Source organism: Stenotrophomonas sp. B1-1 (genome assembly GCF_010894375.1).
GTDB lineage: Bacteria > Pseudomonadota > Gammaproteobacteria > Xanthomonadales > Xanthomonadaceae > Stenotrophomonas.
Window position 1 is genome coordinate 1 of the sequence record NZ_JAAIUZ010000027.1, and the last position, 56,211, is coordinate 56,211.

The window sequence follows — 56,211 nt, forward strand, 5'->3', positions numbered from 1 at the left end:
GCCGAGGACGGAATCGAACCGCCGACACGGGGATTTTCAATCCCCTGCTCTACCAACTGAGCTACTCGGCCCTGTATCTGGAAAAAAAAGACCTGCATTTCTGCAGGCCTTCGAAAGTGGTGGCCGAGGACGGAATCGAACCGCCGACACGGGGATTTTCAATCCCCTGCTCTACCAACTGAGCTACTCGGCCACTTGTTTCGTTGCAGCGAGGTCGCTGCCGAGGACGCGCATGTTACGGAGGTAGACCGCGTTCGGCAAGCGTTTTGGCAAAAAACCTTCACATTGCCGTCTGCGCGCGCGCAAGTGCTTGATCCTGCGTGCGCGGCGGAATGCAGGCCGCCGGTGGGCGGGGGATGCGGGCTTCCGCCTGCTGCAGGGGCGCAGCTTCGGCAAGCGGGTGGTGAAGCTTGATTGAGCCTGCCAAGGCGATTCGGCCGGGCAGGGCGGTGCACTAGCGGTAGGACAACCCACTGCTGGCCATGAAGCCCTTCGGGTCGAACACCGCCCAGGCCTCGCCCCAGTCGAAACGTGCGCGACCGGCGTTGAGCGGGCGTCCCAGTGCTTTGGCCAAGGCGCGGCGCATGAACGCGACTTCGGCATCGATGGCGGCCTGGGTGGGCCAGCCGTCTTCCATCGGCGCGCCGGGCAGCTGCACGCCGATGGACAGCATCGACAGCGCCTGCCCGTGGAAGCACAGGGCGATTGCCGCCGGCACGCCCTGCAGCTGAAGGGCGTGCAGGTGCAGCCACTGGTAGCCGTTGCCGAGGTCGCGGCTATGCTGCAGCAGCGCGGCAAAACCCGCGCATGCCTGTGCCAGCGTGAGCGTCGGCCCGATCCTCAGCGGCAGCTCACCCAGGCCGATGCTGCCGTCGGCGGCGTCGAAATCAAGCGCCCGAAGTGCGCTGCCATGCGTACTCACGGTGCGAAACGCACCTGTCGTGGATCGCTGACGCTGATCTGCGTCTGGTAGTAGTACTTGCCGCTGGGCTGGCCGTTGGCATTGATGAAGTCGATGCGGACCCGGCGCGCGGTGCCGCCCACCAGCAGGCGGCGGTTCTGCAGGTAGTCCAGCTTCAGGCCCAGCGCTTCTTCCAGTGCGGGGCGCAGCGCGGCATCCATGCTGAGGGTGATGTTCAGCGGGTGCCGGTAGTCGCGTTCGCTGTTGAGGTAGATGCGGCCATCGTCGCTGCCGACGGCCTGCACGCTCATCGCGAAGGTGCCAGAAATGCCGCGCGCTGGATCGTCCTGCGCGGCACGCACAGCTTCGTAGTTGCCGATGTAGCCGGGCACCGGCGGCGGCGCGGCAGCCAGGCGATGGGCGCAGCCGGTCGCCAGCACCAGTGGGACCAGCAGTGAGGCCAACAGGGCGGGGCGATTCATGGCGCTTCCTTGTGCGTCGGTGGGTGTGCCGATTGTGGCCGCGGGTGGGTTGCAGCCACAAGCGCGCTGTCCAATCGGCCCGATGATGGGGCATGCTGGGCCGCGTACCACATTGGCTAGGGAAGGACATGCCGAGGACCGCCGACGTTCATGCCATCGATTGGGGCGCGCTGCAGTGTGCCTATGGCGACGCCTCTGAAGCGGGTGTACTGCTGGCCGCGCTGATGGACCCGCAGCACCAGCAGGACTGGAACGACATCTGGTCGCATCTATGCCACCAGGGCACGGTCTACCCTGCCAGCCACGCCGCGCTGCCGGTGCTGTTGTCAATCGCGCGGCAGACCGGGCGCAGCGACGGCGATGATGCGCTGCTGCTGGCCGGTGCGATCGTCGCCGGCTCGGAGGTGGGCGACCCGGGCCTGGCGCCGCACGGCGATGTCATCCAGGCGCTGCGCAGCAAGGTGCTCAAGCGCCTGCAGGGCAGTGGCCGGGAGGCAGTGCCGCTGTCCGAGGATGGGCATGGCCCGCGTGGCTGGCTGCGCCAGGCGTGGCTGGGGCTGAGTGGTGAAAAAGCCTGGTCGCAGCACCTGGACCGGCTTGCCGAGGGCGAGATCGTGGGAGAGTGCGTGGCTTGCTCGGCCGACCTGTACTGCACGCTGGATGTTGAAGCCCCGTATGTCTGCCATGAGGATCCGGTGTTCGGTGCCCCGTCGGCGACGTCTGCGCTGCTGCCCGGTGAACCGGTCGGCGTGGCCGAGGAGTGGCTGATGCAGCAGGTGCGCGGCGATGGCGATATCCCCGCCGGGCAGCTGCTGGAACTGGCCTTCGGTCATTCCGAATGCAGTGCGTGCGGGCATCCGTTCGCGGTGCGCGAGTGCGTGCAGGCCTGAGCCGTAGGCGCCTGCACGCGGCGGTTGGGCAGTTGTTGCAGAATTACATCGCGCGCTGCAGCGCCAGCAGCAGGGTGTCGTAGTCCCAGCTGTCATCGTGTCGCACGCCGTTGATGAAGAAACAGGGCGTGCCATTCACACCGCTGCGCACGCCGCCCATGAAGTCGGCCTCGATGCGTGCATCGTCCGCGCCGGCCAATGCGGCGCGCACGCGTTCCGGCGGCAACTGCAGCAGTTCGCCATAGCGCTGCAGGTCATGCGGTGCCAGCGCACCCTGGCGTTCGTACAGCAGGTCATGGGCGCTCCAGAAGTGTCCGGCGTCGGCCGCGGCTTCGGCCAGGCGCGCGGCATTCAGGGCATCCGGGTGCATTTCGCTGAGCGGGAAGTTGCGGAACACCAGGCGCAGCGAATCGCCCAATGCCTGCTGCAGGGCCTTCACGATGGGGTAGGCCTGGCCGCAGTACGGGCACTGGTAGTCGCCATATTCGACCAGGGTGACCGCCGCATCGGCCGGGCCACTGGCATGGTCGCTGGCGCTGACGGGAACGTGCAGGCGGCTCATGGGGTCACCTCCGCTGCCGACGTGCGCGGCAGGCGTGACAAGGCATCCAGAATGCCATCGGCACCGGGATTGATGCCCAGTGGCGACAGGTAGCTCCAGCGCACGATGCCCTGCGCATCGATCACGAACAGCGCGCGTTCGCAGACCCCATCGTGTTCCCGATAGGCACCGAACTGCCGGGCGACGGCGCCCTTGGGTTCGAAATCAGCCAGCAGCGGAAAATGCAGGTGGCGCTGTTCGGCGAACGCGGCGTGGCACCAGACGCCATCGACGGAGATGCCGATCAACTGCGCGCCCTGTCGCTGGAACTCGGGCAGCAACTGGTTGTACAGGGCCATCTGGTCGCCGCAGACCGGGCTCCAGTCAGCGGGATAGAAGGCAAGGATGACCGGGCGGCCACGCAGCTCTGCCAGGGTGACGGTCTGGTCGGGCGTGGCGGGCAGGCGGAAGTCGGGGGCGGGCGTTCCCGGCGGCAGCGGGGCGTGCGCAGATTCGGGGCGGGGCAGGGAGGACATGGCGGGCTCCTGGCGGGATGGGATGGCGCGCGGTGGGTTCTGCATCGGCAGCGCCATCGTCGGCCGGTAGCGCCGGGCTGCCCATTGCGCCTTGGTTTCCGCCGCTCATACCAGGGTATGCACGCGCCGCTCGCGGCAGCGCGACCACGGACTCACGGCCGCGCCGCTAGCGTGGTCGTGCAAGCCCGGCACGGTGCCGGTGCGGAGCCCGCCATGACTACTCCCCGCACGCCTTCGCCCGCCGAAAAGGATGCCGGTACCCAGGAAAGCCGCCAGGACCAGCACCAGGACGACGTGGCCAAGCGCCGCCCTGGCCAGAACGATCAGAAGGTGCATGACGAGAACACGCGGCGACCGCAACGCAAGGATGGGAGCCAGGAGCCGGGTTGAGCCGGTGATGGACAGGTCGAGTCTCAGTCGGCCAAGGTCATGCAGACGGCGGCGTCTGCGCCGCGCGGCCCACGTCGGCGAACCAGTCCGCGAGTTCGTGCATGTCGATCTGCTGGATCAGCGCAGGATTGATGGGATCGGCGGGTGCGGTCGGCAGGATGGCGGCCGCCACCTCGATCGCGCAGTACCCCGTACCGTCCCAGAGGCCTGCCAGACAGGAGGAGAGGGGAGCGCCCTCCCACAGCGGTGCTGCTGATGGCCATGATTGCCGATCTTGCATCGGGCGCCAGCGACCGTAAGGGCGCACCTCGCTCCGGCGCTGTGCAAGCCATCGGATTGCAGCCTCCTTGGCCACGCGCGCTGCGTCTTCCAGCTCCCGATGCCCGGACACGATCCTGATCTTCTCCCGGATGCCGTCGTAAGACAGTTCGCGTAGGCGCAGGACGACGAGCAACTGACTTCCCTGCAACCGCGCCTGTTCAAGACCAAGCCCATGGGCGACGTCAGCGACGTAGCTGGGAATGTACCGACCCTTCCAGCCGGGAATGAGGGTTGAAAGCGGGATCAGATGTGGATCCGTTATCGAGGCATGGTCCATGGGACCCCTTCCTGGATGTGGCGCTCCGCGCCGCGGGTACCCTCATCCTATCGGTCCGGGCGGTCCGTGCCCAAAGAAAAAGCCCGCAGATCACTGGGATCTACGGGCTTCTCTGAAAATGGTGGAGCCAAGGAGGATCGAACTCCTGACCTCGTCATTGCGAACGACGCGCTCTCCCAGCTGAGCTATGGCCCCACGGCGAAGCCAGTGTAGCGCCGCCGCCCGGGGCTTGCCAAGCCGCATGGGCGGCAGTCGTGGCAGGCTGGGCGCCTTGAGTGCCGGAAGACGCTCCATGACCGACTACCGTCCCATCGCGTGCGACCTGCACGACGTACTGGAAATCGCCTGCCTGCACCGCGCCCTGCTGCAGGTGGAACTGATCGATGGCCGCACCTTCGTGGCCCGCGCGCGGACCACGCTGAGCACGCCTGGCAAAGAGGAATTCCTGCTGCTGGACGCCGATGACGGCGAGCAGCGCATCCGCCTGGACCATCTGCTGGCGGTGACCACGCTGGGCGCAGACGGTCTGCCCGGACCGCGTACCGTGCTGGCCGTGCCTGGCCCTGGTGAAACTGAACAAGGTTTATGAATCAATGGCTTGGCGCTGTCAATAACCTGAAGCGGCTAGGCCGGGTGGCGTAAAGAGGACCAGAACGGTGCCGTTAAGAGGGGGCGCCTCGCGCGCTCCCTTCCACGGACATTCCCCCTGATGATGAGCCCGGCTGCCTCCCGATTTTCCGCCTCGCCGCCGAAGCGGACCCTGACCATCGCAACCCGCCTGGCGCTGCTGATGGTGGCGATCACCACCGTGGCCTTCGCCGCACTGGCGATCCTGATCTACCGCGATACCGCCGACAGCTACCAGCAGCGCGTGGTTGCCGGCCTGGATACCGCCACGGTGCTGATGCGCGATTCGGTGCAGCTGTATGACCGCAGCCTGGGCGAAAGCACCCAGCGCATCGCCGGCACCTTCCGCGCGATGCTGCCGCAGGGTGAGGCGCTGGCCGATGCCACCGCGCCCATCGACGTGGCCGGCCGCAGTGCGCCGACCCTGCGCCTGGGCACGCAGGTGATCGGCCCGGCATCGACCGAGGTTGATCGCTTCGCCGAGGCGACCGGCGGCGTTGCCACCGTGTTCGTGCGTGACGGCGAAGACTTCGTCCGCGTGGCGACTTCGTTGCGCAACGCGCAGGGCGAACGCGCGCTGGGCACCGTGCTGGACCACGCCAACCCGGCCTATGCGCGGGTGCGCGCGGGGCAGGGCTACACGGGGCCGGCCCACCTGTTCGGCACCGATTACATGACCCACTACATGCCGATCCCAGCGGCCGATGGCAGCGTGGCTGGCATCGCGTTCGTGGGGCAGGACTACTCGCAGGGCCTGGCCGCGCTGAAGACGCGCCTGCGCGAGGCGACGCTGGGCCGCGAGGGCCGCTTCATCGTGGTCGACACGCGCCAGGGCAAGGACCACGGCCGGGTGCTGGCCGCCGCCGATGGCGAAGGTGGCCTGCTGCAGGAACGCGTGGCCGCGGCCGATCTGCCGGCATTGCAGGCGCTGCTGGATGGCCGCAGCACCCAGGCGCGTCTGCATCTGCGCCCGGCCGATGGTGGCGCCGAGCAGGCCTGGTTCGCGGCGGCACAGCGCTACGGCGCCTGGCAATGGCTGGTGATCGGCCTGGAACCGGAATCGGTGCTGGCAGAGGTGCTGAACGGCCTGATGCTGCGCATCGCGCTGATTTCCGTGCTGGCGCTGACCACCGTGGTCGTGCTGATCGTGCTGGTGGTGCGGCGCTTGCTGGGTCGTCCGCTGGCCGCAGCGGCGCAGGTCGCCCGCGATGTGGCCAGCGGGCGCCTGGACCGCGAAATCGATACGGGCCGCGATGACGAGGTCGGCCGTCTGCTGGGGTCGTTGCAGCAGATGCGCGCCAGGCTGCGCGAGATCCTGCAGGCGCAGGCCAGCATGAGCGAACGCCATGCGGCGGGCGCGGTCAGCCACCGGATCGACGAGCTGGCCTTCGAGGGGGAGTTCCGCGCCATGGTGGCCGGCACCAACGCGCTGGTGGCGGCGCACCTGCAGACCCAGCAGCGCATGGTGGCCCTGGTCCAACGCTACGCTGAAGGCGATCTGCAGCAGACCATGGACGTGCTGCCTGGCGAACAGGTGGCGATCACGCAGGCGCTGAACGGCGTGCGCGGCAAGCTGCAGGGCATCAACGGCGAGATCAAGCGCCTGGTTGCGGCGGCGGCGGCCGGTGATTTCACCGTGCGCGGCGATGCGCAGGCCTTCGCCAATGACTTCCAGCAGATGGTGCAGGGCCTGAACAGCGTGATGGCTACTGCCGATGACAACCTGCTGGCGCTGTCGTGCCTGCTGCGCAACCTGGCCGAAGGTGACCTGCGGCACCGCATGGACGGGCAGTCGCAGGGGGTGTTCGCGCGCATGCGCAAGGACGCCAATGCGACGGTGGGGTCGCTGGCCGGCATCGTCGGCCGCATCCAGCAGGCCGCCGCAGCGGTCAGCACGGCCGCTGCGGAAATCGCTGCCGGCAACGATGATCTGTCCCGCCGTACCGAACAGCAGGCTGCCAACCTGGAAGAGTCTGCTGCCTCGATCGAGGAAATGACCTCGGCCGTGCGGCAGAACGCCGACCACGCACGCCGCGCAGACCGCCTGGCGAGCGAGGCGGCGCAGGTGGCCGGGCGCGGGGGCGCGGCCATGGCCGCGATGGAAGCGACGATGGGCCAGATCGATGCCGCCTCGCGGCGCATCGCCGAGATCATCACGGTGATTGATGGCATCGCCTTCCAGACCAACATCCTGGCCCTGAATGCCGCCGTCGAAGCGGCACGCGCCGGTGAGGACGGCCGCGGCTTCGCGGTGGTCGCCAGCGAGGTGCGCGCACTGGCACAGCGCTCGACGCTGGCGGCGGCGGAGATCAAGGGGCTGATCGAAGAATCGGTGGCCCGCGTGGCCGAAGGCAACGTACTGGCCGGCGATGCCGGGCGCACCATCCAGGACGTGGTTGCCTCGGTGACCGAACTGGGCGGGCTGGTGGGCGAGATCGCCCATGCCTGCCAGGAACAGGCGGCGGGCATCGAACTGGTCAACCAGAGCATCGTGCAGATGGATGGCGTGACCCAGCAGAACGCCGCGCTGGTGGAAGAGGCGTCCGCTTCGGCCCGTTCCATGAGCGAACAGGCGCACGCGTTGCAGGACGCTGCCGGCCGCTTCGTGCTGCAGCGGCGCCCGGCATTGGCCCCGGCGTAAGGGCAGCCGGGGTTAGGAGGCGGTGGTGCCGGCTACCGCCTTCCACCGGCGGACTTTGCCGCAGCGGGCGGGACGCGGACTGCGACGGGATGCGCAACGAAATCGTAACAATTCGGGCGATAATGGGCGCTTGCGCAGTGGTTCCCCCTCTACCGCCCGGCTTGCGCAGGCCGCCCGGACGTCTCCCAAGAGCTTTCGATGCCTTCCCATATCGCTTCCCGTCGTTCGACGGGCATGTCGTCTTCCTCGCTTTCCTTCCGCCGCCATCCGCTGGCCCTGGCCTGTGCCGGCCTGGCTCTGGCCGCCAGCTTCGGCGCCGCCGCGCAGGACAGCGCACCGACCCCGACCGGCCTGGACACGATCACCGTGACCGCCGAACACCGTGAGCAGAACCTGCAGGAAGTGCCGGTGTCGGTGGGCGTGGTGCAGGGCGAGCGCATGCGCGATTTCACCGCTGGCGGCGATGACACCCTGCTGGCGCTGTCCGGCCGCGTGCCCAGCCTGTATGCGGAAACCACCACCGGTCGCATCTTCCCGCGCTTCTACATCCGCGGCCTGGGCAACATCGATTTCTACCTGGGTGCCTCGCAGCCGGTGTCGATCATCCAGGACGACGTGGTGCTGGAACACGTGGTGCTGAAGTCCAACCCGGTCTACGACGTGGACCAGGTGGAAGTGCTGCGCGGCCCGCAGGGCTCGCTGTTCGGCCGCAACACCACCGCCGGCATCGTCAAGTTCGACACCCTGAAGCCGACCGATGAGTACACCGGCCGGGTCAGCGCCAGCTACGCCACCTACAACAGCGTGTCGGTCGATGGCGGCTTCGGTGGCCCGATCAACGACATCGCCTCGTTCCGCGTGTCGGCGCTGTACCAGCACCGCGATGACTACGTGGACAACACCTACCGTGGCCCCAGCGCCGACGGCACGGTCAGCCCGAAGAAGAACGCCATGGGCGGCTTCGATGACCGCAACGTGCGTGCGCAACTGCTGCTCAAGCCCAGCGACCAGTTCTCGATCCTGGCTTCGGCCCACGCCCGCGATTACGACGGCACCTCGACCCTGTTCCTGCGCGGTGCGCTGACCAAGGGCTCGAACCAGACCGACGTGCCGCGCGACAAGGTGGCCTACGACGAAGCCGACAACAACCCGCAGGCCTACAAGACCTACGGCGGTTCGGTGAAGGCGATCTACGATTTCGGCGCGGTCGATTTCACCTCCATCACCGCCTACGAAACCACCTCCGGCTACAGCCGTGGCGACACCGACGGCGGCGCGGCGGCAGACTTCCCGTTCAATGGCGTGGCCAACGGCTACGGTCAGTCGATGGGGCAGATCCGTGACCTGGACCAGTGGACCCAGGAATTCCGCCTGGCCAGCCACGATGACAGCGCCCTGCAGTGGCAGGCCGGTGCGTTCTACTTCAACGGCAGCGATACCACCGATTTCTACCAGCGCGGCTGGTTCCTGCAGGGCGCGGCGCGCAACCCGAACAACTGGGTGCGCCTGCGCAACAAGAACACCTCGTGGGCCGGTTTTGGCCAGCTCAGCTACGCCTTCACCGACAAGTTCAGCGTGACCGCTGGTCTGCGCCAGACCCGCGACGAGAAGCACACGCGCCTGCTGAAGACCGCCGACACCGCCGCCGGCGTGGTGACCTACAAGGGCCGTACGGACGTGAAGATGTCCGATACCACCCCGAGCTGGGACGTCAGCGCGATGTACCAGTTCAACCCGAACGTGAGCGTCTACGCCAAGGTTGCACGTGGCTTCCGCGGCCCGACCATCCAGGGCCGCTCGGCCGTGTTCAACGCTGATTTCACCACCGCCGACTCGGAGACCATCCTGTCCTGGGAAGCCGGCGTGAAGAGCAGCCTGTGGGACAACCGCCTGCGCCTGAATGCCACCGCGTTCACCTACACGGTCAACGACATCCAGCTCAACGGCAACGATTCGGACGGCAACGGCGTGCTGTTCAACGCCGACAAGGCCAAGGCCTACGGCTTCGAAGCAGACATGGAACTGCGCCCGGTTCCGAACCTGACCCTGAGCGCCGGTGTCAGCCTGCTGCACAGCGAGATCCAGGACAAGCGCGTGTATGCGCAGGTCTGCGGCCTGAACGGCCAGGTGGTGTGCACGGTGAACGACCCGACCATCAAGGTCGGCGCCAACACCTTTGCCCAGATCGATGGCAACCCGCTGCCCAACGCGCCGAAGTACAACATCAACTTCGCCGCGCGTTACGACATGCCGGTCAGCGACGCGGGCACGATGTTCGTGTCCACCGACTGGAACAAGCAGGGCTACACCAGCTTCGTGCTGTATGACAGCCAGGAGTTCAATTCCAAGGGTGATTTCGAAGGTGGCCTGAAGCTGGGTTACTCCGGCAACTACGGTGCCTACGAAGTGGCGCTGTTCGCGCGCAACATCACAAACGAAAAGAACCTGAAGGGTGTGATCGAAAACTACATGGCCGCGGTCTACAACGAACCGCGCACCGTGGGTGTTTCGTTGAACATGAACTGGTAAGGCCTGCTTGATCGGGTAACGAAAACGGCGCTCTTCGGAGCGCCGTTTTTGTTGCGTACCCTGGGGGGAGTTCAGGGCGTGGCGCTGACGCCCAGTCCCAGGGCCGGATCGGCAGGCGCGCTGGGCCCGAGCACCTGCAGTTGCATCGCTTCCATCCGTTCCAACACTTTGCGTTGCTTCGCGTTGAGCCCCTGCGAGGTGATCGCGATGTGCTTGCGTGCGGCGTCCAGCGGGGCTGGCTGGTAGTGCACGGTAAAACGTCGCAGGGCGCAGCCGGTTACGTTCTGGACGGGCGCGCAGTCGCTCCCGTTGAAATCGACATCACCATCGCCGGCAACGATGAACGGGCTCAGCAGGATCTGCCCTTCGCGCGCGGTGAAGGCCAGCGGCGCATGGGCCTTGGCGATGACCGCCTGGATGCGCACGGCCGGGATGGTATCGGGAACGATCCGGTCTTCCCAGAACCCTTCCCTGGCTTCCGAGGTCTGGTAGTTCTGCGTGCCCCAGGACATGCAGTTGCCCGACGCGACGTGCACGGAGGTACACACCTGCCGGGAGTGCTGGTCGGTTGCCGTGTAGGGCGGCACCCAGACCTTCTTCCACGAATAGAAGCGATAGTCCACGTCGGCCAGGCGGGTAGCGCCGATGTCCTTGGAGACCTCGTCCTTGTCGCCCAATGGCTTCAGCTTGGCCACCCGGGTGTTCAGTCGATAGTTTTCCGCGCCATTGAGCAGGTAGGTGCCCGGCGGGATCAGATGGACTTCGAACACGTCCATCAGCACCGTGCGCTGCGGGCCGGTTTCCAGTTCGTTGGTATTGAACAGCTGCACATAGCCCTGCGAGGGAACGTCCTTGTGCTGCCAGGACACGCGCGCGGAGAAGCCGGGCAGGTCGGTCGAGCGGCGGCCCAGATGGAAGCCGGTGATGGGAGAGCCGACACCGGGTCCGCCGGTGTGCACGACATACGGGGCCGGCACCAGGACGGCAACCAGACCGTCGCGGGTGGCGCCATCAATGATGTCCACCAGCTTGGCCCTGTTTTCCTTTTCCTGCCCGTAGGTTGGCCGCGTCGCGCTGCTGGCCATGGCGGGCGCTGCCAGCAGCAGGGCACACGCTGCTGCGATCTTCAGGGGATTCATTGACGTCTCCTTGTCTGCACGGCGCAACCCTAGCACGGCGCCTGCGGCACGGCGGTGCAGGGCGGCCTTGCATGCTAGGCTGCCGCGCTGTGTTGAACGGACTTCGACCATGATCCAGACGCTGTACCAGCAGTATGCCGATGCTCGCGCCGCCGAGACCCTGATTGAACAATGCCGGGCGCAGGTGGTGCGCTGGCGTTGGGCCAGCGGCGACATGGCGCATGACGCGCCGTTCATGGCCGAAAAGTATGGCGTGCGCCGCAGTCGCTGGCTGGACGATGCCAAGGCGGACCCGGATGCGCATGTGCACCATGGTTTCGACGCGCAGGAGCGCATCGTGCTTGCCGTGGCTGACAACGGGGCCAGGACCACGGTGTGGCTGCACGGCACCGAGCAGCGGCACAGCCTGAGCTTCTACCGCGGTGGACGCATTGCCTCGGCCCGCGCCTGGCACGAACCCCGCGGGCGGCTGCAGAGCAGTGAGCTGACCGTTGGCCATCGCGGTCACGACAGCACGTATCACTGGGACGGCGAAGTGCTGCTGCGCGTGGTGGTGCGCAACTGGGGGGACGAGCGCCCGAGCTGGTGGTGCCAGGATGTCTACAGCTACGATGAGGCCGGCGCCCTGGACCGTATCGAACTGCAGTATCTGCATGAAGACGGCACACCCACCGGCAGCCAGCGCCTGCAGTACCAGCGCCCGCGCCGCGGCGAAACCCTGGCCGCCGCCGCTGCCGATGTGGAGCGCCGGCTGATGCAGGCCATCGCCACGCAGCTGCCGCTGATTCCACGCGACGAGCCGCTGTATTGCCTGCTGCTGTGCTTCACCGATGGCGATTTCAGTTCGGCCTGGCCACCGTTCATCACCTGGGGGCGCCAGTCCTACCGGCAGGCGGTGCTTGAACGCGGTGAGGACGTTGCCTACTACCTGTGGGCACCGGACGAGATGCGTGCCGGCCAGCGCGACGACGATGAGTGCTGGTTCGACGATCCGGCCCTGCTGGACGCGTGCAAGCGCCATGGCCGGTTGATGGAGATGCGCGGCAGTACCACCTCGGCGATGCGCCTGCTCACGCGGGTGGCGGCGTGGCTGGATGCGCCGGAACAGCGCGCCCACCTGCACACCACCGAGGACTTCGTGGTGGCGGTGGCCGACAACACCGGCGCGGTGGACCCGCTGCCGGCGATGCGCAAGGCGATCGGTGCGCAGCGCTGGGCGCGCCTGAAGGCGGCCGGCTACGTGTGATAGGGGAGTGCCGCGCCGGTCAGGCGCGGCGGCCTGTCATGCTGGCAGCAAGGCCTGCAGGCGTGCTTCCAGTTCCTGCTGGCGCCAGCCGGCCAGCGCGGCCGGCCACTGGCGGCGTTCCAGATAGCTTTCCAGGTGCTTGCGCGAGGCCAGCACGCCGTCGGCCAGGCCCAGCTCGCGGCTGCGCTCGGCCACCGCATCCTGCAGCTTCTTGATGGTCTTCTTGTCGGCGTCGGTGGCCTGCACGGCCAGCGGTGCTTCGGCCTCATCGGGCAGCGGCGTTTCCAGCGCCTGCCACACGGCGGCGGTGAGCTTGCGCGGGGCTTTCGGGAACTGCTCGAACAGCTTGCCCAGCGCGGCCAGGTCGGCCGGCGGGGTGCGTGCCAGGGTGGCGGCCAGTTCGTTGTCCAGGATCCAGCTGCGCGGGCGGTCGCTGCTGCGGGCCTGGCCGTCGCGCCAGCGCAGCAGGCGCAGCAGGCGGCGCTGGGCGGCCGCGTCGAGGAACTGTGCCGCGCGCATGCCCAGGTGCGGCCAACGGTCTTCATCGTTGGCAACGTTGGCCAGCAGACGTTCGGCATCGTCCTGCAGCCACTGGCGGCGGCCCAGCGCCTGCAGCTTGGCTTCGATCGCATCGTGCAGGGCAAACAGATGCTCGACGTCGTCGGCGGCGTACTGCAACTGCGATTCAGACAGCGGACGGCGCATCCAGTCCGAGCGCGTTTCGCCCTTGGCCAGCGTTACCCCGGTAATTTCCTGCACCAGTTTCTGGTAGCCCATGCCACCGCCGATACCGGCCAGCGCCGCGCCGATCTGGGTGTCGAACAAGGGCCGGGGCAGCACGCCGCAGGTCCACTTGAAGGCCACCAGGTCTTCGCTGGCGCTGTGCATGACCTTGATGATCGATTCATCGGTCAGCCACGGTGCCAGCGCTTCGGGCATGCCGGGAATCAGCGGATCGATCAACAGGATGTCGTTGCCCACGGCCATCTGCACCAGAGCCAGCTGCGGCCAGAAGGTGCGTTCGCGGATGAATTCGGTGTCCAGGCCGATACGGGCCGGGCGCTGCTGGCGGTAGGCGTCCAGCTCGGCGGGGGTGGTGATCCAGATTGCCACGGGTGGGGGCCTGCTACTCGGGTTTGCTCAGGCAGGGGAGAATAGCCTAACGTCGGTGCGCACCCGTACCGAAGGAGCCTCCGTTTGCGTTTTGCCCTGCCGATTGCGCTGTGTACCGCCTTGGGCCTGGCCCTGGCCGCGTGTACGCCGTCGCCGCCTGCAAGCCCATCGGCCGGCGAACCGGAACGGCCGCGGCCCAAGGTGGACGACACGGCTGCTGCGGCGGCGACGGGCACGGTGACCATTGCCGGCGAGGATGCCAGCGAGGACGTGCAGCGCTGGACCCCGGCACGGGTGGATCGGCAGGGGCGGACGCTGGCGCAGCTGCGCCGTGCCGCCGAACAGGCGTTCAGCGACGGGAGGCTGTACGAGGACGCCGAGGCGGCCATTCCGCTGTGGCTGGCGGTGCAGGAAGAAGCCCCGGACGACCGCGCGGCCCGCGCCGGTCTGCAGCGTGCCCGGCAGCGCCTGCAGCAGCAGGCCGACGCCCTGCTGGCGCGGCCGCTGCAGCAGCGCGAGGCACTGGCCGAGGCAGGGCGGCAGGCGCTGGTGCTGCTGACCCTGGCACCCAACGAGCCGAAGGTGCGCGCGCTGCAGAGCCGGGTGGAGACCGCCCAGCGCGTGGTGGCCTACAACCGCTCGGGCGAGGAGGATCTGCGCGCCGGTCGGGTGGGCGAGGACGGTGACGGGGCCATTCCGGCGTTCCGTGAGGCGCTGGCACTGGATGCCAACAACCGCCGTGCCCGGCAGGGCCTGGCCGCCGCCGAAAGCGCGCTGATCCGGCGCGCCGAAGACGCCGCACGCAGCCGCGATTTTGCTTCCGCCGGGGCCTGGCTGGCCGAAGCCAGCAAGGTGCGGGATTCGTCGCCGACCATCGCCGACGCGTTCGAACGCATCGAGCAGATCCGTGCAGCGACCCTGGTGCAGTTGCGTGACGGCGGGCTGCGCGACCTGGAAACGCCGCAGGGACTGAAGTCGGCCCGTGAAAAGCTGGCCGAGGCCTTGCGCATCGCCTTGCCGGGCGATGCCGTGGTGGCGCAATTGCGCGAACGCATCGACCTGGCCACCCACTACGGCAGTTTCCGCCCAGGGCAGGTGTTCAGCGACCCCCTGCGCGATGGCGGGCGCGGGCCGCAGATGATCGTGGTGCCGCATGGCGGCTTCCAGATGGGCGCCGGTGACACCGAACCGGGCGCCAGCGACGCCGAGCGACCGTCACACTACGTGCGGTTTGAACGTGGCTTTGCCATGGCGATCACTGAAGTGACCGTCGCCGATTTCGAGCGTTTCGTGAAGGCCACCAGCGCGCGCCCGCGTGCGACCCGTCGCGGCCACTCGGTGGTGTATGACGAGCGCAGCGGCAACTTCATCCGCCGCAGCGGCGTGGACTGGCGCTCGGACTACGATGGCAGTCGCGCGATGGGCAATTCGCCGGTGATGCACGTGAGCGTGCGCGATGCGGAAAACTACGCCACCTGGCTGTCCGAGCAGACCGGCCGCGCCTACCGCCTGCCCAGCGAAGCCGAGTTCGAGTACGCCCTGCGGGCCGGCGGCAGTGGCCGCTACCCCTGGGGGGATGCCGGTCTGCCGCCTGCGGGCAGCGGCAACTACACCGGCAGCCAGGATGTTTCCCCGTCGGGCCGGCACTGGCACAACGCCTTCGTGGGCTATGGCGATGGCTGGTGGGGGCCGGCGCTGGTGGGCAGCTTCCAGGCCAATGCCTTCGGCCTGCACGACATGGGCGGCAACCTGAGCGAATGGGTGGCCGATTGCTGGCATTCCAGCTACCGCCGCGCCCCGTCCGATGGCGTGGCCTGGTACAACCCTGGCTGCCGTTCGCGGGTGATCCGTGGCGGCAACTGGGCCAACGCGCCCGAGCAGACCCGTGCGGCGTGGCGGCAATCCCAGGATTCAGACACCACCAACGCCCGCATCGGCTTCCGCCTGGTGCGCGGCATCTGATGCGCCTGTTTCACCCCGCGCAGGCGGCGGCGCACTAAGATTGCAGCGTGCCCGCCGGCCGGCGGGGTCCGCCGGAAGACCTGCCGATGCGCAACGATCCCTTTTCCCGCTCGCCGCAACAGGGTTCGCCACGGCGCGGCCTGTTCGGCAACATCCGCTGGTGGGTACTGCTGTTGGCCGCCGGCTATGCAGCGTACTACTGGTTTTCCAACCGAACGGTGGACCCGTACACCGGCGAGAAGGTGCTGATCGACAGCAGCCTGGATGCCAGCGAAGAACGTGCGTTGGGCTTGCAGGCCTACCAGCAGATCCTGGCGCAGGAACGGCCACTGGACCCCAACGCGCAGATCTCACGCGATGTGCGCGCCATCGCCCAGCGCCTGATCGCCAAGGTGGATGTGGTGGAAACCGCGCTGGCGCAGGAACATGGGTTGCAGCCGGGGCACTTTTCCCGCGATTTCGAGTGGGAAGTGAACGTGATTCCCAGTGACCAGGCCAACGCCTTCTGCCTGCCCGGCGGCAAGATGGCCGTGTACACCGGGCTGGTGCCGGTGGCGCGTACGACCGATGCCATGGCGGTGGTGATGGGGCACGAGATCGCCCATGCGCTGCTGCGCCATGGTGCACAGCGCATGGCCCAGCAGAAGCTGACCCAGATCGGGCAGATGGCCGGTGCGGCCAGTGGCATGGATGCGCAGCAGCAACAGATGATGATGTCGGCGATGGGTTACGGCTATCTGTTGCCGTACGCGCGCAGCCACGAGACGCAGGCCGATGAAGTGGGTCTGATGTTGGCGGCGGCGGCGTGTTTCGACCCGCGCGAGGCGATTCCCCTGTGGCAGCGCATGGGGCAGGCCAGTGGTGGCCAGTCGCCGCCGGAGTTTTCGTCGACCCATCCCAATCCCGGCACCCGCATCCAGAACCTGCAGGCGCTGATGCCCAAGGCCCTCGAGTACCGGCAGAAATTCTGCGAGCAGGCGCGGTAGGGGGTGGTCGGCAGGGCTTGCAGCCTGCACCTGCTTGGATCAACGGCAACGGCAACGGCAACGTCAAAGGCAACGTCAAAGGCGGGTTTCCCGGGGATGGCGGGGCGGTGTCGGATTGCGGGGGCGCCGCAAGTACGTCCTTGTAGGCTTGGCAGCCGCATCCATGCGGCTGACACCCCGCACTCCGACACCGCCCCACCTCTGACAGATCGCCGCGGTCTGTCGGAACGGCATTCTGCTCTGGTAGGTGTCGACCTTGGTCGACACAGTAGATCCACGCGATGCGTGGATGATTCATTCGACATCTGACAGACGTGTCGACCAAGGTCGACACCTACCCACAGCCGTCTTCGACACGGCGTTCTGCTCTGGTAGGTGTCGACCTTGGTCGACACAATAGATCCACACGATGCGTGGATGATTCATTCGACATCTGACAGGCGTGTCGACCAAGGTCGACACCTACCCACAGCCGCCTTCGACACGGTGTTCTGCTCTGGTAGGTGTCGACCTTGGTCGACACAGTAGATCCACACGATGCGTGGATGATTCATTCGACATCTGACAGACGTGTCGACCAAGGTCGACACCTACCCACAGCCGCCTTCGACACGGCGTTCTGCTCTGGTAGGTGTCGACCTTGGTCGACACAGTAGAGCTACGCCATGCGTGGATGAAGTTGTCAGACACCGAAAAGAATGCGGGGTCAGAGCCCGTTGCTATGCAACGGGATCCGACCCCGCCCCGCCATCCCACGGAATGCAGGCTCTTGACGTTGACGTTGACGTTGACGTTGACGTTGCTTCAGTCGAGCATGGCTCGACTCTACAGGGGTGCAGGGCGCAGCCCTGCCGAACAACCCCTCACTTGACCTGTACGTCGATCACGCCGTCACCCACGCGGGCCCGCAGGGCATCGCCCGGCTGCACCTGGTCGATGTGCCGCACCAGTGCGCCATCGTCGGCACGGGTCAGGATGCTGTAGCCGCGCGCCACGGTGGCCAGCGGACTGACTGCTTCCAGTGATCGCGCCAGCCCGCGCAGGCGCAGGGCATCGCGTTCCAGCAGCCGCTGCAACGCGGCCTGCGGACGCCCGCGCAGTACGATCAGGCGCCGCTGCATCTCGTCCAGCTGGCGTTGCGGGTGGTGCGCACGCAGCACGGCCGCGGCATGGCGCAGGCGCGCCGCACGACGCTCCTGCTGTTGATTGAACGCGGCATGCAGGCGTCGGCCCAGATCCGCCTGGCGGCGGCGCAGCAGGTCCAGTCGCGCCTGCGGGCTCTGCGCGTTCAGACGCAGCAACGCACGGTCGGCGCGCTGCATCGCCTGCTGCATCGTATGCCGCTGCAGCTGCACCATGCGCGCCGCGCTGCGGCGCAGGCGCAGGGCCAGTTCGCGCTGGTCCGGCACCAGCAGTTCGGCGGCCACCGACGGTGTGGGTGCGCGCAGGTCGGCAGCGAAATCGCTGAGGCTGAAGTCGGTTTCGTGGCCGACGGCCGAGACCACTGGCGTGCCGCTGGCAGCGATCGCGCGGGCCAGCGCCTCGTCGTTGAAGGCCCACAGGTCTTCCAGTGAACCACCACCACGGGTGAGCAGGATCACGTCGTAGCGGCCGCTGGCATCGGCGGCCTGCAGCAATCGGGTGATCTGCGCGGCAGCACTGCTGCCCTGTACCAGGGTCGGCAGCAGATCCACTTCCAGCAGCGGGAAGCGCCGCGCCAGCACACTCAGCACGTCGCGCACGGCGGCACCGGTGGGTGAGGTGATCACCGCCAGGCGTTGCACGTGCGCAGGCATGGGCCGCTTGCGCGCGGGGTCGAACAGCCCCTCGGCCTGCAGCCGTGCCTTCAGTTCCTCGAACGCGCGGCGCAGGGCGCCTTCTCCCGCCTCTTCCATATGGTCGAGCACCATCTGGTACTCACCACGCGCGTCATACAGTGTCACCTTGCCGCGCACCAGCACGCGCATGCCCTCGCGTGGCACGAACTTCAGGTACTGCGCCTTCATCCGGAACATGGCGGCACGCAGCTGCGCGCGTGCATCCTTCAGGGTGAAGTACAGGTGCCCGGAGGCGGGGCGGGCCACGCTGCCCAGTTCTGCTTCCACCCAGATGGCCGGGAAACTGCCTTCCAGCAGGTCGCGGGCCAGCGTGTTGAGCTGGCTGGGGGTGAGGATGTCGTTGTTGCGAGATTGCATGGATGCGGCGCGTGGCGGGTGGAACGGGGGCTCAGGATCGCACGTCAGGCTGCGCCGTGCTGGGCCAGGGCCCACTGCACGTGCTCGCGCACCACGGGCGAGGGATCGTTGGCGCGGGTATGCAGCGCGGCCAGTGCCTCGGCCGATGCCGGCGCATTGCCCAGCGCCACGGCAATATTGCGCAGCCAGCGTTCATGGCCGCTGCGGCGGATCGGGCTGCCCTCGGTACGGCGCAGGAACTCCGCTTCGTCCCACGCGAACAGCTGGTCCAGGCGCGCGGTATCCAGGTTGTTGCGCGCGCGGAAATCGGCCTCGTCGGTGCGCTTGGCGAACTTGTTCCAGGGGCAGACCAGCTGGCAGTCATCGCAACCATAGATGCGGTTGCCGATCAGCGGCCGCATGTCTTCGGGAATCGCGCCGTCGTGCTCGATGGTCAGGTAGGAAATGCAGCGGCGTGCATCCAGTCGATGCGGCGCGGTGATGGCCTGGGTGGGGCACACATCGATACAGCGCGTGCAGGTGCCGCAGTGCGCGGTGGCCGCTGCATCGATCGGCAGCGGAATGTCGATGTAGATTTCGCCGATGAAGAACCACGAGCCGCCATGGCGATCGATCAGACAGGTGTGCTTGCCGATCCAGCCCAGCCCGGCGTTGCGTGCCAGCGCACGTTCCAGCACCGGTGCGGAATCGACGAAGACGCGGTAGCCCAGCGGGGCGACTTCGTCGTTGATCTGTGTGGCCAGCTTCTGCAGCCGGTTGCGCATCAGCTTGTGGTAATCGCGGCCCAGCGCGTAGCGCGCCACGTAGGCGCGGCCGGGATCGGCCAAGGTCGCCCAGGCTTCGGTGTCGTCCTTGTGGCTGTAATCCATGCCCACCGAAATCACCCGCACGGTGCCGGGCAACAGTTCAGCGGGGCGGGCGCGCAGCGTGCCGTGGCGGGCCATCCAGTCCATGGTGCCGTACAGGCCCTGGCCCAGCCAATCGGCCAGGTGCGCTTCATCCTCGCCCAGCTCGATGCCGGCAATGCCGCAGCGCTGGAAGCCGTGCGCGCGCGCCAGATCGCGGATGCGCTGCACGGCCAGGGCCGGATCGAGGGGGGCAGGGGCAGGGGACATGCGCACCAGTATAAAATCTCCGCATGGCCAACCTTGCCGATCTGTTCGATTCCGCTGCCGCGCGTGCGCTCGATGCGCAGGCGTCGGCGCTCGCCGGCGATGGCGGCTGGGAGCTGATGGCCCAGGCCGGGCTGGCCGCCTGGCAGCGCCTGTTGCGGCACTGGCCGCAGGCGCTGCACGTGGGCGTGGTGGTGGGCAGTGGCAACAATGGCGGCGATGGCCTGGTGCTGGCCCGCCATGCGCAGCTGGCCGGGCGCCGGGTGAGCGTGCTGACCCAGCCGGGCAGACCGCCGGGCACCCCGCTGGCACGGCGCGCCGCATCGGATTTCAAGTCCGTCGGGGGCGCCCTGGCCGAGTTCGACGGAACGCTGCCCGACGCCGATGTCTGGGTGGACGCCCTGTTCGGCCTGGGCTTCGACCGTGCGCCGGAAGGCGTGGCCAAGGCGCTGATCGACGCGTTGAACGCGCAGGGCTCACCGGTGCTGGCGCTGGATGTGCCCAGCGGCGTGGACGCCGAACGCGGCAGCGTGCCCGGTGTCGCGGTACATGCCACGTTGACGCTGCAGTTCATCGTGCCGCATCGCGGTCTGTATACCGGCAGCGCACTGGAGCATGTGGGCGAACACGCCCTGGCGGCGCTGCAGTTGCCCAAGGCGGCCTGGCAGGGCGTGGAAGCGGCCGCTGAATGTTGGACGGGTGATCGCCTGGCGGCACTGCTGCCGCCCCGACGGGCCAACACGCACAAGGGGGAATCGGGCCACGTCCTGTGCGTGGGCGGTAATCACGGCAGTGGCGGCGCCATCGCCCTGGCCGCCGAAGCCGCCCTGCGCGCGGGTGCGGGCTTGTTGAGCATCGGCACGCGTCGTGATCACGTGGGCCCGTTGCTGGCCCGTCTGCCCGAAGCCATGGCCCATGCGCTTGAAGACGGTGACGCGCTGCCGGCGCTGCTGGGCCGGGCCGGCGTGGTGGCGATCGGTCCGGGCCTGGGCCAGGACGATTGGGCGCGCGCGCTGTTTGCGCGGGTAACGGTCTGCGGCAAGCCGCTGGTGATCGACGCTGATGCCCTGAACCTGCTGGCCCAGGACCCGCACGGCATTGCCGACGCCATCCTGACCCCGCACCCCGGCGAAGCAGCCCGCCTGCTGGAAACCACTACCGCGGCCATCCAGGCCGACCGTGCCGGCAGTGCGCAGGCACTGGCGCAGCGTTATCACGCCGTGGTGGTGCTGAAGGGCGCCGGCAGCATTGTTGCTGCGCCGGGGCAGACGCCGCGCCTGATCGCCGCGGGCAACCCCGGCATGGCCGTGGGTGGCATGGGCGACCTGCTGACCGGCATCATTGCCAGCCTGCGCGCGCAGGGCCTGTCCGCCTTCGACGCGGCGGCCGCTGGCGCGCTCCTGCACGCCCTGGCCGGCGATGCCGCGGCGGCCGATGGTGCGCGCGGCCTGCTTCCTACTGATCTGCTGGCGCCCCTGCGGCGGCTGGCCAACCCGGAACACCCCCGATGACTGAATTCTTCCTGGCCGATCCCGAGGCCACCGACCTGCTGGGCCAGTGGCTGGCCGCGACCCGTCCGCCGCAGGCGGTGGTTGAACTGCGTGGCGACCTGGGGGCGGGCAAATCCACCACCGCGCGCGCGCTGCTGCGTGCACTGGGCGTGCAGGGGGCCATCCGCAGCCCGACCTACACCCTGATCGAGCGCTATCCGCTGGCCAGCGGTGGCGAGGCCTGGCACCTGGACCTGTATCGCATCGGCCAGGCCGGCGAGCTGGATTTCCTGGGATTGGACGAGGGCAGTGCGGTGCTGTGGCTGGTGGAATGGCCCGAGCGCGGCGCTGGTGCGCTGCCGCCCACCGACCTGGTGGTGGCGCTGGACATCGAAGGCCATGGCCGGCGCGTCCGTCTCACTGGCGCCAGCGACGCAGGCCGGGAATGGCTGGATCGGCTTCCCGATGGGGGCGACTTGCAGGCCATTTCTGTCGCCTGACGAGAACAAACATCGGCAGGTTACGGATTATTAAGGAAAAAGGTGTTGCATTCCGTTCAGCGCGGTGATTGAATCCTGAGCCATGCGCCTGGGGAACCGTCTCATCGCCATCTGTGCCGCCGTCGGACTGGGTCTGACGAGCGCGGCTGCGTGGGCGGGCGAGGTTCGCCAGGTGGTGCTGAACACCGGTTCGACCGGCACCCGCGCCGAGATCGCGCTGGTTGGCAGTGGCGGCTACAAGACCCTGTCGCTGTCCTCGCCGAACCGGCTGGTGGTCGATTTCCCCGACTCCAGCGCGGTGCGCAACCTGAAGATGCCGGCGGCGCAGGGCGTGGTTACGGCTGTGCGTACCGGCCAGCCGGTGCCCGGCACCTTCCGCGTCGTCTTCGACCTGGCCGAATCGGTCGCGCCGTTCCGCCCGCAGATGCAGCGCGAAGGCAATGAATCCAAGCTGGTGATCGAGTGGCCCGGTGACGGCGCGGCACCGCTTGCCAGTGCGCCGGCCGCGCAGCCCCCCGTTGCCAGCCCGGCGCCCGCGCCCACGCTGGCGGCGCAGAGCGCGCAGACCCGCGGTGATGCCGCCCGCGCTACCGCGCTGCTGACCGCGCAGGTGCAGCAGCAGGCCAGCGCCAGCGCGGCGGCTCCGGTGGCACCGGCGCCCGCACCCACGACCACTCCGGCACAGGTAGCTGCAGCGGGCACCGTGGCCGCCAGTACACCGCCTGCCGGTTCCCCGGCCGCCATTCTGGCCGGGCAGCCGACCCGCGCCGTGGTCAGTACGCCGGCCGCACCGGCGCCGACGCCCGCAGCCCCCACCGAGGCGCCGCGCCCGGCCATGCCCAGCGATGCCTCGCGTATCCGCATGCAGCCCGGTATGCGCCATTTGGTGGTGGCGATCGACCCGGGGCACGGTGGCCAGGATCCGGGCGCGATCGGCCCGACCGGCAAGCGCGAAAAGGACGTGACCCTGGCGGTTGCGCGTGAACTGGCGCGCCAGGTCAACGCAACGCCGGGCCTGAAGGCCTTCCTGACCCGCGACAGCGACGTCTTCATCCCGCTGCCGATGCGTGCGCAGAAGGCGCGTGCGAACAAGGCCGACATTTTCATCTCGATCCACGCCGACGCCGCGGAAAACCGCTCGGCCACCGGTTCGTCGGTGTACGTGCTGTCCACCAAGGGCGCGTCCTCGCAGCGTGCGCGTTGGCTGGCAGACAAGGAAAACGCGGCCGACCTGGTCGGCGGAGTGCGCCTGCAGCAGACCGAAGGCACCCTGGCCAACGTACTGCTGGACCTCGCCCAGAGTGGCTACATGAAGGCATCCGAAGACGCGGCCGGGCACGTGCTGGGCGGGTTGAAGCGGATCGGCAACAACCACAAGCCGAACATCGAGCGGGCCAACTTCGCGGTGCTGCGCACCTCGGACATGCCGGCCATGCTGGTGGAAACGGCCTTCATCTCCAACCCGGACGAAGAGCGCCGCCTGATCGACCCGGCGTACCAGCGCAAGGTTGCCGGCGCCGTGCTGGATGGCGTGCACACCTTCTTCAGCCGCCAGCCGCCGCCGGGCACGCTGTACGCCGCCCGTGCCCAGGCCGAGATCGACGCCGCGGCCACCATGGCCGGCGGCAGCAAGTAACCCGCCGAAGGCGGGTTTCTGCTTTCTGTAGAGTCGAGCCGCGCTCGACTGGACCTTACCGGCAACCCGTCAGTCGAGCATGGCTCGACTCTACCCATGGCGGCTCCGTTATCATCGCTGGATGAAGTCTGATGCTCATCCGCGCCCGATCCGGCCGTTGCCGGAAATCCTGATCAACCAGATCGCCGCCGGCGAAGTGGTCGAACGCCCTGCGTCGGTCGTGAAGGAACTTGTCGAGAACGCCATCGATGCCGGCGCCAGCCGCGTCGACATCGATCTGGAAGAGGGCGGCGTGCGCCTGATCCGCATCCGCGACAACGGCAGCGGCATCGCGCCGGAACAGTTGCCGCTGGCGGTATCGCGGCACGCCACCAGCAAGATCGCCGATCTGGACGATCTGGAATCGGTGGCCACGCTGGGCTTCCGCGGCGAAGCACTGCCGTCCATCGCCTCGGTCAGCCGCTTCACCCTGGCCTCGCGCCGCGCGCATGACGAACACGGTTCGGCGCTGCAGATCGAAGGCGGCAAGATCGGTGAAGTGACCCCGCGCGCGCATGCGCCGGGCACCACGGTGGAAGTGCGCGAGCTGTTCTACAACGTGCCGGCACGGCGCAAGTTCCTGCGCGCCGAGCGCACCGAACTGGGTCATATCGAAGAGTGGCTGCGTTCGCTGGCGCTGGCACGGCCCGATGTCGAGCTGCGCGTGTCGCACAACGGCAAGGCATCGCGGCGCTACAAACCGGGTGATCTGTACTCCGATACGCGGTTGGCGGAAACGCTGGGCGAGGATTTCGCCACCCAGGCGGTGCGCGTGGACCACAGCGGTGCCGGCCTGCGCCTGCACGGCTGGATCGCCCAGCCGCATTATTCGCGGGCCAGCGCCGACCAGCAGTATCTGTACGTGAACGGCCGTTCGGTGCGTGACCGCAGCGTGGCGCACGCGGTGAAGATGGCCTACGGCGATGTGCTGTATCACGGCCGCCAGCCGGCGTATGTGCTGTTCCTGGAACTGGACCCGACCCGGGTGGACGTGAACGTGCATCCGGCCAAGCACGAAGTGCGCTTCCGTGATTCGCGGCTGGTGCACGATTTCGTCTACCGCACGCTGAAGGACGCGCTGGCCGATACCCGCGCCGGCGTGTCCGCGCAGGAGATCGGTGCCGGTGCGGCCCACCCCGTAGACCCCGCGGGTGCGCCGGTGCCGTCCACTGCCGGGGCGTCGGGCTTTGGCCTGGTGCGCGGCCCCGCGCCCGGTTCGGGCGGTGGCGGTGGTGGTTTCTCCGGCTGGCGCCCGCAGCAGCCGCTGGGCCTGCAGGTGGCCGATGCGCCGGCCGCCTACGCGGCGCTGTATGCCAGCGCCGGTGCCGGTGAACGCAGCGGCGCGCTGCCGCCCATGCCGAGCGAGAACGGCCTGCCGGTAACCAGCGCCGATGCCGGCGTGCCGCCGCTGGGCTACGCCATCGCCCAGCTGCACGGCATCTACATCCTGGCCGAGAACGCCGAGGGCCTGATCGTGGTGGACATGCATGCCGCCCACGAGCGCATCGGCTACGAACGGCTGAAGAATGCGCACGATGGCATCGGCCTGCAGTCGCAGCCGTTGCTGGTGCCGATCACCCTGGCCGTCGGCGAGCGCGAGGCCGATACCGCGGAAACCGAATCCGAAACGCTGGCCGCGCTGGGGTTTGAAGTGACCCGTGCCGGCCCGGGTGCGCTGCATGTGCGCAGCATTCCGGCGTTGCTGGCCAATGCCGAGCCGGAGGGCCTGCTGCGCGACGTGCTGACCGATCTGCGCGAGCACGGTCAGAGCCGGCGCATTGCCAGTGCGCGTGACGAACTGCTGTCGACCATGGCCTGCCACGGCGCGGTGCGCGCCAACCGTCGCCTGACCGTGCCGGAAATGAACGCCTTGCTGCGCGACATGGAGATCACCGAGCGGTCCGGCCAGTGCAACCACGGTCGGCCGACCTGGGCCCGTTTTTCGCTGGCGGAGATCGACCGCTGGTTCCTGCGCGGCCGCTGAGCCGCGCTACCTGGAGGGGAGCATCCATGCGTTACTGGGGAGCGGGCGGCCTGCTGGTCGCCCTGGCGCTGGCAGCCTGCAGTCCGGCCCCTGCGCCGGTGCCGGCACAGACCGAAGATCCGGCCTTCGCCGCGCAACAGCAGCAGTGGCGTGTGCAGCGCTACCAGGATCTGGTGCGGCCCGATGGCTGGACCGCGCTGGTGGGCCTGCACTGGCTGCAGAACAAATCGCACTTCATCGGTAGCGGTGCCACCAGTGGCATCCGCCTGGCGGTGGGCCCGGCCAAGCTGGGCCTGCTGCGTCGTGAAGGCAGTCAATGGTGGTTCACCCCCGAAGCCGGCACCGACGTGACCCACGAGGGGCAGCCGGTGCGGGGCCGGATCCGCATGGACACCGACAAGGACGCGCAGCCCACGCTGCTGGCCTTCGATGGCGGCAAGGGCCAGTTGAGCCTGATCCGCCGTGGCCCGCGTGACGCGCTGCGGGTGAAGCACGCCGATGCGGCGGCCCGGCGCGATTTCGCCGGCCTGCAGTACTGGCCGGGCGGTACCCAGTGGCAGGTGCCGGCGCGGTTCATCGCCCACCCGGCGGGCAAGACCCTGCCCATCGTCGACATCACCGGCCTGACCACCGACATGCCCAATGCAGGGGCGGTGGAGTTCGAGCGTGATGGACGGCAATGGCGCCTTGAAGCCATCGGTGAACCGGGCCAGCCCCTGTTCCTGATCTTCGCCGACCGCACCAGCGGCCATGGCAGCTATCCGGCCGGCCGCTACCTGGACACCGCCGCGCCGGCCGCGAACGGCAGCCTGACCCTGGACTTCAACCACGCTTATAACCCGCCCTGTGCCTTCACCGCCTTCGCGACCTGTCCGCTGTCGCCGCCGGAAAACCGGATGGACCTGCGCGTGGATGCGGGCGAGAAGGCCTACCACCTGCCCCCGGGAGAGGGCTGACCATGTCGATCAGAACCCTGGTGCGAAGTGCTGCACTGTTGCTGGCCTGTGCCGTTGCGCCCCTGGCGGCCGCGCGCGGTGCGCCTGCCGAGAGCGGCGCCAGCAAGCCGCCGGTACCGCTGCTGTGGAAGGTGACCGGCGCCGGTGATGCGCGCCTGTACCTGCTCGGCTCGTTCCACCTGCTCACCGCGCAGGACTATCCGTTGTCGGCCGATGTCGAAAAGGCCTTCGACGCCTCGCAGCGCGTGGTGTTTGAACTGTCACCGGAAGACATGCAGTCGCCGCAGCTGGCCAGCCGCATGGTGCAGGCTGCCACCCGCACCGACGGCAGCGAGCTCAAGCGCGACCTGGACGAGGCGACCTGGCAGAAGCTGCAGGCGTTTGCGGCCAGCAACAACCTGCCGCTGGCGCAGTTGCAGGGCATGAAGGCCTGGTTCGTGGGCCTGACCATTTCGGTCGGGCAGATGCAGAAGATGGGCCTGGACCCGGCGCTGGGCCTGGACCGCCATTTCATGGAGCGCGCGCAGAAGACCGGGCGCAGGACCGCGGGCCTGGAAGACATCGATACCCAGATCAGCATGCTGGACGGCATGAGCGCCACCGAACAGCGGCAGATGCTGGCCGAGTCGCTGGACGAGGTGGCCAAGGGCGATGCGCAGGCACGCCAGCTGCACGATGCCTGGCGCCGCGGCGATGAGCGCCTGCTGTGGAACAAGATGGCCATGGAAATGCGCCAGCAGTACCCGCAGCTCTACCAGCGCATCAACACCGGCCGCAACGACGCCTGGGTGCCCAAGCTGGTGCCGTACCTGCAGGCCGGGCAGGGTGGCACCCTGGTGGTGGTGGGCGGGCTGCACCTGCTGGGCAGCGATGGCGTGGTGGAAAAGCTGAAGGCCAAGGGCTACAAGGTCGAGCGCGTGTGCACGGGGTGCAAGCGGTAGATCCACGCCACGCGTGGATGACGCGGCAACGACGGCTGCAACAAAAAAAACGGCGCGCCAGGGGCGCGCCGTTTTCGTTGCAGCCGATGGCCGGGCTCAGCGGCGGGTCTTGCCGCCGGTGCCGGTGCCGGTGCTGGCACCGCCCTCGTTCGGCTTGCTGCCAGTGCCGGTACCGGTGCCGCCCGGGCGCGGGCCGCCGAAGCCGGCGCCCATGTTGCGCTGGAATTCCTGCCACAGCTCCAGGTTGCGTTCGGTCAGCTGGTTCATCATCGCCCACGGGGTCTGCCCCAGCAGATTGCCCATCTGCTGGCGGAACTGCTGCTGCTGGTCCAGGAAGACCTGCATGCTGCGTTCCAGGTAGTTGCCCATGAAGCCCTGCAGCGAATCGCCATAGAAGCGGATCAGCTGGCTCAGCAGCTGGGTGGACAGCATCGGTTCGCCGTCCTGTTCCTGGTCGGCAATGATCTGCAGCAGCACCGAGCGGGTCAGGTCGTCGCCGCTCTTGGCGTCGCGGACCTCGAAATCCTCGCCATCCAGGATCAGCTGGCGCACGTCTTCGATGGTGATGTAGCTGGAAATCTCGGTGTCGTACAGACGACGATTCGGATACTTCTTGATGATGCGGGTCGCAGCCATGAAGCGGTACTCGTCACAGTAGATGTGCAGCATGGCGCAGTGCACAAGCCTTGGCAACCGCCCCAGCCCCCGCCGGGCTTGGCTTTGCACGCCGATCATGTTGCGCAGCAAGGGTTTGCGTGCTGCGCAGCATGGGCGCGCCGCGACCGCCCCGGAGCGGCGCGGCCGCCCGGGTTGCGCGGCTTACCAGCCCATGTGGTGGCCGCCGTTGATGTCCAGGTTGCTGCCGGTGATCCAGGCCGCCTCGTCGGCCACCAGGAACGACACGCCATAGGCGATTTCCTCCGGCTTGCCCAGGCGCCCGGTGGGAATGTCGGCAATGATCTTGGCGCGCACCTCTTCGGGCACGGCCATCACCATGTCGGTGGCCACGTAGCCCGGCGAAATGGTGTTGACGGTAATGCCGAAGCCGGCGTTCTCGCGTGCCAGCGAGATGGTGAAGCCGTGCATGCCGGCCTTGGCCGCGGCGTAGTTGGCCTGGCCGTACTGGCCCTTCAGGCCGTTGATCGAGCTGATCTGGATGACCCGGCCCCAGCCGCGGCGGCGCATGCCTTCGATCACCGGGCGGGTGACGTTGAACACCGAATTGAGGTTGGTGTTGATCACATCGTGCCACTGCTCGGCGCGCATGCGATGGAAAGTGGTATCGCGGGTGATGCCGGCGTTGTTGACCAGGATCTCGACCGGGCCCAGTTCGGCTTCCACCGCGCGCACCATGGCCTCGGCGCTGGCCGGGTCGGAGACATCGCCGGGGAAGATCGACACGTTGTAGCCGCGCGCAGTCATGGCCTGCTGCCAGGCGCGGGCCTTGGCTTCGTCGCGGTAGTTGGTGGCGACCCGGTGGCCCTGGTCGGCCAGGCGTTGGCAGATGGCGGTACCGATGCCGCCGGTTCCGCCGGTGACCAGTGCGACGCGAGATGTCATGGAATGCTGTCCGGGTTTCAGGTGGGGGAAAGGGGATTCTGCAACATCGGCGCGGAAAGTGCGCCGTCGGCCAGCAGGATGTCCTGCCGTGGCAGGCGCGCCGGATCGAAGGCGCGCCGGGCGGCCTGCAGCAGCGTGTGCAGGTCTGCGCAGTCGTCCAGGGCCGCCGGCGGCTGCCCCAGCAGTGCCCACAGCTGGCGCAGGACTGGCAGCGGCCGCGCGCTGTCCACCGGCAGGGCCGCCAGCGATTTGGACAGCTTGTGGCCCGGTGAATCCAGCAGCAGCGGCAGGTGCCAGTAGCGCGGCACGGCCAGGCCCAGGGCCTGCTGCAACAGGATCTGGCGGGCGGTGGAATCGAGCAGGTCGGCGCCGCGCACCACCTCGGTCACGCCCTGTGCGGCATCGTCCACCACCACCGCCAGCTGGTAGGCCCAGCAGCCGTCGGCGCGGCGCAGCACGAAATCGCCAACCTCTGCGTGTACGTCCTGCTGCTGCGGGCCGCGCAGGCCGTCGATGAAGCGGACCACGCTGCCCGGCGGCACCCGGAAGCGGACGGCCGGGTCCGGTCGCGGCGTGCGGGCCACGCAGCGGTGGTGGATGCCGCCGCTGGCTGTCAGATCGCTGCGGCTGCAGTGGCAGACGAAGGCCAGATCGCTGGCCAGCAGCACATCCAGCGCGGCCTGGTAGACGGCGTTGCGCTCGCTCTGCCAGAGCACCGGGCCATCGTGGGCCAGGCCGAAATCGGCCAGGGTGCGTAGCTGCGCCTGCGCGGCACCTGGCACGGTGCGCGGCGGATCCACGTCTTCAATGCGCAGCCGCCAGAGGCCGCCGGCGTGGCGCGCGAGCAGCCAACTGCCGAAGGCGGCAAGCAGGGAACCGGGGTGCAGCAGGCCGGTGGGCGAGGGCGCAAAGCGGCCGCAGGGAATGGAGGAGGTCATGCTGGCTGAATCGTCGGTCAGGTTGGCGCTTGAATTCAAGCTGACTGCACCGCAAATTGGCAGATATCGACCCCTTCCGAGCCGGAATTTCCCATGTTCACCCGCATCGCACTCTTTCTAGCCACGAACTTTGCCGTGCTTATCCTGGCCAGCATCGTGATGTCGCTGCTGGGGGTCAATCCCAGCCAGATGAGCGGCCTGCTGGTGATGGCCGCGATCTTCGGCTTCGGCGGCTCCTTCATTTCGCTGCTGCTGTCCAAGTGGATGGCCAAGCGTTCCACCGGCGCGGTGGTGATCACCGAGCCGCGCAACCCGACCGAGCGCTGGCTGCTGGCCACCGTTGAACGCCAGGCCAAGGCCGCCGGCATCGGCATGCCGGAAGTGGCCGTGTATGACGGCCCGGAAATCAATGCGTTCGCCACCGGCGCCAACCGCAACAACGCGCTGGTGGCCGTGTCCACCGGCCTGCTGCACAACATGAGCGAAGACGAGGCCGAGGCCGTGCTGGGCCACGAGATCGCCCACGTGGCCAACGGTGACATGATCACCATGGCGCTGCTGCAGGGCGTGCTGAACACCTTCGTGATCGTGCTGGCCCGCGTGGTCGGTGGTGTGATCGACAGTGCGCTGTCGGGTAACCGCGAAGGCGGCGGCCGTGGCTTTGCGTACTACATCATCGTGTTCGTGCTGGAGATGGTGTTCGGCCTGTTCGCCACCATGATCTCGATGTGGTTCTCGCGCCATCGCGAATTTCGTGCCGACGCCGGTGGTGCATCGCTGGCCGGTCGCCAGAAGATGATTGCCGCGCTGGAGCGCCTGCAGCTGAACCATGGCCAGAGCACGCTGCCCAGCCAGATCGCCGCCTTCGGTATTGCCGGCTCGACCGCCAAGAAGCTGTTCATGAGCCACCCGCCGCTGGAAGAGCGCATTGCCGCGCTGCGGGCTTCGACGGTGGCGTAAGCCTCGGCTTTCAAGGTAGTGCAGGAACGCCTGGCCTCGCGCCGGGCGTTCTTGTTTGCGGTGATGCATGCGTCGGTAATGCCACAACTACACCCGGTAGATCCACGCCACGCGTGGATGCTGTTGCTGTTGATCTTGACCTTCCAGTCCGCCTTGAGCGAGCCGAGCATCGCAGGTGAAGCAGGGGCGAAGAGGCGCCGATGTTTGAGCGCAGCGAGTTCGGCGCCGTCCCCTGATTCGCCGAGAAGCGCAGGGCACCGGCGTGCGCAGCACGTCGGCTCGCGGTCGGCGGAGCGTTTCTTTGGTTACTTTCTTTGCGCGCAAAGAAAGTGACACCCCTCCGCGGTCGCGGAAACCAATCTCCGGGTGCACAAACGAAAACGGCACCCTCGCAGGTGCCGTTTCAGTGAATCGCGTTACGTGACGTGGACGCTCAGAACTTCGCGTCGAACTCGGCGGCGTAGGCGGTGTTCACCAGCACCTTCTGCAGGGCTTCGGCTACCTTCAGGTTGCCGGCCACGATCTGGTGGGTGTCCGGGCCGCGGTTGTCCATGCGGCCCAGGGTGGCGCCCTTGAAGTCGCACACCTTGCCGCCGGCTTCGCGCACCAGCAGCAGGCCAGCGGCCACGTCCCAGGCCTTCACGCCGGCTTCGAAGTAGGCATCGGCGCGGCCGCAGGCCACGTAGGCCAGGTCCAGCGCGGCCGAACCGGTGCGGCGCACGTCTTCGGCATGCACCAGCAGCGCGTCCAAGGCCTTCAGCTGTGCGCTGGCGCGGCTGCGCTCACGCGGCGCGAAGCCGGTGTGGATCATGGTGCCTTCCAGGTCCTTGCGGTCGGCCACGCGGATGCGACGGTCGTTGAGCACGGCGCCGGCGCCGCGGCTGGCGGTGAACAGTTCATTGCGCAGCGGGTCGAAGATCACCGCGTCGGTCGGTTCGCCGTTTTCCACCAGGGCGATGGAAACGCAGTAGTGCGGCACGCCGCGCAGGTAGTTGCTGGTGCCATCGAGCGGGTCGATGACCCACATCTGGCGACGCTCGCCCTGCACGCCACCTTCTTCACCGAAGATGCCGTAGTCGGGGTAGGCGCGCTTGAGTTCCTTGACGATCACCTTTTCCGCATCGGCATCGACTTCGCTGGCGTAGTCCATGCGGCCCTTCTGCACCACATTCAGCGCCTCGAGCTTGTTGATGTTGCGCAACAGGACGTTGCCGGCGAGGCGGGCGGCCTTGACCATGACGGTGACGGCGGGTTTCTGCATGGCGTGGGCTCCCGGAAAGGCAGAAGAGAAGGGCTGGCGGGGGAAAAGAGCGGGTCCGGCGCAGTGGCCGGCCGCACAGTTTACCATTGGTCTTCGTCCAGCTCGACCTTTTCCCTGTTCATGTCCCAGTTTCCCGCCGCCACCCGCATCCGTTTCGTCCTTGTTGGCACCCAGCACCCCGGCAACATGGGGGCCGCCGCGCGCGCCCTGAAGACCATGGGCCTGGCCCGGCTGGTGCTGGTCGCCCCCGAAAAGCCGCTGGACGAGGAGGCCTTCCGCCGCTCGGCCGGTGCCGAAGACGTGCTGGGTGACGCGCCCGTGGTGTCCACCCTGGCCGAGGCCGTTGCCGACTGCACCCTGGTGCTGGGCTGCACGGCCCGCGCGCGCCGGGTGCAGCTGGAAGAGTTCCTGCCGGTCGATGCCGCCGCCCGTGCGGTGGACAAGGCCGGGCAGGGCGCCGAGGTGGCGCTGGTGTTCGGCCGCGAGCGCACCGGCCTGACCAACGAAGAGCTGCAGCTGTGCCACGCCGCCGTGCATATTCCGTCCGACCCGGCGTTCAGTTCGCTCAACCTGGCCGCGGCGGTGCAGGTGCTGGCCTATGAAACGCGCATGCGCCTGCTGGGCGAACAGCCGGCGGCGCAGCCTGAAGAAGGCCTGCGCGAACAGGCGGCCAGCCATGAACAGCTGGAGAGCTTCTTCGGCCAGCTGGGGCAGACCCTGGACGAGATCGATTTCCACAAGGGGCGGGCGCCCGAATCGGCCATGCGCAAGCTGCGCCGCCTGTTCCTGCGTGCCGAGCCCAGCGAGCAGGAAGTGCGCCTGCTGCGCGGCATCCTGGCCGACGCCCAGCGCATGGCCCGGCTGGCGCAGCCGAAGGATCCGCAGGGCTGACGAAGTTCTCATTTTTTCAGGTAGTCTGTCGCGATTACCTGGGGGATGAATCGTGGTGTCGGGTCTGCGGAAGGCAATGCAGGGGGGACTGCTGAGCCTGGCCTGGGTGCTGCTGGCCGGGATGGCGCATGCTGCGCCGGCGCCCGACCCGGTGCTGGTGCTGGGGCGGATCAGCGACAACCCGAAGGCGCATTACGAACAGCTGCAACCGTTGCTGGACTACGTGGTGGCCCGCATGCACGACGTGGGCATCCGCGAAGGGCGCATCTTGATGGCGCGCGATCCGCAGCAGATGGCCAGCTATCTGCGCCGCGGTCGGGTCGACTGGGTCACGGAAACGGCCGGGACCGCGGTGGCGCTGGGCCTGCGCAGCGGTGCGCAACCGCTGCTGCTGACCGAGCGCAGCGGCGTGCGCGAGTACCACACGGTGTTCTTCGTGCGCCGCGACAGTGCGCTGCAGCGTGTGGAAGACCTGCGCGGGCATCGCCTGGCCCTGCAGAACACCGCGTCCACCAGCGCCTACCTGGTGCCGGTGATGACCCTGCTTGAGCGTGGCGTGACGCCGCAGATCCTGGCCGGTAACTGGGATGTGCCCGGCCCGGACGCGGTGGGCTATGTGTTTGCCCGCAGCGAACTGAACGTGGCCACCTTCGTGCACAAGGGGCTGGCCGACGGCGGTGCGGTCAGCAGCGTGGACTGGGATGATGAGGCGCGGGTGCCGGCAGCGTTCCGCCGCGATTTCCGCGTGCTGCTGCGCACCGAGCCTTACCCGCGCGCGGTGGAAGTGGTGCGTGGCGACCTGGACCCGCGGGTGCGCGAGCGGCTGCAGCAGGTGCTGCTGCAGGCGGCCTCCGATCCACGTGCGCAGGTGGCATTGCAGCGTTTTTTTGGTACATCCGGGTTCCACCGCGTCGATGCGCATGCGCAGCAGCGGCTGGACGAATTGAAACAAGGGTTGACGCGCGTGCGGATGGAAGTTGAATGAAATGGCTCGGCTCCGGGATGCAGGCCCGATTCCTGCTCGCCATGGGCGGGGCAATGCTGGTGGTGATCGCGATCCTGGCCGTGCTGCTGGGGCGCCAGGCATCGATGCAGAGCGAGGTGAAGAGCCTCAGCGGCGGGGTGATCCACGAGCTGTTCGATCGCAGCGTGCGCAGCCGCGGTGAGGCGCTGGCGCGTGAACTGTCCGATTCGCTGGCCAACCCGCTGTACTACAACGACCTGGACCAGGTCGGTGCGCTGGTGCGCGGTACGGCGCGGCAGCCGGTGGTGCGCTATGTGCTGGTATTCGACGAGCGCGGGCGCCTGGTGCACGACGGCTCGCTGGACGTGGCCGGCTTCGGCCGCGAAATGGACGACCCGCTGGCCCGTGGCGCGGTGAAGGCGCAGACCCTGGTGGTGCAGCAGTCGCCCACCGTGCTGGACAACGCCATGCCGATCACCGTGGGCAAGCAGCGTATCGGTGGCGTGCGCGTGGGCATGGCGCTGGACGAGGTGCATGAGCGCGAAGTGGCCGCCAACGCAACCCTGGGCCAACGCCTGCAGCAGGTCGGCAGCCGCCACCTGGGCTGGCTGCTGCTGATGCTGGGCCTGCTGGTGGTGATCGGGGTGGTGGTGATCATGTACGTGCAGCGCACGCTGGTCACGCCCATCCGCGAGCTGGCGGCGGCGGCACGCCGTATCGAAGCCGGCGATTACCAGGCGCCGCTGGCCGAGAATACCCGCGACGACGAGGTGGGTGAGCTGGTGCGTGGCTTCGCCCGCATGCGCGATGCGATTGCCCGCCATGACCGCGAAGTGCGGCACATGGCCTATACCGATGCGCTGACCGGGCTGACCAATCGGCTGGCCTTCCGCGAAGCGCTGGACCACCGCCTGATGGCGGCGCGCGCGTCCGGGCACCGCCTGGGGCTGCTGTTTGCCGACATCGATGACTTCAAGCGGGTGAACGACACCCTGGGCCATGAGGCCGGTGACGAGGCGCTGCTGCAGTTCGCCCAGCGCATTTCCAGCGCGGTGGCCGAAGCCGGCGGTGACGAAGCCTTGCTGGCGCGGTTCGGTGGCGACGAGTTCGTGATCCTGGTCGGCGACGGTGATGTGGCGGCCAATGCCCGCCTGCTGGCCGAAGTACTGGTGCGCGAGCTGGGCAAGCCGTTGGTGGTGCAGGGCCGCGAGCTGTTCCTGGGCACCTCCATCGGCGTGACCCTGTTCCCCGACGATGCCGCCGATGCCACCACGCTGCTGAAGAACGGCGACATCGCCATGTACCAGGCCAAGATGGCCGGCAAGAACTGCTTCCGGTACTACAGCCGGGCCATGGACCACGCGGTCGAACGCCGCGTGCACATGGAACAGGAACTGCGCGGCGCCTGGGAGCGCGGCGAACTGCGCCTGGCCTACCAGCCGATCTTCCGCATGCGCGACCGCCGCCTGGTGGGCGTGGAAGTGCTGCTGCGCTGGCAGCACCCCACGCTGGGCACCATTCCACCGTCGGTGTTCATTGAAGTGGCCGAGCAGAGCGGGCTGATCGAGATCATCGGGCCGAAGGTGCTGCGCGCCGCGTGCATGGAGGCCTCGCAGTGGCCGCGTGGCGCGGCCGGCGATGAGCTGTTCGTGTCGGTGAACGTGTCGCCGCGGCAGCTGCGCGGCGGTGAACTGCCCGCCCTGGTGGCGCAGTGCCTGCACGAATCCGGCCTGCCGGCATCACGCCTGCACCTGGAGCTGACCGAAACGGCGGTGATCGGCGATGAAATGGTTGCCGCACAGCTGCTGGACAAGCTGCACCGCACCGGGGTGAAGGTGTGGCTGGACGACTTCGGCACCGGCTTCTCCGGCCTCAGCCACCTGCGCCAGGTGCCGGTGGATGGCGTGAAGATCGACAAGAGCTTCGTGGCCGACATGCAGCGCGACCCGGATGACCTGGCCCTGACCACGGCCATCATTGCCATGGCCCATGCACTGGGCATCACCGTGGTGGCCGAGGGCATCGAGCAGGAAGCGCAGTTCGAGCTGCTGGCCCAGCGCGGCTGCGACCTGGGCCAGGGCTACCGCTTGAGCCACCCGGTGACCGCCACCGAAGTGGTGCGGATGATCGAATCGGGGCTTTGACAACCCGTTGTCCAAGGGTCAGATCCCTTTTCGCACGAAAAGGGCTCTGACCCCGGCCCCCGCCTTACACCGGGCGCTTGCTCGGGTCGCCCGGCAGTTCCCGCACCAGCTTCGGCACCAGGTAACCGGACAGCCGCGCGGTCAGGCCGGCCACCAGCGCCTTGGCCTGCACATCGTCCACTTCGAAGTGGGCCACGCCTTCCACCCGGTCCAGCTGGTGCAGGTAGTACGGCAGCACGCCGGCGGCGAAGCTGCGTTCGCTCAGGTCCTGCAGGGCCTGCACGCTGTCGTTCACCCCGCGCAGCAGCACCGCCTGGTTCAGCAGCTGCGCACCGGTGCCGCGCAGGCGCGCCATGGCGCCGTCGACGTTGGCATCGAACTCGTTGGCATGGTTGGCGTGAACCACAATCGCCAGCGGCCAGGGCAGGCTGCCCAGCCAGGCCAGCAGTTCATCGTCCACGCGTTCGGGCAGCACGATGGGCAGGCGGGTGTGGATGCGCAGGCGGCGCACGTGGGGAATCTGCCGCAGCGCGTCGGTCAGTTCCACCAGCTTGTGGGTGGCCAGCGACAGCGGGTCGCCGCCGGACAGGATCACCTCGTCGATGTCCGCATCGTCGGCAATGGCCTGCACCGCCTCCTGCCAGCCGCCCTTGGCGGCGTTTTCCGCGCCGTAGTCGAAGTGCCGGCGGAAGCAGTAGCGGCAGTTGATCGCGCAGCTGCCGGTGGCTACCAGCAGGGCGCGGCCACGGTACTTCTGGATGACCCCGGTGGCCTTCTTGGCCGCGCCATCGCCCACCGCATCGAAGCTGAACCCGGGGACCACCTGCATTTCCGCATCGATCGGCAGCACCTGGCGCAGCAGCGGGTCGCTGGCATCGCCGTGGCGCATGCGGGCGACGAACCCCTGCGGCACGCGCAGCGCGAACTGCGCCATGGCCGCTTCGGAAACCCCCAGCGCGGCCGGGTCCAGGCCCAGCTGGGCCAGCAGCTGCTGCGGGTCACGCAGTGCCTGCCGCCAGAGCTGCTGCCAGCGTGCGGGCGCGCCCGGAGACTGGGGCCGGGGGAAGGCGGAAAGCTGCATGGAGAGGGGGCCTGCGGTTATCATGGGGGCATAAATCAGTTGCCCACCGGGGTTCCGGTGGGCTTTCCATTCTATCCGGCTCGCCGCACCCGCGGCGGTTTTGCCATTTGAGGAGCTTGAGCATGGCCACTGTGGGCATGAATGACGTCAAGAACGGGATGAAGATCCTGGTCAACAACGAACCGGCGGTCATCACGGATACCGAGTATGTGAAGCCGGGCAAGGGCCAGGCCTTCACCCGCGTGAAGTACCGCTTCATCCGTTCGGGCCGCGTGGTGGAACTGACCATGAAGGCGACCGACGACCTGGAAGTGGCCGACGTTGTCGACACCGACATGAACTACATGTACAGCGATGGCGAGTACTGGCACTTCATGGACCCGGAAACCTTCGAGCAGGTGCAGGCCGACAAGGCCGGCATGGGCGGCGCCGAAAAGTGGCTGAAGGGCGAAGAAGCCTGCATCGTGACCCTGTTCAACGGCGCGCCGATCTTCGTGCAGCCGCCGAACTTCGTTGAACTGAAGATCACCGAAACCGATCCGGGCGTGCGTGGTGACACCTCGGGCGGCGGCGGCAAGCCGGCCACCCTGGAAACCGGTGCCGTGGTGCGCGTGCCGCTGTTCGTCAACCAGGATGAAATCATCAAGGTTGATACCCGCTCGGGCGAATACTCCTCGCGCGTCAAGTAATCCGGCGCAGCCGGATTACCTGCAGAGCCGAGCCATGCTCGGCTTTCCGGGCACCGCCCGGACCCGTTGCTGGCGCCCATGGCGCCGCAGCGGACAGCCGCCGGGCATGGCCCGGCGCTACCGCCTCCCGCCAGGCGCGCCCCTGCCATCACGTTCCCCCACAGCCAAGTGAGCCCGCATGAGCGATAGCCCGCACCTCCCCGAAGCCTGCGACCTGCTCATCGAAGCCGGTTATGTCGTTCCGATCGAGCCGCATGCGGTGGTGCTGGAAGACCATGCCGTGGCCGTGCGTGGCAGCGAAATCGTTGCCATCCTGCCGCGTGCCGAGGCCCGCGCGCGCTTCCGCGCCGCGCAGGTGGTCAGCCGTCCCGAGGCGGCGCTGATGCCGGGGCTGGTGAACGCGCATACGCACAACCCGATGACCCTGCTGCGCGGCGTGGCCGACGATCTGCCGTTGATGACCTGGCTGCAGCAGCACATCTGGCCGGTGGAAGCGGCGGTGATCGGGCCCGAATTCGTGGCCGACGGCACCACTCTGGCCATTGCCGAGATGCTGCGCGGTGGCACCACCTGTGCCAACGAAAACTATTTCTTCGGTGACGTGCAGGCCGCGGTCTACAAGAAGCACGGTTTCCGCGCGCTGGTCGGTGCGGTCATCATCGATTTTCCCACCGCCTGGGCCAAGACCGATGACGAGTACTTCGCCAAGGCCGGTGAGCTGCACGACCAGTGGCGCAGCGACCCGCTGATCGGCACCGCGTTCGCGCCGCATGCGCCGTACACGGTGAACGACGCCAATTTCGAGCGCGTGCGCATGCTGTCCGACCAGTTGGACATGCAGGTACACCTGCACACCCATGAAACCGCGCAGGAAATCACCGATTCGATCAAGCTGCACGGCCAGCGTCCGCTGGCGCGGCTGGATCGCCTGGGCCTGGTCAACGACCGCCTGATCGCGGTGCACATGACCCAGCTGACCGATGCTGAAATCCACCTGTGCGCCGAACGTGGTGTCAGCGTGGTGCACTGCCCGGAATCGAACCTGAAGCTGGCTTCCGGTTTCTGCCCGGCCTGCGCCCTGCAGCGCGCCGGGGTGAACCTGGCGATCGGCACCGACGGCTGCGCCAGCAACAACGACCTGGACATGTTCAGCGAGAACCGCACCGCGGCCATCCTGGCCAAGGCCGTGGCTGACGATGCCACCGCGCTGGATGCGGCCACCACGCTGCGCGCCTCGACCCTGGGCGGCGCACGCGCGCTGGGCTTCGGCGAGCGCATTGGTTCGATTGAAGTCGGCAAGCAGGCCGACCTGGTCTGCGTTGACCTGTCCGCGCTGGAAACCCAGCCGCTGCACAACGTGCTGTCGCAGCTGGTGTACGCCACCGGCCGCCAGCAGGTCAGCGACGTCTGGATTGCCGGCAAGCCCAAGCTGGTGCAGCGCGAGCTGGTCGGCATGGACCTGCCCGGCATCATCGCCAATGCGCGCCAGTGGCGCGAGCGCATCCGCCATATCCGCGCCTGACCGACGGCGCCGCAAGGATTTCCCATGACCGCCCCGCACGCATCCTCCAATTTCGATCAGGCCGAGCTGGACAAGTTCGCCGCGCTCGCCAACCGCTGGTGGGACGCTGACGGCCCGCAGAAGCCGCTGCACGCGCTCAATCCGGTGCGCCTGAAGTACGTGACCGACCGCGTGCCGCTGCGCGGTGCGCGTGTGCTGGACATCGGCTGCGGTGGCGGCCTGCTGAGCGAGGCGCTGGCCCAGGCCGGCGCTGACGTGACGGCCATCGACCTGGCCCCGGAACTGGTGAAGGTGGCCCGCCTGCACGCGCTGGAAAGCGGCGCGAAGGTGGACTACCGCGTGCAGGCCGCCGAGGACCTGGCCGCCGAACAGCCCGGCAGCTTCGATGTGGTCACCTGCATGGAAATGCTTGAGCACGTGCCGGACCCGGGGGCGATCATCGAAGCCTGCAAGCGCCTGCTGAAGCCGGGCGGCCACCTGTTCCTGTCCACCATCAACCGCACTGCCGCCGCGTTTGCGGTGGCCATTGTCGGCGCCGAGTACGTGGCACGGCTGCTGCCCAAGGGCACCCACCACTACCAGGAATTCATCAAGCCGGCCGAGCTGGCCCGCTGGCTGCGCGAGGCGGATGTGCAGCTGGTCGATGTCAGCGGCATGGCCTACGAGCCGTGGCGCAACCACGCCCGGCTGAGCAGCCGCACCGACATCAACTACCTGGCCTACGCGGTCAAGCCGGAATGAGCAGCGCGTCGTTCCCGCGCGCGGTGCTGTTCGACCTGGACGGCACGCTGCTGGACAGTGCGCCGGACTTCGTCGCCACCTGCGATGCGATGCTGGCCGAGCGCGGCCGCGCGCCGGTGGACCCGGCGCAGCTGCGCCCGGTGGTGTCCAAGGGGTCGCGCGCCATGGTCGGCGCCGCCTTCCCGGATCTGGACGACGCCGCGCGCGACGCATTGATTCCCGAGTTCCTGCAGCGCTATGAGGCGCTGATCGGCCGGCACGCGGTGCTGTTCGACGGCGTGGCCGGCATGCTGGCCGCGCTGGATGCGGCGGGCACGGTGTGGGGCATCGTCACCAACAAGCCGGAATACCTGGCGCGCCTGGTCCTGCCGCAGCAGGGCTGGCAGCAGCGCTGCGCGGTGCTGGTGGGTGGCGATACGCTGGCCGAACGCAAGCCGCACCCGCTGCCGCTGCTGCATGCCGCGCAGGCCATGGGCGTTGCCGCCGAAGACTGCGTGTACGTGGGCGACGACGAGCGCGACATCCTCGCCGCGCGTGCGGCTGCCATGCCGTCGGTGGCGGCGCTGTGGGGCTACCGCCTGCACAGCGACGATCCGCTGGCCTGGCAGGCCGACGTGCTGGTGGAAAACGCCGAACTTCTGCAACTGGCCAGTCTGTGGCCGACCCGGCCGGCAGCCCCGGCCCAGCCGTAAGGAACAACGTAGTGAGCAGTACCGCGCTGGAAAGCTTCCTCGACAAGTGGCGCAGCCGCTGGCCGGAATGGTCGGTGGCCGCACCGTTCGTGGCCGAGCCGCAACGTGACCTGGCCGTGGCGTGGTTCGCGCTGCTGCAGGAATTCGACGACATGCTCAACACCAGTGGCGATCCGCTGCCGGCCGACGCCAAGCTGGCGTGGTGGGGCGAAGAGCTGCGCAGCTGGGCCGGGCAGCGCTCGCGCCATCCGCTGGGGCGCCTGCTGGAGCCGGTGCGCGCGCCGTGGGCACAGTTGGCCGAGGCCCTGCCGGACCTGGTCGAGGCACGCACGGTCGCGCTGGACGCCGCCGGCGCCGAGCGCGCGCTGGCCCAGTACGCTGAGGCCGTGGCGGCGGTGGAGGCGGTGCTGTTCAACGACACCCCGCGCAAGGGCGCGGGCCGTGCCGTGCAGCTGCAGACCCTGGCCCAGCGCCTGCAAGACGCTGGCGTGGCCGGTGTGCCGCGCAGCCTGCTGGACGAGGACGCCAGCACGGCCAGCCAACGCTGGGCGCAGCATCTGCTGAAGGGGTGGGGCACCCGCGTGCCGGGCCCGCGTCCGCGCCGTATCTGGTCCAGCCTGGCCCGCGCCCGCGTGGCCGCGCAGGCCGCAGGCAAGCCGATCGAAGCCACCCCGGTACGCACGCTGCTGCGCGTGTGGTGGGCCGCACGCGGCTGATCGCTGCTGGTGGGTGCGGACCGTGGTCCGCACGCTCTACGGGATCGTGCCGACCAAGGTCGGCACCTACCAAATCGCATTGCGGTAGATCCACGCCATGTGTGGATGAATGCCGGGTCCGCGCGCGCTGCGGGCTCGTGCCCGATCGCTTCTGGTAGGTGCGGACCTTGGTCCGCACGCGCTACGGGATCGTGCCGACCAAATCGCATTGCGGTAGATCCACGCCATGCGTGGATGAATGCCCGGTCCGCACGCTCTGGGGATCGTGCCGACCAAGGTCGGCACCTACCAAGGCGCATTGCGCTCGCCGGGCATGGCCCGGCGCTACCGGATCATGACCCCACCCAAGCGCATTGCGCGCGCTATTTGCGTTCCAGCACCAGCAACGGGTCGATGCGGGTATCGAACCAGTTCATGCCCCAGTGCAGGTGCGGGCCGGTGGCGCGGCCGGTGGCGCCGACGGCGGCAATCACCTGGCCCTGCTCGACACGATCCCCCACCTTCACGTCGATGCGTGACAGGTGCAGGAAGTTCGAGCTGATGCCGTAGCCATGGTCGATCAGCAACGTGCCGCCGGTCAGGTACAGATCCGGGCCGGCGAAGGTGACCACGCCGGCGGCTGGCGCCTTCACCGGGGTGCCGGTGGGCACCGCGATATCCATGCCGGAATGGCCTGCGCCGGGCTGGCCGTTGTACACGCGTGCATTGCCGAAGCGGCCGCTGATGCGGCCCTGCACCGGCCAGATGAAGGTCTGGGTGAAGTCGGTGCGGTTGTCATCGCGGGCGCGCGCCGCGGTCACCTGCGCCTGTTCGCGCTTGATGCGCTCGGCAATCGCCGGCGGTGGATTCACCGTCTTCGGCGGCACGCCGTTCACGCGCTCGGTCGGCCAGTCGCGCGGGGTCACCGAAATCGTGGCCGTCTCGCTGCCGCCATCCGGGCGCTGCACCTGCACCTGCAGCGGGCCTTTCTCGTCGCGGCCGATGCCGAACACCACGCTGCCGTAGTTGCTTACGCGCAGGTCGCGGCCGGCGTAGCGCACGTGACTGCCGGCCGGCACCTTGCCGATCACCATGGCGCCCTGCGAGGCGCTGGGCGGGAACACCACGCGGCTGTCGATCAGGCTGCCGATGCCATCCTGCGCTTGTGCCGGCGGTGCGTTGAGCAGGGGCGCGGCCAACAGCAGCGCCCCGAACAGAAGTGCCGAACGCATCAGCGGTCGTAGGTCATGCGCTGGCCGGCCGGTTCGCCCACCAGCTTGCTGCCGTTCCACACCAGCTGGCCGTTCACCCAGGTCGAGGCCACGCGCGAGCGGAAGGTGGTGCCTTCAAACGGCGACCAGCCGCACTTGGACAGCACGTCCTCGCGCTTGACGGTGAACGGCACGTCTTCCACCAGCACCAGGTCGGCGAAGTAGCCTTCGCGCAGGAAGCCGCGCTCTTCCACGTCGAACAGCTGCGCCGGGGCATGGGCGAACTTCTGCACCACCTGCTCGCGGGTCAGCTTGCCTTCGTGCACGCGCTCCAGCGCGGCCACCAGGGCGTACTGCACCAGCGGCAGGCCCGACGGCGCCTGCGCATAGGGCTTCTGCTTCTCTTCCCAGGTATGCGGGGCGTGGTCGGTGGCCAGCACGTCCAGCACATCGTCAGCCAGCGCGGCGGTGATCGCCTCGCGGTCGGACACTTCCTTGATGGCCGGGTTGCACTTGATCAGGTTGCCCTTGGTCGCGTAATCGGGGCGCGCGAAGTGCAGGAAGTGCACGCAGGTTTCGGCGGTGATCTGCTTGCGGCTGCCGTCGGCGCGGATCAGCGGGCCCTTCTCGAACAGCGCCAGTTCGTCGGCAGTGGAAATGTGCAGCACGTGCAGGCGGGTGCCGTGCTTGCGCGCCAGCGACATGGCCAGGCGGGTGGACTTGATGCAGGCCTCGCGCGAACGGATGTCCGGGTGCATGTCCGGGGTCAGCGCATCGCCGTACTTTTCCTGGAATGCCTTCAGGTTGGCATCGATCATCGGCGTGTCTTCGCAGTGCGTGATGATCGGGGTCGGGCATTCGCGGAAGATCGCATCCAGCGTGTCCGGGTCATCCACCAGCATGTTGCCGGTGGACGCGCCCATGAACACCTTCACGCCCGGGGCCTTCTTCGGGTCCAGTGCGCGGATCGCTTCCAGGTTGTCGTTGCTGGCGCCGTGGTAGAAGCCATAGTTGGCCCAGGCGCGGCCGCGGGCCAGTTCGTACTTGGCCTCCAGGATGGTCGAATCCAGCGTGGGCGGGTTGGTGTTGGGCATGTCCATGAAGCTGGTCAGGCCGCCGGCCACGGCCGCCGCCGATTCGCTGGCGATGTCGCCCTTGTGGGTCAGGCCCGGTTCGCGGAAATGCACCTGGTCGTCGATCATGCCGGGCAGCAGCCAGCGCCCCGCCGCGTCCACCACCTGTTCGCCGTCGCGCGGGGTCAGCCCGCTGCCGATCTGCGCGATGCGGCCGTTCTCGATGCGCAGGTCGCCGTCGAAGGTGCGGCCTTCGTTGACCATGCGGGCATTGGTGATGAGGGTGGAGGACATGTCAGTGTTTTCCTGTGCAACGGCAAGAAGGGGCGTGGGAAGACTCGGGCACTGGATCGAAGCCGCCGGGATGGAAGGGGTGGCAGCGGCCCAGCCGGCGCGCGGCCAGCCAGCTGCCGCGCAGCGGGCCGTGGCGGCCGATGGCCTCCATCGCGTATTCAGAACAACTGGGCACGAAACGGCAGCGCGGCCCCAACAGGGGGCTGATGAAGCGCTTGTAGAAGCGCAGCAGGGCGATGAGCAGGCGCGAGATCACCCAGTCATCTTATGCCAGTTGGCATGAAGGCCGCATTTGTGCAGGATGGGCCGTTGGTCGCATGTCGCCGATGGCCTGCGACCGGTGCTGGCACCCTTGCAGGTGCCGGCCAGGTTCCGCACCGCGCAGGGCGGCCAGGTTGTTCGGACCGCCACGTTGGGCCCGCTGGCTCCAGGACTGAATGGAGCAGGCCCCCAAGGTTGCTGCTGCCGGTCGGGTAGGCTATAAAGGCCCGCTTTCCCGGGCCCCGGGGAATCCAAGGAAGAGCGTTTCGTGGCTGCTAAAAAAACTGCAAAGAAGGCCGTCAAGGCCGCCAAGAAAACCGCCAAGCCTGTTGTGAAGAAGTTGGCGGCCAAGCCCGTTGCCCCGAAGTCGGCCAGCAAGCCGGCAGCGAAGGCGGCGTCATCGCAACCGGCGGCCAGGAAGGCCACCGCAAAGAAGACCCCGGCCAAGGCCGCCAAACCCGCCGTGGCCAAGAAGGCAGCGCCGGTGAAGGCCAAGCCTGCGGCCGCGGCGAAGAAGGCCCCGGTGGCGAAGAAGACCGCTGCCAAGACTGCTCCGGTGAAGAAGGCTGCCGCCAAGCCGGCGCCCAAACCGGTTGCCAGGAAGGCCGCGCCCAAGCCGGCACCGAAGCCGGTGGCCAGCAAGGGGGCTGCCAAGCCCGTCGCGAAAAAGGCGGCTGCCGCTAAACCGGCGCCCGCACCTGCCGTTGTAAAGAAGGCCGCAAAGAATGTTGCCAAGCCGGCTGCAAAGCCGGCCCCGGCCCCCGTAGTGAAGTCCGCACCGAAGCCTGCCGCAAAGCCTGCTCCGGCCAAGCCTGTCCCGGCCAAGACCGCCCCCGTGGTTGCTGCCCCTCCGGCCCCCAAGCCGGCCGCGGCCGCCGCCTCGGTTGCATCGAAGGCCCCGCAATCCAAGAATCCCGTGCCCGTTTCGAAATCGCCTGCCAAGACCGCCGTGAAATCCGCCGTGAATCCTGATACCGCTCCGAAGACCGTGTCGCGCCCCGTCGGCAAGGTTGCCGTGGCTGTGACCGCCCGTTCGGCGGCGCCGGCCCCGCGCAGCAAGTACAAGGTCATCGAATACAAGACCGACGAGGCCACTGGCCGCCCGATCCTGCCGGCTGGCTACAAGCCGTCCTCGGAAGAGGAATACATGAGCTCGCTGCAGCAGGAATACTTCCGTCAGCGCCTGCAGAACTGGCGTGGTGACCTGGTGGAAGAATCCAAGCAGACCATCGAGAACCTGCGCGAGGAAGTGCGTGACATCGGCGACGAAGCCGAGCGTGCGACCCGCGAGACCGAGAACTCGCTGGAACTGCGTACCCGTGACCGCTACCGCAAGCTGATCGGCAAGATCGACAGCACCCTCAAGCGCCTGGAAGCAGGTGACTACGGCTACTGCGTGGACACTGGTGAAGAAATCGGCCTGGAGCGCCTGGAAGCGCGCCTGACCGCCGAGCGCACCATCGACGCCCAGGAGCGTTGGGAGCACCTGCAGAAGCAGCAGGGCGACTGATTCCAGAGCGTTGTGTGGTCATGCGAAAAACCCGGCCTTGGCCGGGTTTTTTGTTTGTAGCGTCGAGCCATGCTCGACTGCCTGGCTCTTGTAGAGTCGAGCCATGCTCGACTGGCGCTTCTGAAGAGCAGTCGAGCATGGCTCGACTCTACAACGGCGAGCTTATTGCAGGTCGCGCAGATTCAATTTCCGCAGCGTCGGGTTCTTCCAGGCGGTAATGCCGGCCACGCCCAGCACCGCGCAGCCGCCCAGCACCACCGCCGGCACCAGGCCCAGCAGCTTGGCCATCGTGCCGGCGTAGAACGCGCCCAGTTCGTTGGACGAGCTGATGAAGATGCCGTTGATGGAAGACACGCGCCCGCGCATTTCCTCGGGCGTGGCCAGCTGCAGGATGGTCGAGCGCACCACCACGGACACGCCATCGAACGCCCCGTAGAACAGCAGGATCAGCGCCGACAGCCAGAAGTGCTGGGACAGGCCGAAGCTGACCACGCACAGGCCGAACCCGGCCACGGCGAACAGCAGCACGCGCCCGGCGTTCTTCTGCAGCGGGTGGCGGGCCAGCCACAGGCCGACCGCGATCGAACCCAGTGCCGGTGCCGCGCGCAGGATACCCAGCCCTTCCGGGCCATGGTGCAGGATCTCCTGCAGAAAGGCCGGCAGCATCGCCACCACGCCGCCCAGCAGCACCGAGAACATGTCCAGCGCCATCGCGCCGACCATGATGCGGTTGCCGACCACGAAGCGGGCGCCTTCGGCGATGCTCTTGAAGATCGGCGCAGCCGGGCCGTCATGCACCGGCTCGCTCACTTTCAGTGTGGCCAGGCAGCCCAGCGCGACCAGTGCGAAGCCGGTGGCCACCGCGTAGGACAGGCCCTTGCCGCCCCAGCCGACCAGGATGCCGCCCAGCGCCGGGCCCACCACCATGCCCGACTGGAACACCACGCTGCCCAGCCCGGCGCCGCGCGCGAACTGCTCACGGGCCAGCACGCGGGCGAACAGGGCGTTGTAGATGGGCGACAGGAAGGCACGCACCATGCCGGTCAGGGCGATGGCCGCATAGATCGGCCAGACCCCGTGGAACGGCAACCAGCCCTTTGCCACGCAGGTCAGCACGATGGCCGTGGCCACCAGCCCGGCGCAGGCAACCATGCCCAGCCGGCGCCGCGGCAGGTGGTCCACCAGGTAGCCGGCAAACGGCGCCACGCAGAAGAACGGCAGCACCTCGGCCAGGCCGACCAGGCCCAGCGAGAACGGATTGCGGGTGACTTCGTAGATGTGCCAGCCGACGGTGACGGCCACCACCTGGTAGGACAGCATGGCGAAGATGCGGTAGGCCAGCAGCTTGGCAAAGCCGGGCCGGCCCAGCAGGGCCAGCGCGCCTTCCTCTCCAGTGGCGGCGGCGGTCACGGCTGTTCGCGCTGCAGCTGGGCCTGCGCGGTCTCGCGGATGAAGGCCAGCATCGCGGCCACGCCGTTGCTGCGGGTGGGCGAGAGGTGGCGGGCCAGGCCGATGTCCTGGATGTAGCTGGGTTCGGTGGCCACGATTTCCTGGGCCGAGCGGCCCGAGTACACGCGCAGGGCCAGGAAGATCAGGCCCGAGACGATGGCCGAATCGCTGATGGCGTGGAAGCGCAGCGACTGCGCGTTGCCTTCCGGCACGATCCACACCATCGACTGGCAGCCCAGCAGGCGGTGCTCTTCGGTCTTCCACTCTTCCGGGAAGGTCGGCAGCTTGCGGCCCAGGTCGATCAGGTACTGGTAGCGTTCGGACCAGTCACCGAAGAAGGCGAATTCTTCGGCAATGGCGCTCTGCGCCTCGGCGGCGGTGGGTTCAAGCGGGAACGGGGAGTCGGTCACAACGGTCTCTGCAGTGGGGGCGTGGCCGGGGGCGCCGGCCACGGGGCAGGGCGGTCAGGCGCGCTTGCGCACCCAGCGCACGCCCTGCGGGGTGTCTTCCAGCACGATGCCCTCGGCGGCCAGCTGGTCGCGGATGGCGTCGGAGCGGGCGAAATCGCGGGCCTGCTTGGCCGCGGCACGTTCGTCGATCAGGCCCTGGATGCGCGCATCGTCGTCGCCTTCGCTGGCGGCGGTGCCGAACCACTGCGCCGGGTCGGCCTGCAGTAGGCCCAGCGCCAGGCCGGCGCCGAGCAGTTCGCCCTTCAGGCGCGCGCGCTCGGTCGGGTCGGTGGCTCGGCGGGCCTCGCCAGCAATGCGGGCGACCTCGGCCAGCGCCTGCGGGGTGTTCAGGTCATCGTCCAGGGTGGCTTCCACCGACGCCGGAATGACGGCCGCAGCATCCACGTCCACCAGGTCGCGCAGGGTGCCGTACAGGCGGTCCAGGGTACGCGCGGACTGTTCAATGAGTGCATCGGACCAGTCCAGCGGCTGCCGGTAGTGGGCCGACAGCAGGGCCAGGCGCAGCGCTTCGGGCGGGTGCTGGCGCACCAGGTCGTGCACGCGCTCGATGTTGCCCAGCGACTTGCTCATCTTGGCGCCGCCGAAGTTGAGCATGCCGTTGTGCAGCCAGAAGCGGGCGAAGACCTTGCCGCCGTGGGCGCATTCGCTCTGCGCGATCTCGTTCTCGTGGTGCGGGAACTGCAGGTCCACGCCGCCGGCGTGGATGTCGATGGTCTCGCCCAGGTGGGCGGCGGCCATCGCCGAGCACTCGATGTGCCAGCCCGGGCGGCCGCGGCCCCACGGCGATTCCCAGCCGGGCAGGTCGTCGCTGGACGGCTTCCACAGCACGAAATCGCCGGCGTCGCGCTTGTACGGCGCCACTTCCACGCGGGCGCCGGCCAGCATTTCTTCCGGGTCGCGGCGCGAAAGCTTGCCGTAGCCATCGAAACTGGCCACCGCGAACAGCACGTGGCCCTCGGCGGCGTAGGCATGGCCGTTGTCGATCAGCTGCTCGATCATGGTGATGATCTGCGGCATGTGCGCGGTTACTTCCGGCTCGATGTCCGGCGGCACCACGCCCAGCGCGGCCATGTCTTCACGGTAGGCGGCGGCGAACTTGTCGGTGATGGTGCTGATCGGCACGCCCTGCTCGCGCGCGGCGGTGTTGATCTTGTCGTCCACGTCGGTGATGTTGCGGGCGTAGCGCAGCGCGCCGAAGCGGCGGCGCAGCAGGTCGGCCAGCACCCCGAACACCACCGGGCCACGGGCGTTGCCGATATGCACGTAGTTGTAGACCGTGGGGCCGCACACATACAGGGTCGGACAGGCCGGATCGATCGGGGTGAACGGTTCGAGCTGGCGAGTCAGGTTGTTGTGCAGGCGCAGGGTCATGGGGATCGGGGTGGGGGACAAGCCTGTGATTTTAGAACGTGTCGGGCCCCTTTGGGGGCGCCGGGGCCCACCGGCGGGCGGGGTGGGGTGGGCAGGAGCGGCGCGGACGGGTAATGTTCAGCCCCTTGCGGTCGTCACTGCCTACACTATTGCCGTGTCCTTCCTTCCGTCGCCAATGAAAACCACCGCGTTGCTGACCCTGGCCTGCCTGTCGGCGGCGCCGTTCGTGGTCCGGGCCCAGGAGGCCGAGCCGCGCAACCGTGTGGTGATCGTGGAGAACGTGAAGTTCGATTACGCCCAGGTGCTGAACGTCGAGCCGGTGTTCCAGACCCTGCGCGCCACCCGCACCGAAGAGCACTGCGAGCCGGTGTCCACCCGCACCCTGGCCCCGGTGAACGTGACCGGCGAGGAGCCGGTGGAGGACAAGGGCAGGATCGGCCGCTTCTGGGATTCGGTGCGCTCGATGTTCAAGCGCAGCGACGAGGAGGCCGCCGCCGAGGTGGCCGCCGAGAATCCGGCCCCGGCCCCGGCCAACAATGGCCCCATGCTGACCCGCGACTGCCGCATCGTGCCGGTGGGCCGTGAATTCCGCCGCCCCATCGCCTACGACGTGGATTACGTCTACAAGGGCACCAAGTACCGCTCGCGGCTGCCGGAAGACCCCGGCAACCGGCTGAAGATCCGGGTGTCGATCACCCCTTGGGTGGGCGCCGACCAGACCGCTGGCGCTTCGCCCTGATTCTGCGACGCCTGCCCCTTGCGCAGGCCCCCCGCCCATGCAAAGATGTTCGGCCATGAAGCTCACCGACTTCCAGCACGACAGCAGCGCCGCCCGCCAGGCCACTGGCATGACGTCGCGTGCCCGTCGACCGGAACCCCACATTTCCGCTGGGTAACCGGAGCTTTCTGCTGTTCGTCCGAAAAAAACCCAGCCCGCCGGCTGGGTTTTTTCGTTTCCGCGTCCTGAAAGCTTCATCTGCAACCATTTCGCACCACCCTGTTTGCCGGTTTTCCCTTCCACCGCGCCGCAGCCCGGCGCCGCCACGCAAGGAAAGATGATGTCCCCCAAGCACTTCCTGAACACCCAGGACTGGAGCCGCAGCGAGCTTGACGCCCTGCTGACCCAGGCCGAGCTGTTCAAGCGCAACAAGATCGGCGACCAGCTCAAGGGCAAGTCGATCGCGCTGGTGTTCTTCAACCCGTCCATGCGCACCCGTACCAGCTTCGAACTGGGCGCCTTCCAGCTGGGTGCCCACGCGGTGGTGCTGCAGCCGGGCAAGGATGCGTGGCCGATCGAGTTCAACCTCGGCACGGTGATGGATGGCGATACCGAAGAGCACATCGCCGAAGTGGCCAAGGTGCTGGGCCGTTACTGCGACATCATCGCCGTGCGCGCGTTCCCCAAGTTCGTGGACTGGGCCTACGACCGCCAGGACATCGTCCTCAACAGCTTCGCCAAGTACTCCCCGGTGCCGGTCATCAACATGGAGACCATCACCCACCCGTGCCAGGAGCTGGCCCACATCATGGCCCTGCAGGAACACTTCGGTACGCAGGACCTGCGTGGCAAGAAGTACGTGCTGACCTGGACCTACCACCCCAAGCCGCTGAACACCGCGGTGGCCAATTCGGCGCTGACCATCGCCACCCGCATGGGCATGGACGTGACCCTGCTGTGCCCGACCGCCGATTACATCCTGGACGACCGCTACATGGGCTGGGCCGAGCAGAACGTGGCCGAGAGCGGCGGTTCGCTGAAGATCAGCCATGACATCGACAGCGCCTACGCCGGTGCCGACGTGGTGTACGCCAAGAGCTGGGGCGCGCTGCCGTTCTTCGGCAACTGGGAGCCGGAAAAGCCGATCCGCGACCAGTACAAGCACTTCATCGTGGACGAACGCAAGATGGCGCTGACCAACAACGGTGTGTTCAGCCACTGCCTGCCGCTGCGCCGCAACGTGAAGGCCACCGACGGCGTGATGGATTCGCCGCAGTGCATCGCCATCAACGAAGCCGAGAACCGCCTGCACGTGCAGAAGGCGATCATGGCCGCCGTTGCCGGGCGCTGATTTTTTTTCCGATTCAATCATTTCCGCCGGGCACGGCCCGGCGCTACCAGGACATACCCTCCCCATGAGCAACAAAGACGTCGTTCTCGCCTTCTCCGGCGGCCTGGATACCAGCTTCTGCGTGCCCTACCTGCAGGAGCGCGGCTACAACGTGCACACCGTGTTCGCCGATACCGGCGGCGTGGATGATGAAGAGCGCGATTTCATCGAAAAGCGCGCCGCCGAACTGGGCGTCACCAGCCACGTGACCGTCAACGGTGGCCCGGCCATCTGGGAAGGCTTCGTCAAGCCGTTCGTGTGGGCCGGCGAAGGCTACCAGGGCCAGTACCCGCTGCTGGTGTCCGACCGTTACCTGATCGTCGATGCCGCGCTGAAGCGTGCCGCCGAACTGGGCACCAACATCATCGCCCACGGCTGCACCGGCATGGGCAACGACCAGGTCCGCTTCGACCTGGCCGTGAAGGCCCTGGGTGACTACCAGATCATCGCGCCGATCCGCGAGATCCAGAAGGAACACACCCAGACCCGCGCCTACGAACAGAAGTACCTGGAAGAGCGCGGCTTCGGCGTGCGCGCCAAGCAGCAGGCCTACACCATCAACGAGAACCTGCTGGGCGTGACCATGTCCGGCGGCGAGATCGACCGTTGGGAAGCGCCGGGCGAAGGCGCCCGCGGCTGGTGCTCGCCGCGCAGCGAGTGGCCGGAACAGGCGCTGACCGTCACCCTGAAGTTCGTGGAAGGCGAAGCCGTCGAACTGAACGGCAAGGCCCTGCCGGGCGACCAGATCCTGGCCCAGCTGAACAAGCTGTTCGCCCCCTATGGCGTCGGCCGTGGCGTCTACACCGGTGACACCGTGATCGGCCTGAAGGGCCGCATCGTGTTCGAAGCCCCGGGCCTGGTTTCGCTGCTGGCCGCACACCGCGCGCTGGAAGATGCCGTGCTGACCAAGCAGCAGAACCGCTTCAAGCCGGACGTGGCGCGCAAGTGGGTGGAGCTGGTGTACGAAGGCTTCTACCACGACCCGCTGAAGACCGACATCGAAGCGTTCCTGAAGTCCTCGCAGGCCAAGGTGAACGGCGAAGTGGTGCTGGAAACCCGTGGCGGCCGCGTTGACGCGGTGGCGGTGAAGTCACCGCACCTGCTCAACACCAAGGGCGCCACCTACGCGCAGTCGGCCGACTGGGGCGTGGAAGAAGCCGAAGGCTTCATCAAGCTGTTCGGCATGAGCTCGACGCTCTTTGCTCAAGTCAACCGCGGTTGACTTGAGCACGAGCCCACGCATTTCTCCTTAACCCTGCGCCTTCGGCGCGCCCCCTTCAACAAGAAGGGGGCTCTCCACCAGACGCATTACGGTAGCGCCGGGCCATGCCCGGCGGAATTCCACAGGATCTTTGATTCATGCTTGAACAGACGATCTCGCATCTGCAGGCCCTGGTGTCCTTCGACACCCGCAACCCGCCGCGTGCGATCACCACTGGCGGCATCTTCGATTACCTGCGCGACCATCTGCCCGGCTTCAACGTCGAGGTGATCGACCACGGCGCCGGTGCGGTCAGCCTGTACGCGGTGCGCGGTACGCCGAAGTACCTGTTCAACGTGCACCTGGATACCGTGCCTGATTCGCCGCACTGGACTGCCGATCCGCACGTGATGCGCCGCCTGGACGACCGCGTGGTTGGTCTGGGGGTGTGCGATATCAAGGGCGCGGCGGCAGCCCTGGTGGCCGCGGCCAACGCCAGCGATGGTGATGCGGCGTTCCTGTTCTCCAGTGACGAAGAAGCCAACGATCCGCGCTGCATCGCCGCGTTCCTGGCCCGTGGACTGCCCTATGAAGCGGTGCTGGTGGCCGAACCGACCATGAGCGAGGCGGTGCTGGCGCACCGTGGCATCAGCTCGGTGCTGATGCAGTTCGCCGGCCGCGCCGGCCATGCCTCGGGCAAGCAGGATGCCGCCGCCAGTGCGCTGCACCAGGCCATGCGCTGGGGCAACCGTGCGCTGGACCACGTGGAATCGCTGGCCTCGGCACGCTTCGGCGGCCTGACCGGCCTGCGCTTCAACATCGGCCGCGTGGAAGGCGGCATCAAGGCCAACATGATCGCGCCTGCCGCCGAGGTGCGCTTCGGTTTCCGCCCGCTGCCGTCGATGGACATCGATGCGCTGTTGGCGACCTTCGCCGGCTTTGCCGAGCCGGAAGCGGCGGTGTTCACCGAAACCTTCCGTGGCCCCAGCCTGCCGGCCGGTGACATTGCCGAAGCCGAGCACCGCCGCCTGCTGGCGCGCGACGTGGCCGATGCGCTGGACCTGCCGATCGGCAACGCGGTGGATTTCTGGACCGAAGCCTCGCTGTTCTCGGCCGGTGGCTACACCACGCTGGTGTTCGGCCCGGGCGACATCGCCCAGGCGCATACCGCCGATGAGTTCGTGACGCTGGACCAGCTGCAGCGCTATACCGACGCCGTGCACCGCATCATCGCCGCCGGCGCCTGATTCCTCCTTTCCGACGAAACCGAAATGTCTCCTGCCCTCCAGCCCCACCGCCAGACCCGCCAGACCATCGTGCGCCTGCTTTCCAGCATGGCCAGCGCGAAGGAGATCAGCCAGTACCTCAAGCGCTTTTCGCAGTTGGATGCCAAGCGCTTCGCTGTGGTGAAGGTTGGCGGTGCCGTGCTGCGCGACGACCTTGAAGCGCTGACCTCCTCGCTGTCCTTCCTGCAGGAAGTGGGCCTGACCCCGATCGTGCTGCACGGCGCCGGCCCGCAGCTGGATGCGGAACTGTCCGCGGCCGGCATCGAAAAGCAGACGGTCAACGGCCTGCGCGTGACCTCGCCGGAAGCCCTGGCCATCGTGCGCCGGGTGTTCCAGCAGTCCAATCTGCGCCTGGTCGAAGCCCTGCAGCAGAACGGCGCGCGTGCCACGTCCATTACCGGCGGCGTGTTCGAAGCCGAATACCTGGACCTGGACACCTACGGTCTGGTGGGCGAAGTGAAGAAGGTGAACCTGGCGCCGATCGAAGCCAGCCTGCGCGCCGGCTCCATTCCGGTCATCACCAGCCTGGGTGAAACCGCCGGTGGGCAGATCCTGAACGTCAACGCCGACTTCGCCGCCAACGAGCTGGTGCAGGAACTGCAGCCCTACAAGATCATCTTCCTGACCGGCACCGGCGGCCTGCTGGACGAGCAGGGCACGGTGATCGATTCGATCAACCTGTCCACCGAGTACGACCACCTGATCGCGCAGCCGTGGATCCACGGCGGCATGAAGGTGAAGATCGAACAGATCAAGGACCTGCTGGATCGCCTGCCGCTGGAATCGTCGGTGTCGATCACCCGTCCGGCGGACCTGGCCAAGGAACTGTTCACCCACAAGGGCTCGGGCACGCTGGTGCGCAAGGGCGAGAAAGTGCTGCGCGCCACCGAATGGAGCGAACTGGACCTGCCGCGCCTGAAGGGGCTGATCGAATCCAGCTTCGGCCGCACCCTGGTGGCCGATTACTTCCAGAAGACCCGCCTGCTGCGCGCCTATGTGAGCGAGAACTACCGCACCGCGGTCATCCTCACCGACGAGGCCGAGGGCGTGTACCTGGACAAGTTCGCGGTGCTGGACGATGCGCAGGGCGAAGGCCTGGGTCGGGCGGTGTGGAACGTGATGCTGGACGAAACCCCGCAGCTGTTCTGGCGCTCGCGCCACGGCAACCCGATCAACCACTTCTATTACGCCGAATCCGATGGCTGCTACAAGCAGGACCAGTGGAAGGTGTTCTGGTTCGGCGCCGATGGCATCGACCGCATCAAGACCTATGTCGACCACTGCGCCCAGCGCACGCCGAGCCTGCAGGGCTGAGCCATGATGCCTGCCGATGCCTGGAACAGCGTTCCCACCCTGCGCGGCCAGCACGTACTGCTGGAACCGTTGCAGCGTGCGCACGTGCCCGGCCTGGCCGCGGCGCTGGAAGGCAGCGGCCTGGACCAGCTCTGGTACACCCAGGTGCCTTCGCCGCAGCAGGCAGGGAACTACGTGCAGGCCGCGCTGGATGCACAGGCCGAAGGCAAGGTGCTGCCGTTCGTGATTCGTGATGCGGCCGGCGCCATCGTCGGCAGCACCCGCTTCTATGGCCTGGAAGCCGATGTTCCCAAACTCAGCCTGGGGTACACCTGGTATGCGCCGCGCGTGCATCGCACCGGGGTGAACACCGAGGCCAAGCTGCTGTTGCTGCGGCACGCCTTCGAGGTGATGGGCTGTATCAGCGTGGTGCTGGAAACCAGCTGGTTCAACCATGCCTCGCGCACCGCCATCGCCCGCCTGGGCGCCAAGCAGGACGGCGTGCTGCGCAACCACAAGCGGCATGCCGACGGCACGCCGCGTGACACTGTCATCTTTTCCATCATCGACGCGGAATGGCAGGGCGTGAAGCGCCACCTGCAGCACCGCCTGGACCAACACGCATGAACGATTCGACTTTCACCCTGGGCATTGTCGGTGCCCGTGGCCATACCGGCGCCGAGCTGATCAAGCTGGTGGCCGCCCACCCGCGCTTGAAGCTGGCCTTCGTGTCTTCGCGCGAGCGTGCCGGCCAGCGCCTGGCCGACCACCATCCGGAAGTGCAGGGCGACCTGCAGTACGAAAGCCTGGATGCCGATGCCGTGGCCGCCAAGGGTGTGGATGCGGTGATCCTGGCCTTGCCCAATGGCTTGGCCGCCCCGTTCGTGGCCGCGCTGGACGCCGCCAGGCCTGACACGGTGATCGTCGATCTGTCGGCCGACTACCGCTTCGACAACGGCTGGTACTACGGCCTGCCCGAGCTCACCCGCAGCCGTTACAGCGGCCAGAAGCACATCAGCAACCCGGGCTGCTACGCCACCGCGATGCAGCTGGCCGTACACCCGCTGCTGGACCTGCTGGCCGGCCCGCCGCAGTGCTTCGGTGTGTCCGGC

The 56,211-nt window shown here is 67.8% G+C and carries 51 protein-coding genes and 2 tRNA genes (1 of these 53 only partly in view); 31 read left to right on the forward strand and 22 right to left on the reverse strand.

Annotated elements, in window-relative coordinates:
- Window positions 1-117 precede the first annotated feature (117 nt).
- The 3 genes from G4G00_RS18210 to G4G00_RS18220 form a co-directional block, all read right to left on the reverse strand.
- Window positions 118-193: transfer RNA gene (locus G4G00_RS18210), tRNA-Phe, on the reverse strand.
- A 261-nt stretch (window positions 194-454) separates the two neighbouring features.
- Complete coding sequence (locus G4G00_RS18215) at window positions 455-922, reverse strand: hypothetical protein (RefSeq protein ID WP_108753663.1); 468 nt, start codon at window positions 920-922, stop codon at window positions 455-457.
- Complete coding sequence (locus G4G00_RS18220) at window positions 919-1,383, reverse strand: hypothetical protein (protein ID WP_108753662.1); 465 nt, start codon at window positions 1,381-1,383, stop codon at window positions 919-921. Before G4G00_RS18220 ends, G4G00_RS18215 begins: the two co-directional genes overlap by 4 nt.
- A gap of 128 nt (window positions 1,384-1,511) precedes the next feature.
- On the opposite strand from G4G00_RS18220, the gene G4G00_RS18225 reads away from it, so the two are divergent.
- Window positions 1,512-2,273, forward strand: a complete 762-nt coding sequence (locus tag G4G00_RS18225; RefSeq protein ID WP_164275556.1) for a hypothetical protein — start codon at window positions 1,512-1,514, stop codon at window positions 2,271-2,273.
- 43 nt (window positions 2,274-2,316) lie between these two features.
- Here the strand turns inward: G4G00_RS18225 and G4G00_RS18230 are convergent, their stop codons facing one another.
- The gene (locus tag G4G00_RS18230; RefSeq protein WP_108756706.1) at window positions 2,317-2,835 is read right to left on the reverse strand and encodes a thioredoxin domain-containing protein; all 519 of its coding nucleotides are present in this window, start codon (window positions 2,833-2,835) and stop codon (window positions 2,317-2,319) included.
- Entirely contained in the window at window positions 2,832-3,350 is a 519-nt protein-coding gene (locus G4G00_RS18235; protein ID WP_164275559.1) for a peroxiredoxin, read from the reverse strand. The genes G4G00_RS18230 and G4G00_RS18235 overlap by 4 nt, the downstream gene beginning before the upstream one ends.
- A 213-nt stretch (window positions 3,351-3,563) precedes the next feature.
- Here G4G00_RS18235 and G4G00_RS21850 point away from each other — a divergent pair, with 213 nt between their 5' ends.
- Window positions 3,564-3,740: a hypothetical protein gene (locus G4G00_RS21850; RefSeq protein WP_199911372.1), complete on the forward strand. Its 177-nt coding sequence runs from the start codon at window positions 3,564-3,566 to the stop codon at window positions 3,738-3,740.
- A 37-nt stretch (window positions 3,741-3,777) separates the two neighbouring features.
- Here the strand turns inward: G4G00_RS21850 and G4G00_RS18240 are convergent, their stop codons facing one another.
- The gene (locus tag G4G00_RS18240) at window positions 3,778-4,338 is read right to left on the reverse strand and encodes a hypothetical protein (protein WP_164275561.1); all 561 of its coding nucleotides are present in this window, start codon (window positions 4,336-4,338) and stop codon (window positions 3,778-3,780) included.
- 119 nt (window positions 4,339-4,457) lie between these two features.
- Window positions 4,458-4,533: transfer RNA gene (locus G4G00_RS18245), tRNA-Ala, on the reverse strand.
- A 97-nt stretch (window positions 4,534-4,630) separates the two neighbouring features.
- On the opposite strand from G4G00_RS18245, the gene G4G00_RS18250 reads away from it, so the two are divergent.
- From G4G00_RS18250 to G4G00_RS18260, 3 genes are all read left to right on the forward strand, one after another.
- The gene (locus G4G00_RS18250) at window positions 4,631-4,927 is read left to right on the forward strand and encodes a Rho-binding antiterminator (protein WP_164275564.1); all 297 of its coding nucleotides are present in this window, start codon (window positions 4,631-4,633) and stop codon (window positions 4,925-4,927) included.
- Window positions 4,928-5,047: 120 nt separating this feature from the next.
- Window positions 5,048-7,606: a Cache 3/Cache 2 fusion domain-containing protein gene (locus G4G00_RS18255; RefSeq protein WP_164275567.1), complete on the forward strand. Its 2,559-nt coding sequence runs from the start codon at window positions 5,048-5,050 to the stop codon at window positions 7,604-7,606.
- A gap of 234 nt (window positions 7,607-7,840) precedes the next feature.
- The gene (locus tag G4G00_RS18260; protein WP_312253308.1) at window positions 7,841-10,135 is read left to right on the forward strand and encodes a TonB-dependent receptor; all 2,295 of its coding nucleotides are present in this window, start codon (window positions 7,841-7,843) and stop codon (window positions 10,133-10,135) included.
- Between the two features lie 71 nt (window positions 10,136-10,206).
- Here G4G00_RS18260 and G4G00_RS18265 read toward each other — a convergent pair whose 3' ends face one another.
- Complete coding sequence (locus G4G00_RS18265) at window positions 10,207-11,385, reverse strand: hypothetical protein (RefSeq protein WP_164275569.1); 1,179 nt, start codon at window positions 11,383-11,385, stop codon at window positions 10,207-10,209.
- On the opposite strand from G4G00_RS18265, the gene G4G00_RS18270 reads away from it, so the two are divergent.
- A complete protein-coding gene (locus G4G00_RS18270; RefSeq protein ID WP_205515581.1) occupies window positions 11,384-12,520 on the forward strand; it encodes a hypothetical protein in 1,137 nt (378 codons plus the stop codon). The two genes, G4G00_RS18265 and G4G00_RS18270, sit on opposite strands and share 2 nt — an antisense overlap.
- A gap of 36 nt (window positions 12,521-12,556) precedes the next feature.
- Here the strand turns inward: G4G00_RS18270 and rnd are convergent, their stop codons facing one another.
- The gene (gene rnd, locus G4G00_RS18275) at window positions 12,557-13,633 is read right to left on the reverse strand and encodes a ribonuclease D (RefSeq protein ID WP_108753655.1); all 1,077 of its coding nucleotides are present in this window, start codon (window positions 13,631-13,633) and stop codon (window positions 12,557-12,559) included.
- Window positions 13,634-13,717: 84 nt separating this feature from the next.
- On the opposite strand from rnd, the gene G4G00_RS18280 reads away from it, so the two are divergent.
- Together G4G00_RS18280 and G4G00_RS18285 are read left to right on the forward strand one after the other, a co-directional pair.
- Window positions 13,718-15,595: a formylglycine-generating enzyme family protein gene (locus G4G00_RS18280; RefSeq protein WP_164275572.1), complete on the forward strand. Its 1,878-nt coding sequence runs from the start codon at window positions 13,718-13,720 to the stop codon at window positions 15,593-15,595.
- 86 nt (window positions 15,596-15,681) lie between these two features.
- Window positions 15,682-16,581, forward strand: coding sequence for a M48 family metallopeptidase (locus G4G00_RS18285; protein ID WP_108753653.1), 900 nt, complete (start codon window positions 15,682-15,684; stop codon window positions 16,579-16,581).
- 863 nt (window positions 16,582-17,444) lie between these two features.
- On the opposite strand, the gene xseA is transcribed toward G4G00_RS18285, so the two are convergent.
- Complete coding sequence (xseA, locus tag G4G00_RS18290; protein ID WP_164275575.1) at window positions 17,445-18,776, reverse strand: exodeoxyribonuclease VII large subunit; 1,332 nt, start codon at window positions 18,774-18,776, stop codon at window positions 17,445-17,447.
- Window positions 18,777-18,820: 44 nt separating this feature from the next.
- Entirely contained in the window at window positions 18,821-19,891 is a 1,071-nt protein-coding gene (gene queG / locus G4G00_RS18295; RefSeq protein WP_108762486.1) for a tRNA epoxyqueuosine(34) reductase QueG, read from the reverse strand.
- Between the two features lie 23 nt (window positions 19,892-19,914).
- Between queG and G4G00_RS18300 the strand changes: the two genes are divergently transcribed.
- The 6 genes from G4G00_RS18300 (at window position 19,915) to G4G00_RS18325 (ending at window position 27,434) form a co-directional block, all read left to right on the forward strand.
- Window positions 19,915-21,399, forward strand: coding sequence for an NAD(P)H-hydrate dehydratase (locus tag G4G00_RS18300; protein ID WP_164275578.1), 1,485 nt, complete (start codon window positions 19,915-19,917; stop codon window positions 21,397-21,399).
- A complete protein-coding gene (tsaE, locus tag G4G00_RS18305) occupies window positions 21,396-21,878 on the forward strand; it encodes a tRNA (adenosine(37)-N6)-threonylcarbamoyltransferase complex ATPase subunit type 1 TsaE (protein WP_164275581.1) in 483 nt (160 codons plus the stop codon). The genes G4G00_RS18300 and tsaE overlap by 4 nt, the downstream gene beginning before the upstream one ends.
- 82 nt (window positions 21,879-21,960) lie before the next feature.
- Window positions 21,961-23,514, forward strand: a complete 1,554-nt coding sequence (locus tag G4G00_RS18310) for an N-acetylmuramoyl-L-alanine amidase (RefSeq protein ID WP_164275584.1) — start codon at window positions 21,961-21,963, stop codon at window positions 23,512-23,514.
- Window positions 23,515-23,635: 121 nt separating this feature from the next.
- A complete protein-coding gene (gene mutL, locus G4G00_RS18315) occupies window positions 23,636-25,537 on the forward strand; it encodes a DNA mismatch repair endonuclease MutL (RefSeq protein WP_164275587.1) in 1,902 nt (633 codons plus the stop codon).
- Between the two features lie 26 nt (window positions 25,538-25,563).
- A complete protein-coding gene (locus tag G4G00_RS18320) occupies window positions 25,564-26,493 on the forward strand; it encodes a DUF1684 domain-containing protein (RefSeq protein WP_108753646.1) in 930 nt (309 codons plus the stop codon).
- A gap of 2 nt (window positions 26,494-26,495) precedes the next feature.
- A complete protein-coding gene (locus G4G00_RS18325) occupies window positions 26,496-27,434 on the forward strand; it encodes a TraB/GumN family protein (protein ID WP_108753645.1) in 939 nt (312 codons plus the stop codon).
- 96 nt (window positions 27,435-27,530) lie between these two features.
- On the opposite strand, the gene phaR is transcribed toward G4G00_RS18325, so the two are convergent.
- The 3 genes from phaR to gluQRS all read right to left on the reverse strand — a co-directional run bounded on the left by phaR (window position 27,531) and on the right by gluQRS (window position 29,932).
- Window positions 27,531-28,070 (reverse strand): polyhydroxyalkanoate synthesis repressor PhaR, encoded by a 540-nt coding sequence (gene phaR, locus G4G00_RS18330; protein ID WP_108754841.1) that lies wholly within the window; start codon window positions 28,068-28,070, stop codon window positions 27,531-27,533.
- 183 nt (window positions 28,071-28,253) lie between these two features.
- Complete coding sequence (locus G4G00_RS18335; RefSeq protein WP_108753644.1) at window positions 28,254-28,994, reverse strand: beta-ketoacyl-ACP reductase; 741 nt, start codon at window positions 28,992-28,994, stop codon at window positions 28,254-28,256.
- Window positions 28,995-29,011: 17 nt separating this feature from the next.
- Entirely contained in the window at window positions 29,012-29,932 is a 921-nt protein-coding gene (gluQRS, locus tag G4G00_RS18340; RefSeq protein WP_108753643.1) for a tRNA glutamyl-Q(34) synthetase GluQRS, read from the reverse strand.
- Between the two features lie 93 nt (window positions 29,933-30,025).
- On the opposite strand from gluQRS, the gene htpX reads away from it, so the two are divergent.
- Window positions 30,026-30,892, forward strand: a complete 867-nt coding sequence (gene htpX, locus G4G00_RS18345; RefSeq protein WP_108750152.1) for a protease HtpX — start codon at window positions 30,026-30,028, stop codon at window positions 30,890-30,892.
- A 433-nt stretch (window positions 30,893-31,325) separates the two neighbouring features.
- On the opposite strand, the gene G4G00_RS18350 is transcribed toward htpX, so the two are convergent.
- Complete coding sequence (locus G4G00_RS18350) at window positions 31,326-32,153, reverse strand: inositol monophosphatase family protein (RefSeq protein ID WP_108753642.1); 828 nt, start codon at window positions 32,151-32,153, stop codon at window positions 31,326-31,328.
- A gap of 120 nt (window positions 32,154-32,273) precedes the next feature.
- Here G4G00_RS18350 and G4G00_RS18355 point away from each other — a divergent pair, with 120 nt between their 5' ends.
- The 3 genes from G4G00_RS18355 (at window position 32,274) to G4G00_RS18365 (ending at window position 36,152) form a co-directional block, all read left to right on the forward strand.
- Window positions 32,274-33,044, forward strand: a complete 771-nt coding sequence (locus G4G00_RS18355; RefSeq protein WP_108753641.1) for an RNA methyltransferase — start codon at window positions 32,274-32,276, stop codon at window positions 33,042-33,044.
- A gap of 76 nt (window positions 33,045-33,120) precedes the next feature.
- Entirely contained in the window at window positions 33,121-34,029 is a 909-nt protein-coding gene (locus G4G00_RS18360) for a phosphate/phosphite/phosphonate ABC transporter substrate-binding protein (protein WP_108753640.1), read from the forward strand.
- Window positions 34,026-36,152: an EAL domain-containing protein gene (locus G4G00_RS18365; RefSeq protein ID WP_108753639.1), complete on the forward strand. Its 2,127-nt coding sequence runs from the start codon at window positions 34,026-34,028 to the stop codon at window positions 36,150-36,152. Before G4G00_RS18360 ends, G4G00_RS18365 begins: the two co-directional genes overlap by 4 nt.
- 64 nt (window positions 36,153-36,216) lie before the next feature.
- Here G4G00_RS18365 and epmB read toward each other — a convergent pair whose 3' ends face one another.
- Window positions 36,217-37,257, reverse strand: coding sequence for an EF-P beta-lysylation protein EpmB (gene epmB, locus G4G00_RS18370; RefSeq protein ID WP_108753638.1), 1,041 nt, complete (start codon window positions 37,255-37,257; stop codon window positions 36,217-36,219).
- Between the two features lie 98 nt (window positions 37,258-37,355).
- Between epmB and efp the strand changes: the two genes are divergently transcribed.
- The 5 genes from efp (at window position 37,356) to G4G00_RS18395 (ending at window position 41,593) form a co-directional block, all read left to right on the forward strand.
- Window positions 37,356-37,922, forward strand: coding sequence for an elongation factor P (gene efp / locus G4G00_RS18375; RefSeq protein WP_108750146.1), 567 nt, complete (start codon window positions 37,356-37,358; stop codon window positions 37,920-37,922).
- A gap of 178 nt (window positions 37,923-38,100) precedes the next feature.
- Window positions 38,101-39,444: a TRZ/ATZ family hydrolase gene (locus tag G4G00_RS18380; protein WP_108753637.1), complete on the forward strand. Its 1,344-nt coding sequence runs from the start codon at window positions 38,101-38,103 to the stop codon at window positions 39,442-39,444.
- Between the two features lie 24 nt (window positions 39,445-39,468).
- Window positions 39,469-40,185, forward strand: a complete 717-nt coding sequence (gene ubiG, locus G4G00_RS18385; protein ID WP_108753636.1) for a bifunctional 2-polyprenyl-6-hydroxyphenol methylase/3-demethylubiquinol 3-O-methyltransferase UbiG — start codon at window positions 39,469-39,471, stop codon at window positions 40,183-40,185.
- Complete coding sequence (locus tag G4G00_RS18390) at window positions 40,182-40,877, forward strand: phosphoglycolate phosphatase (protein ID WP_108753635.1); 696 nt, start codon at window positions 40,182-40,184, stop codon at window positions 40,875-40,877. Before ubiG ends, G4G00_RS18390 begins: the two co-directional genes overlap by 4 nt.
- An 11-nt stretch (window positions 40,878-40,888) precedes the next feature.
- A complete protein-coding gene (locus G4G00_RS18395; protein WP_108753634.1) occupies window positions 40,889-41,593 on the forward strand; it encodes a squalene/phytoene synthase family protein in 705 nt (234 codons plus the stop codon).
- Window positions 41,594-41,955: 362 nt separating this feature from the next.
- On the opposite strand, the gene G4G00_RS18400 is transcribed toward G4G00_RS18395, so the two are convergent.
- Genes G4G00_RS18400 through yidD form a run of 3 tightly spaced genes read right to left on the reverse strand, consistent with a single transcriptional unit; the run spans window position 41,956 to window position 44,406 of the window.
- Window positions 41,956-42,804 (reverse strand): M23 family metallopeptidase, encoded by an 849-nt coding sequence (locus G4G00_RS18400; RefSeq protein WP_164275592.1) that lies wholly within the window; start codon window positions 42,802-42,804, stop codon window positions 41,956-41,958.
- Entirely contained in the window at window positions 42,804-44,150 is a 1,347-nt protein-coding gene (locus G4G00_RS18405) for a dihydroorotase (RefSeq protein WP_108753632.1), read from the reverse strand. Before G4G00_RS18405 ends, G4G00_RS18400 begins: the two co-directional genes overlap by 1 nt.
- 1 nt (window position 44,151) lies before the next feature.
- The gene (gene yidD / locus G4G00_RS18410; protein ID WP_108750139.1) at window positions 44,152-44,406 is read right to left on the reverse strand and encodes a membrane protein insertion efficiency factor YidD; all 255 of its coding nucleotides are present in this window, start codon (window positions 44,404-44,406) and stop codon (window positions 44,152-44,154) included.
- A 273-nt stretch (window positions 44,407-44,679) separates the two neighbouring features.
- Here yidD and dksA point away from each other — a divergent pair, with 273 nt between their 5' ends.
- Complete coding sequence (gene dksA / locus G4G00_RS18415; protein ID WP_164275595.1) at window positions 44,680-45,921, forward strand: RNA polymerase-binding protein DksA; 1,242 nt, start codon at window positions 44,680-44,682, stop codon at window positions 45,919-45,921.
- Between the two features lie 162 nt (window positions 45,922-46,083).
- Here the strand turns inward: dksA and G4G00_RS18420 are convergent, their stop codons facing one another.
- The 3 genes from G4G00_RS18420 to cysS are packed head-to-tail and all read right to left on the reverse strand — an operon-like array spanning window position 46,084 to window position 49,211.
- Entirely contained in the window at window positions 46,084-47,331 is a 1,248-nt protein-coding gene (locus G4G00_RS18420; protein ID WP_108753630.1) for an MFS transporter, read from the reverse strand.
- Complete coding sequence (locus G4G00_RS18425) at window positions 47,328-47,780, reverse strand: SufE family protein (protein WP_164275598.1); 453 nt, start codon at window positions 47,778-47,780, stop codon at window positions 47,328-47,330. The genes G4G00_RS18420 and G4G00_RS18425 overlap by 4 nt, the downstream gene beginning before the upstream one ends.
- 54 nt (window positions 47,781-47,834) lie before the next feature.
- On the reverse strand, window positions 47,835-49,211 hold the full coding sequence (cysS, locus tag G4G00_RS18430; protein ID WP_164275601.1) for a cysteine--tRNA ligase: 1,377 nt from the start codon (window positions 49,209-49,211) through the stop codon (window positions 47,835-47,837).
- Window positions 49,212-49,386: 175 nt separating this feature from the next.
- Between cysS and G4G00_RS18435 the strand changes: the two genes are divergently transcribed.
- From G4G00_RS18435 to argC, 7 genes are all read left to right on the forward strand, one after another.
- On the forward strand, window positions 49,387-49,950 hold the full coding sequence (locus G4G00_RS18435) for a hypothetical protein (protein WP_108750134.1): 564 nt from the start codon (window positions 49,387-49,389) through the stop codon (window positions 49,948-49,950).
- A gap of 319 nt (window positions 49,951-50,269) precedes the next feature.
- Entirely contained in the window at window positions 50,270-51,280 is a 1,011-nt protein-coding gene (locus G4G00_RS18440) for an N-acetylornithine carbamoyltransferase (protein ID WP_108750133.1), read from the forward strand.
- Between the two features lie 64 nt (window positions 51,281-51,344).
- Window positions 51,345-52,541 (forward strand): argininosuccinate synthase, encoded by a 1,197-nt coding sequence (locus G4G00_RS18445; RefSeq protein WP_164275604.1) that lies wholly within the window; start codon window positions 51,345-51,347, stop codon window positions 52,539-52,541.
- A 137-nt stretch (window positions 52,542-52,678) separates the two neighbouring features.
- Window positions 52,679-53,767, forward strand: a complete 1,089-nt coding sequence (locus tag G4G00_RS18450) for an acetylornithine deacetylase (RefSeq protein WP_108753626.1) — start codon at window positions 52,679-52,681, stop codon at window positions 53,765-53,767.
- A gap of 24 nt (window positions 53,768-53,791) precedes the next feature.
- Window positions 53,792-55,120 (forward strand): acetylglutamate kinase, encoded by a 1,329-nt coding sequence (locus G4G00_RS18455; protein WP_108753625.1) that lies wholly within the window; start codon window positions 53,792-53,794, stop codon window positions 55,118-55,120.
- A 3-nt stretch (window positions 55,121-55,123) separates the two neighbouring features.
- Complete coding sequence (locus G4G00_RS18460) at window positions 55,124-55,726, forward strand: GNAT family protein (protein ID WP_164275607.1); 603 nt, start codon at window positions 55,124-55,126, stop codon at window positions 55,724-55,726.
- Window positions 55,723-56,211: the 5' portion of an N-acetyl-gamma-glutamyl-phosphate reductase gene (gene argC, locus G4G00_RS18465; protein ID WP_164275610.1), read on the forward strand. It continues 465 nt past the right edge of the window; 489 of the gene's 954 nt are visible here — the first part of the coding sequence; the start codon lies at window positions 55,723-55,725; its stop codon lies beyond the right edge, outside the window. The genes G4G00_RS18460 and argC overlap by 4 nt, the downstream gene beginning before the upstream one ends.

What these genes read in the sequence shown, in the direction of transcription:
- cysS (WP_164275601.1), bottom strand. Translation starts at nt 49,211, where the DNA reads ATGACCCTGCGCCTGCACAACAACCTGACTCGCCAGCTCGAACCGTTC.
- G4G00_RS18365 (WP_108753639.1), top strand. Translation starts at nt 34,026, where the DNA reads ATGAAATGGCTCGGCTCCGGGATGCAGGCCCGATTCCTGCTCGCCATG.
- G4G00_RS21850 (WP_199911372.1), top strand. Translation starts at nt 3,564, where the DNA reads ATGACTACTCCCCGCACGCCTTCGCCCGCCGAAAAGGATGCCGGTACC.
- G4G00_RS18355 (WP_108753641.1), top strand. Translation starts at nt 32,274, where the DNA reads ATGTCCCAGTTTCCCGCCGCCACCCGCATCCGTTTCGTCCTTGTTGGC.
- G4G00_RS18445 (WP_164275604.1), top strand. Translation starts at nt 51,345, where the DNA reads ATGAGCAACAAAGACGTCGTTCTCGCCTTCTCCGGCGGCCTGGATACC.
- G4G00_RS18380 (WP_108753637.1), top strand. Translation starts at nt 38,101, where the DNA reads ATGAGCGATAGCCCGCACCTCCCCGAAGCCTGCGACCTGCTCATCGAA.
- G4G00_RS18460 (WP_164275607.1), top strand. Translation starts at nt 55,124, where the DNA reads ATGATGCCTGCCGATGCCTGGAACAGCGTTCCCACCCTGCGCGGCCAG.
- gluQRS (WP_108753643.1), bottom strand. Translation starts at nt 29,932, where the DNA reads ATGACCTCCTCCATTCCCTGCGGCCGCTTTGCGCCCTCGCCCACCGGC.
- G4G00_RS18235 (WP_164275559.1), bottom strand. Translation starts at nt 3,350, where the DNA reads ATGTCCTCCCTGCCCCGCCCCGAATCTGCGCACGCCCCGCTGCCGCCG.
- G4G00_RS18310 (WP_164275584.1), top strand. Translation starts at nt 21,961, where the DNA reads ATGCGCCTGGGGAACCGTCTCATCGCCATCTGTGCCGCCGTCGGACTG.
- G4G00_RS18335 (WP_108753644.1), bottom strand. Translation starts at nt 28,994, where the DNA reads ATGACATCTCGCGTCGCACTGGTCACCGGCGGAACCGGCGGCATCGGT.
- G4G00_RS18350 (WP_108753642.1), bottom strand. Translation starts at nt 32,153, where the DNA reads ATGCAGAAACCCGCCGTCACCGTCATGGTCAAGGCCGCCCGCCTCGCC.
- ubiG (WP_108753636.1), top strand. Translation starts at nt 39,469, where the DNA reads ATGACCGCCCCGCACGCATCCTCCAATTTCGATCAGGCCGAGCTGGAC.
- epmB (WP_108753638.1), bottom strand. Translation starts at nt 37,257, where the DNA reads ATGATAACCGCAGGCCCCCTCTCCATGCAGCTTTCCGCCTTCCCCCGG.
- G4G00_RS18390 (WP_108753635.1), top strand. Translation starts at nt 40,182, where the DNA reads ATGAGCAGCGCGTCGTTCCCGCGCGCGGTGCTGTTCGACCTGGACGGC.
- G4G00_RS18405 (WP_108753632.1), bottom strand. Translation starts at nt 44,150, where the DNA reads ATGTCCTCCACCCTCATCACCAATGCCCGCATGGTCAACGAAGGCCGC.
- G4G00_RS18220 (WP_108753662.1), bottom strand. Translation starts at nt 1,383, where the DNA reads ATGAATCGCCCCGCCCTGTTGGCCTCACTGCTGGTCCCACTGGTGCTG.
- htpX (WP_108750152.1), top strand. Translation starts at nt 30,026, where the DNA reads ATGTTCACCCGCATCGCACTCTTTCTAGCCACGAACTTTGCCGTGCTT.
- G4G00_RS18435 (WP_108750134.1), top strand. Translation starts at nt 49,387, where the DNA reads ATGAAAACCACCGCGTTGCTGACCCTGGCCTGCCTGTCGGCGGCGCCG.
- xseA (WP_164275575.1), bottom strand. Translation starts at nt 18,776, where the DNA reads ATGCAATCTCGCAACAACGACATCCTCACCCCCAGCCAGCTCAACACG.
- G4G00_RS18320 (WP_108753646.1), top strand. Translation starts at nt 25,564, where the DNA reads ATGCGTTACTGGGGAGCGGGCGGCCTGCTGGTCGCCCTGGCGCTGGCA.
- G4G00_RS18260 (WP_312253308.1), top strand. Translation starts at nt 7,841, where the DNA reads ATGTCGTCTTCCTCGCTTTCCTTCCGCCGCCATCCGCTGGCCCTGGCC.
- G4G00_RS18455 (WP_108753625.1), top strand. Translation starts at nt 53,792, where the DNA reads ATGTCTCCTGCCCTCCAGCCCCACCGCCAGACCCGCCAGACCATCGTG.
- G4G00_RS18225 (WP_164275556.1), top strand. Translation starts at nt 1,512, where the DNA reads ATGCCGAGGACCGCCGACGTTCATGCCATCGATTGGGGCGCGCTGCAG.
- G4G00_RS18450 (WP_108753626.1), top strand. Translation starts at nt 52,679, where the DNA reads ATGCTTGAACAGACGATCTCGCATCTGCAGGCCCTGGTGTCCTTCGAC.
- mutL (WP_164275587.1), top strand. Translation starts at nt 23,636, where the DNA reads ATGAAGTCTGATGCTCATCCGCGCCCGATCCGGCCGTTGCCGGAAATC.
- G4G00_RS18440 (WP_108750133.1), top strand. Translation starts at nt 50,270, where the DNA reads ATGTCCCCCAAGCACTTCCTGAACACCCAGGACTGGAGCCGCAGCGAG.
- phaR (WP_108754841.1), bottom strand. Translation starts at nt 28,070, where the DNA reads ATGGCTGCGACCCGCATCATCAAGAAGTATCCGAATCGTCGTCTGTAC.
- G4G00_RS18255 (WP_164275567.1), top strand. Translation starts at nt 5,048, where the DNA reads ATGATGAGCCCGGCTGCCTCCCGATTTTCCGCCTCGCCGCCGAAGCGG.
- G4G00_RS18285 (WP_108753653.1), top strand. Translation starts at nt 15,682, where the DNA reads ATGCGCAACGATCCCTTTTCCCGCTCGCCGCAACAGGGTTCGCCACGG.
- queG (WP_108762486.1), bottom strand. Translation starts at nt 19,891, where the DNA reads ATGTCCCCTGCCCCTGCCCCCCTCGATCCGGCCCTGGCCGTGCAGCGC.
- G4G00_RS18325 (WP_108753645.1), top strand. Translation starts at nt 26,496, where the DNA reads ATGTCGATCAGAACCCTGGTGCGAAGTGCTGCACTGTTGCTGGCCTGT.
- G4G00_RS18250 (WP_164275564.1), top strand. Translation starts at nt 4,631, where the DNA reads ATGACCGACTACCGTCCCATCGCGTGCGACCTGCACGACGTACTGGAA.
- G4G00_RS18265 (WP_164275569.1), bottom strand. Translation starts at nt 11,385, where the DNA reads ATGGTCGAAGTCCGTTCAACACAGCGCGGCAGCCTAGCATGCAAGGCC.
- efp (WP_108750146.1), top strand. Translation starts at nt 37,356, where the DNA reads ATGGCCACTGTGGGCATGAATGACGTCAAGAACGGGATGAAGATCCTG.
- G4G00_RS18270 (WP_205515581.1), top strand. Translation starts at nt 11,384, where the DNA reads ATGATCCAGACGCTGTACCAGCAGTATGCCGATGCTCGCGCCGCCGAG.
- G4G00_RS18230 (WP_108756706.1), bottom strand. Translation starts at nt 2,835, where the DNA reads ATGAGCCGCCTGCACGTTCCCGTCAGCGCCAGCGACCATGCCAGTGGC.
- G4G00_RS18240 (WP_164275561.1), bottom strand. Translation starts at nt 4,338, where the DNA reads ATGGACCATGCCTCGATAACGGATCCACATCTGATCCCGCTTTCAACC.
- G4G00_RS18400 (WP_164275592.1), bottom strand. Translation starts at nt 42,804, where the DNA reads ATGCGTTCGGCACTTCTGTTCGGGGCGCTGCTGTTGGCCGCGCCCCTG.
- G4G00_RS18360 (WP_108753640.1), top strand. Translation starts at nt 33,121, where the DNA reads ATGCAGGGGGGACTGCTGAGCCTGGCCTGGGTGCTGCTGGCCGGGATG.
- G4G00_RS18300 (WP_164275578.1), top strand. Translation starts at nt 19,915, where the DNA reads ATGGCCAACCTTGCCGATCTGTTCGATTCCGCTGCCGCGCGTGCGCTC.
- tsaE (WP_164275581.1), top strand. Translation starts at nt 21,396, where the DNA reads ATGACTGAATTCTTCCTGGCCGATCCCGAGGCCACCGACCTGCTGGGC.